Origin of the sequence: Enterobacter cloacae complex sp. OE43NF (assembly GCF_023544405.1) — a bacterium.
Classification (GTDB): domain Bacteria; phylum Pseudomonadota; class Gammaproteobacteria; order Enterobacterales; family Enterobacteriaceae; genus Enterobacter; species Enterobacter cloacae.
Genome location: NZ_JAMJFW010000015.1, coordinates 1 through 56,453, shown reverse-complemented (window position 1 = coordinate 56,453; position 56,453 = coordinate 1). Strand labels below are relative to the sequence as shown.

The window sequence follows — 56,453 nt, the reverse complement described above, 5'->3', positions numbered from 1 at the left end:
CCTTACCACCCTGTTAGTTAACGAAGCGCAAAACGAGCTGGAACTCTCCGCAGGCAGTGAAGATAACGAAGGTATTAAAGAACGTACCGGCTTCCGTCTGGAGCGTCGCGTCGCCGCCGTGGGCCGTCATATGGGCCGGGGCAATGGATATCTGGCGACCATCGGGGCCATCTCGCCGTTCGTGGGGCTGTTCGGTACGGTCTGGGGCATCATGAACAGCTTTATCGGGATTGCGCAAACCCAAACGACGAACCTGGCGGTAGTTGCACCGGGTATCGCCGAAGCGCTGCTGGCGACCGCTATCGGTCTGGTTGCGGCGATCCCTGCGGTGGTTATCTATAACGTCTTCGCACGCATGATTGGCAGCTATAAAGCCACTCTCGGTGACGTCGCCGCGCAGGTTCTGCTGCTGCAAAGCCGCGATCTTGATCTGAATGCCAGTGCCGCTAAACCGGTGCACGCGGCGTCCAAACTGCGCGTAGGTTAATGAATTATGGCAATGCGTCTTAATGAAAATCTGGACGATAACGGCGAAATGCATGAAATCAACGTGACGCCGTTTATCGACGTTATGCTGGTTCTGCTGATTATCTTCATGGTTGCTGCGCCGCTGGCGACGGTCGACGTGAAGGTAAACCTGCCGGCCTCGTCCAGCCAGCCGCAGCCGCGCCCGGAAAAGCCCATCTATCTGTCGGTGAAAGCAGATAAATCGATGTTCCTCGGCAACGACCCGGTGACGGCTGACTCTGTCATCCCGGCGCTGGATCAGCTCACTGGCGGTAAGAAAGACACGACGGTCTTCTTCCGTGCGGATAAAACCGTTGATTACGAGACCATGATGAAGGTCATGGATACGCTGCATCAGGCGGGTTATCTGAAGATTGGACTGGTCGGCGAAGAGAAAGCGGCCGCGAAATAACGAAGAAGCTGGCGAAAGCCGGCTTTTTTTATGCCTGTCGGGTTATTCGTGTTTGTTATCCGTCGACGCGGGAGAGAGGGCTGCCAGCACGTCCTCGTCAAGCGCGACGCTGGTGACGTTTGAGGTACGATACTCGCCGTCGGACAGTTTGCGCGTCAGGCGCAGGGTTGCGGTTTCTCTGGCCAGCAGATACTGATAATTGGCCTCCAGACGCCCCAGAAGCTTCTCTTTCAGCTCGGGCCGTTGTTCGATGATGGCATTCATCACGGCGCCGTAAATCTCTTCCTTGACCTGTAAGGGATAAATCTCGCGGCGGTTCTGCCATTTCAGGCGCACCAGCGTCGCCGGAATGGAAACCAGATCCTGGGTAATACGCGTCATCTCGGCGTTTTTGGTGTTACGCAAAGCCTCGAGATTTTGCTTTAAGATAAATTCGTCACTTTTTTTCTCATCTAAAGTCAAATAGACATCGTTATCTTTAACGTCTTTCACATTAATCTTCCCCCAGGTTATAAAAAATAGGGTTGTTTTTTTCTCGCGTAATTAGATTAAGCCAAATTTCATTGCCCGCTTCATTTATTTCTTTGGTCTTTTCGGCCATTATTTGACTTAGTTTCTGGGCATCTATTTCGCCTTCTGCCTGCAGGTCATTCAACAGGTGGACAAAGGCTTCAATTTTGATGGCGCGAAATAAGCGATCCTTTATATGACGATCGTGCTCTTCCAGCAACATATTACGGGATTTGCCGCTACGGGAGACACCAATTAATATGTCAGGCTCAAAATCAGCGAGCTTTCTTTTTCCCTGAGTGAAATTAGCCTCTTTTTCTGCTTCCGTCGGTTGCTGTTCCACAGGCGTGATGTGGTACTTAGCCGGGACGAGATAGTCGGGCAACATTTTTTAATTTCCTTTAATTTCAACAAGGTGGGGAAGATAAAGGCGTGAGATTCGTTGACAATATCATGAGGCAATTTTAAAATCAAAAAAAATGGAGCCAACCCATGAACAGCATCTTTTTTACGGTCATTACATTACTATTACTGACCGCTGGTGTTCTTTTATTGATGCAGGAGTTCAATAAAACGAAAGAGTCGAAAGACACCAGTGAAACCCCACAGCCTGAACTGATGACTAAAGAGGAAGGTGAAGACCATTTCTCTGTTTTGATGAACTCGGTGACGCCGGTTTGGTACTGGCGGGTGAACCATGAATATATCGACTTTTTGCACGCGACAATAAAGCGGATGAAAATGTCGGAAATTAATGACACGCCGGGCCTGTTTGAAGCGCAGCGTCGCTGCAGTGACCTGAATTCAGCGGTCTATAAATATTACGACAATATCAAAAAGCGCTGTCTGAATGGTGAGAAGGTCTCGTATTCCGATTTAGACGTATTAAACCTGCGTCAGTGCTTTCGCGAGTTCAGCCTGGAAGCCTATCCGGAGCTGGTGGTGCTGGTCTGGCCGGAGTATGCGCGCCCTGAGGTGGATCCTGACAACGTGTAATGGTTAGTTGTTGCAAACAGTCAGCGCCGTTGCGATATACTGAGTGCTGGTTTCGTTTGCAGACAGGACTTTATGGAACGCTTCTTTGAAAACGCTATGTACGCCTCGCGCTGGATACTGGCACCCGTCTATTTTGGCCTTTCGCTGGCGCTGATTGCGCTCACGATTAAGTTCTTCCAGGAAATCTTGCATGTTCTGCCGAACATCTTTTCCATTGCCGAAGCAGATTTGATTCTGGTTCTGCTGTCACTGGTGGATATGACGCTGGTGGGCGGCTTACTGGTGATGGTGATGTTCTCTGGCTATGAGAATTTTGTCTCCCAGCTTGATATCGACGCGCGTAAAGAAAAGCTGAGCTGGCTGGGCAAAATGGATGCCACGTCGCTGAAGAATAAAGTGGCCGCCTCGATTGTGGCGATCTCCTCCATTCACCTGTTACGCGTGTTCATGGACGCAAAGAATGTCCCGGACAACAAACTGATGTGGTATGTCATTATCCATCTCACGTTTGTGCTTTCGGCGTTTGTGATGGGGTATCTGGATAAGATCAGCAAGAAGTAATTTCCTTCTTAACCACCCTCTCCCTGTGGGAGAGGGCGGGGGTGAGGTGGAACATACGGCTGTGGAGGTCATTCCGTTCACTTTATGTTCCTTGCTACTCTGTAACAACATGACCCGTGAACGTGCCAGGGTGGCTCAATCGCCGCCGCCCTGGCGACCCGGGCTCCCGGCGGTAAATCGCCGCTTCGCGGTGCCTTCGGCTTATTCCTTCCGGCTTATCGGGGACGGGCGGATGTAACGTCCCTGTAAAGCCGCCCTCTCGGCGCATCCATGCGCCTCGCCCCGGCCTGCAGGAAACGCCTCAGCGATTTACAGCCGGACCAGGGCATCGCTGAATGCTCTCAGTCATTCTGAGAGCAGTGTTATCGCTTATGGTTAAAAATTACTGGGGAACCCTCCGCCCTGTGGGAGAGGGCAACAGGCCGCACTATTTATCCGACGACGCCTGCCACAGATTCAACTCTCCATCCGCAACATGCTTATCAATGCGTATCAGCTCCTCTTCGCTAAAGCGCAGGTTTTTCAGCGCCTGAACGTTCTCTTCCAGCTGTTCCGGGTGGCTCGCACCAATCAGCACGGACGTTACGCGCTCATCTTTCAGCAGCCAGCTTAGCGCCATCTGCGCCATTGTCTGACCACGTGCCTGTGCCATCTCATTGAGCAAGCGCAGACTGTTCAGATTGGCTTCGGTCAGCATCTTCTGCGTCAGCCCGCGCACTTTATTCCCCTCGCGCTGCATCCGCGAACCTTCAGGAATACCGTTGAGGTATTTTCCGGTCAGCAACCCCTGCGCCAGTGGGGTAAACGCAATACAGCCAGTACCGTTTTGCTTTAGCGTCTCCAGCAGGCCGGTTTTATCCACCCAGCGGTTAAGCAGGTTGTACGACGGCTGATGGATGAGCAGTGGGATTTTCCATTCGCGAAGCAGGTCAGCCATTTTCTGCGTGCGCGCCGTTGAATAGGACGAAATTCCGACATACAGCGCTTTACCGCTCTGCACCGCATGGGCCAGCGCGGCAGCGGTCTCTTCCATCGGCGTGTTCTCGTCCACGCGATGGGAATAGAAAATATCCACATATTCCAGACCCATACGCTTCAGGCTCTGGTCGAGGCTGGCGAGCAGATATTTGCGCGAGCCGCCCGAGCCATACGGTCCCGGCCACATGTCGTAACCCGCTTTGGTGGAGATAATCAGCTCGTCGCGACAGGCGGCAAAATCCTCCCGCAGCAGGCGACCAAAGTTCTCTTCCGCGCTCCCCGCAGGCGGGCCGTAGTTATTGGCAAGATCGAAATGGGTGATACCGAGGTCGAAGGCTTTACGCAGTAGCGCACGCTGGGTGTCGAGCGGCTGAACGTGGCCGAAGCTATGCCACAGGCCAAGCGACAGCGCAGGCAGGCGCAGCCCGCTTTTGCCACAGTAGCGGTACTGCATATTTTCATAACGGCCGGGGTTAGGGTGCCAGGACATGATGTCTCCTTTCTTATCGATGAATTTTCGAAACAGCGTTTTCATTCTTTGATTATCAAACCATAAATCTGCTCGTGAAGCGATGTCGCGGCGGGAAAGGCCTCTAAGCGTTAATCGGTGCTGTGGTACCTGTGAAGCCACGCTAACGAAAAATAGTTACAAAAGGTTATAATTTCCTCGTTTCCTGCCGATAACGAGAGTAGTACTCGCCTCTGGGCGAACTCACCCTCACGGCAAGGAATACTTATGAACATGCTCCGTAATTTCACGATCCGTTTCGTCATGCTGACGATCCTGGGGATCTTTTGTTTAATGTGGGCAGGCGTTGGACTCTACAGCACCTGGTCCCTCTCTCGCGTTTCGGATGGCAATGAAGTCGATCGCCAGCTGGTGAAACAGATGACCATACTCAGCGAGGGCAACGATCAGTATTTCCGCTTTGTCACCCGACTGAGCCGCGCGATGGAAGTCAAAGCCGCCGGCGGTACACCGGATCTGGCCTCCGCCCAGCAGGCGCTGGATAACATGGGCAAAAAACTGGCCGAGATGAAAGCGATCTCTCCGGGTCCGATGGATGAACAGGTCTCCTCCCGGGTGATCGGCACCTGGCAGGCGCTGCTCGAGCAGGGCGTTACGCCACAAATGCAGCAGGCGAAGCTGGGTGCGCTGGATGGTTATCGCCAGCAGGCTAATAACGTCACGCCACAGCTGAGCCGTGCGTTTGGTGCGGCCGCTGAGGAGTTCAATAACGCCGCTGCGAAGGCCCTCGACAGTACCCGCGTAGTGGTGGATGGCCTGACCAGCATGACCCGCACGGTGATTATTGCCGCCACCGTGATTGGTCTGCTGATCCTGCTCTTTAGCGACCGTTACCTGGTGGCGATGCTGGTGAAACCGCTGGACCGAATTCGTCAGCAGTTCCGCCAGATTGCGCAGGGCGATCTCAGCCAGCCCATTGAACCGTTTGGTCGTAACTGTGTGGGACAGCTGGTGCCGTTGCTGAGTGCCATGCAGGACAGCCTGCGCGAGGCGGTCAGCACGATCCGCGCGGGCAGTGAAAATATCTGGCGCGGGGCGACCGAGATCTCCAGCGGTAACAACGATCTCTCCTCCCGTACCGAAGAGCAGGCAGCCGCGCTGGAAGAGACAGCAGCCAGCATGGAGCAACTCACTGCCACCGTGAAGCTGAACGCCGAAAGCGCACGTCAGGCAAGCCAGCTGGCGGATGTGGCATCGACCACGGCCAGCCGCGGTGGCTCGCTGGTGGAGGAGGTGGTGACCACCATGAGCGGTATTTCCGACAGCTCGAAGAAAATTGCTGAAATCACCACCGTGATTAACAGTATCGCCTTCCAGACCAATATCCTGGCGCTCAACGCAGCAGTGGAAGCGGCGCGAGCGGGTGAGCAAGGCCGTGGCTTTGCCGTGGTGGCAGGTGAGGTGCGTAATCTGGCCAGCCGCAGCGCCAACGCGGCGAAAGAGATTGAAGGGCTGATTGCCGATTCCGTCGCTCGCGTCGAGCAGGGGGCTCAACTGGTGAACGACACGGGGACCACCATGGAAGCGATTCTGCGCGATGTAACGGAAGTGACCACCATCATGAAGCAGATTGCGTCAGCCTCTGAGGAGCAAAGCAAAGGCATTTCCCAGGTCGGGGTTGCCATTACGCAGATGGACGGTGTGACCCAGCAAAACGCCTCGCTGGTGGAGCAGGTCTCCGCCGCGGCAGCGGCACTTGAGCGGCAGACCGAAGAGCTTCAGCGTTCGGTGCAGAAGTTCCGCCTCACGGCATAACATGTAAAGGCCGCCTCGTGCGGCCTTTCACCGGATTGTTCTCAGGAATGTGGTGGCAAGTTTTCACTCAGTGGGCGACGGACAGGGGAATTTCAACGCTATTATTTGTTGTCAAAAATCGTTTCGGGAATATGCTTTCAAAAACCGATAAGCGAGGCAATAAATGGACACGTTGCTTTTACCCGGCCAGAACCCCCGTGCCTGGGCAGAAACTATGATCAACCTGGAGGCCAGGAAACTGGTTAATACGGCCAATACGGTAGCGGCTATGCATCTTCAGGATGGTTTTATCCGGATTCAGTTTGTAGATGAGATCAGGGCATTCATCATGGCTCAATTTGAGGCCGCACGCCGGGCAAAAACGGATGATGACTGTATGGCCTGTCTGCAGGCATTGCGTGCTGAGAATACCAGTCTGCTTGAACAGTCCCGTGCTCTTAAAACCGGCTATGCAAAACTCTATGCCGAGGTGAAGGTTGTCCGGGACGAGAACAAAATTGTGGGCTACATCATCTCGGCTGTTGACGTGGTGGTAGCAGGGGCGGCTATCTTTGGCGGGATCGTCATGATGTCCTCCATGACGCCGGTGGGCGTGGTGGCCGGTGCCGTGATTGTTGTTAACGGGCTTAACACTATTTCACGTGAGGCCGCACACAACCTCCTCGGTGATAAGCAAACGGAGGGAATTTTCGCTGACGGCTCGATGGAGGTCGCAGAATTCCTGGGCTTCAGCCGGCAGCAAGGGCTGGGGACCTATAAGGCTGTCACGCTCTTCAGTGAAGTCTACGGCGCGTATGGTCTGAGGCTGAAACCCGAAGCACAACGGCTGTGGTACTGGACCAGGCCCGATTTCTTCAGGAAAGTATCTGATACGCCACGTCCCGCGATGGCGCTTAAAATTGCGGGATGGGGTGTTAAAGCCAAAGTGGCGCTTGATTTACTGACTATCGAGCCTGCCGGGAAATAGTCTTTTGCAGGCGGAATGCTTTCCAGCCCAGAACTGGTGGAAAGGTCACCCAGGCGATGATCAGGACAACAAGGGAACTCATGCCCCCGGAAAGAATGTGTGTCCGGCTGCCGATGATAAGGGTGACCAGCATAACCAGAACCAGCGCGACCGTGACCCATACCGAAACCCGGAAGCGCCGTGAGAGCGCATCGATGAGATGCTGCATTGTGCCTCCGGCTGCTGTGAGTCGGCCCTGTAAATTGTCTACTTCGCTTTTGCTGAAACCCGCCTCAAGCAGGTCTTTCTCACTGATAGCCATCACGTCCTCCCTAATCAGGCGAAAGTATACTGTATCAGACCAATAATCCCCAGGTGACCAGCGTAAGCAAAATAAAAGAAATTACGGAGAATGGACGCTGAAAACTTACCGAAGAAAGTTCAGTACATAAGGAAACCGCAAGCAGGGGGCTACCCGTAACGATTGCGGCAATACTTCCTGTTTCTCAATCGGAACCGAGAGAATATAAAAACCCAGCGTAATAGCTGGGTTTCTTTATCATATCGGTTTGAAATGCAGACCTACGGCGTTTATCAGTGCGTCGCTTCACCAATCAGCGCGCCTGAACCCGCACCCACAGCGGCACCTTTCAGTACGCTGTTGCCCGTTACGGCAGCGGCACCTGCACCAACAACAGCGCCTACGGCACCGCCTTTACGCGCGGCTTTACCTTTGTCACCGTTTTTGAACATCGCACCCGTGCCTGCACCTACGACCGCGCCGCCTACGGTGGATTTCAGATCTTTACCTGTGGCCGCCCCAATCGCCGCGCCTGCTACCGCACCGGCGGCGGTTTTATCCATCGCCATACCTGAGGTAGAAAAAAGAAGGATGCTGATCACCAGCGCTGTATTGATTGATTTCATAACAAATCCTTTGTGACTGCTGTCGGTTGAAACGTCGCTTCTCGCCGTCTGGCTGGAGAAAAACGTCCGCATAGTGCCAGTAATACCGGCCCAACCCTTAAGCTAATCATGCCCTGGGCAAGGATTTGCCTGGCCGGGCGGTTACCCGCCCGGCAGTGCATCACGCCTGACGCTTATCTTCGGTTTTGGTCTCGAAGTCGCTCGCCGCGTGGCGTTCGTGGAGTTGCTCGTTAAGCTCACCGTTGGTGCGGTTCACAATCCGTCCGCGCTTCACGGCAGGGCGGTTCGCTACGTCTTTCGCCCAGCGCTGGACGTTGGTGTACTTCTCTGCGTCCAGGAACTCGGCGGCGTTGTAGACGCTGCCCAGCGCCACGCAGCCAAACCACGGCCAGACCGCCATATCGGCGATGGTGTATTCTTCACCCGCCACGTAACGGCCGCGGGCGAGCTGTTTATCCAGCACGTCGAACAGGCGCTTGGCTTCCATCGTGAAGCGGTCAATCGCGTACTCGATCTTCACCGGCGCATAGTTGTAGAAATGGCCGAAACCGCCACCGAGGAACGGGGCCGCGCCCTGCAGCCAGAACAGCCAGTTCAGGGTTTCCGTGCGGCCAGCCGGATCTTTTGGCAGGAAATGCCCGAACTTCTCTGCCAGATAGAGCAGGATGTTTCCGGATTCAAATACGCGCGTTGGCGGGGTGGTGGAGTGGTCACGAAGCGCCGGTATTTTCGAGTTCGGGTTCACCTCAACAAAGCCACTGGAGAACTGATCGCCTTCACCGATGCGGATCAGCCACGCGTCGTACTCCGCGCCCGTTACGCCCAGCGCCAGCAGCTCTTCGAGCATGATCGTCACTTTCTGGCCGTTCGGCGTGCCCAGGGAGTAAAGCTGCAGCGGGTGCGAACCGACGGGCAGATCTTTCTCATGCGTGGCACCAGAAACAGGACGGTTGATGTTGGCGAACGCCCCGCCGCCGTTCTTTTTCCATTCCCACACTTTGGGTGGCTGATAGGTATTTTCGTCTGACATGTTGGCCTGCCTTTTTTGTGATGTGTTGAGGCAGTGTAGCAGGAGATGAATAGACCGTTTAACGAACTGAGCGCAAAGGTCAGGGGAGGTGTATGATAACCCTACCTCTGTCAGGTTAATTACAACGTGCAGACGACGACAACCCTTCCAAAAATTGCCGCCTGCCTGTTTTAGGTTGGATACATGCGTAAAGGAAAGTTAAGCAGTGATGCGCCATTCGGGACGTTGTTAGGCTATGCGCCCGGTGGCGTGGCGATTTACTCTTCAAATTACGGCAGTCTGGACCCGCGTAAGTACCCGCAAGACGCGGATTTCCGCAGCTATATTGGCAACGAATACATGGGCCACAAGTGGCAGTGTGTGGAGTTCGCCCGCCGTTTTCTGTTCCTCAACTATGGCTTTGTGTTTACCGATGTCGGGATGGCGTGGGAGATCTTCTCCCTGCGTTTTTTGCGCCAGGTGGTGAACGATAATATTCTGCCGTTACAGGCTTTTGCCAACGGCTCGAAACGCGCGCCGCAGGCCGGGGCGCTGCTCATCTGGCAAAAGGGCGGCGAGTTCCATGAAACCGGCCATGTCGCGGTAATCACACAGCTTTTGGATGGTAAGGTCCGTATTGCCGAGCAGAATGTTATTCACTCCCCGCTTCCGCTCGGACAGCAGTGGACCCGCGAACTGCGCATGACCGTTGAGAACGGCTGTTACACGCTTCATGACACCTTCAGCGATACTGAAATCCTTGGCTGGATGATCCAGACGAACGACACGGAGCACAGCATTCCCCAGCCCGAACCTGACGGCGAACTGCTGAAAATCAGCGGTGCGCGGTTGAAGAATAAACGTCAATACGACGGAAAATGGCTCAACGAAAATGACGCCCTGCAGCAGGCCTACATCCGCGCCAACGGCCACGTTATTAATAACGATCCCTGCCACTATTTCACGATTACCGAAAGCGCCGAACAGGAGCTGATTAAAGCGACCAATGAACTGCATCTGATGTACCTGCATGCCACCGACAAAGTGCTGAAAGATGACAATTTACTGGCGCTTTTCGACATCCCCAAAATCCTCTGGCCGCGCCTGCGTCTCTCCTGGCAGTGGCGTCGCCACCATATGATCACCGGTCGTATGGATTTCTGTATGGATGAGCGCGGCATTAAGGTTTACGAGTACAACGCTGATTCCGCCTCCTGCCACACCGAGGGCGGGTTAATTCTGGAAGAGTGGGTCAAAAACGGCTATCGCGGCAATGGGCACAACCCGGCAGAAGGTTTGCTGGAGGAGTTGACCGGGGCGTGGAAACACAGCCATGCGCGTCCGTTCGTGCACATCATGCAGGACAACGATGTCGAAGAGGATTATCACGCGCTCTTCATTCAGCGCTCGCTGCTGCAGGCCGGGTTTGACACCAAAATTCTGCACGGTCTGGGCGCGCTGAGCTGGGATGCTGCCGGGCAGTTAATCGACGACGAAGGTCGCCACGTCAACTGCGTGTGGAAAACCTGGGCGTGGGAGACGGCAATCGAGCAGATTCGGGAGGTCAGCGAAACCGAATACGCTGCCGTGCCAATCCGTACCGGTCACCCGGCAGGCGAAGTACGGCTGATTGACGTCCTGCTGCGCCCGGAAGTGCTGGTGTTTGAACCGCTGTGGACGGTGATCCCTGGCAATAAGGCGATCCTGCCGGTGCTGTGGCAGCTGTTCCCTAACCACCGCTACCTGCTCGATACCGATTTTGAGGTTAACGCGCTGCTGAAACAGACCGGTTATGCCGTCAAACCCATTGCCGGCCGTTGCGGCAGTAATATCGATCTGATCAGCGCCCAGGATGAACTGCTGGATAAATCCAGCGGCAAGTTTGTCGATCGCAAGAATATCTACCAGCAGCTGTGGTGTTTGCCGAAGGTGGACGGCAAATATATTCAGGTCTGTACCTTTACCGTGGGCGGGAATTACGGCGGAACCTGCCTGCGTGGGGATGAAACGCTGGTGGTGAAAAAAGAGAGCGATATTGAACCGCTGATTGTGGTGAAGGATAAGTAACCGGGCAGAATCAGCATCCGCAGGGATAACCTGCGGATGCCTGAGGTTTATTCCTCGTCCTGCTGACTGATTTTCAAATCAATAATGCGACCGATCTGGTCATGATAGACCGTCAGCAAATTGTACTGGCTCATCTCTGAGATGATTTGCGGCGTCACGTTAAAGCTGCGGGCCAGCTCGTCGTGCTTAAGCGTTGCAGGGCGGTGATGTCGTCTTGCATGCGCGCGGCGGCGATTATATTGATACCACAGGATCAGCAGCCAGCCGTTTAGCGCGGCGATCAGTAAATAGATCAGCACCGTCTTAAAGGAGGCAATAATCACGCCCCAGCGGTAGTCGCTCTCGTTGGTTATCTGCATCCACAGGTTGGCATAGAGGAAAAAGAGAAATCCTCCCCAGGCCAGCAGGGTTAACGCTGCATCAAACAGCCGGGGCACCAGCCGATGTTCAGTCAGGATTAACGTGTTTTCGTTCATTGAATGCTCCCTTTACCTCTGTCCGGACTGATCCAGCGCGCGCGTGAGCGCTGGCGTTTAAGCATGACCTTTGGGAAGGCGACGAGGGTAGTGAACAGGCCGATCATCCAGTACACCATCGGAAACCAGATGATCCAGAAAAGCGAACTCGCCACGTTACGTTCATAGCGTCGCTCGATATACAAACTGACGAGGAACTGCAGCAGGCACATCACCCCCAGCAGGAGCCCGGTGAATTCCGGCGGGAACAGGCTCGTGACGGTCAGGTTTGCCGGGAGCGGCGTGAGGGAGCTGATAATAAATAACAGCACCGTCACCGCATACGCGAACGCCCACAGCGTTGACAGGGCGTACTCTAAAAACAGCGGCCACATGCGATGATGCTCCCAGCGCAGGATCTTGCGTAGATTGACCAGAAACACCTCCGCGCCGCCCTGAGCCCAGCGCAGGCGCTGTTTCCACAGCCCTTTTAGCGTCTCCGGCATCAGGATCCAGCACAGCGCGCGCGGCTCGAAAAAAATATCCCAGTGGCGAAGCTGAAGCTTCCAGCTGATGTCGATATCTTCGGTGATCATATCCGGGCTCCAGTATCCCACGTCCGCCAGCGCCTGACGGCGAAAGGCCGCGATGACGCCAGAGACGGTAAAGACCCGGCCATAGATCCGCTGCGTGCGTTTGATGAGTCCTATGATGGAGGAGAATTCGCCCACCTGAATGCGGCCAATCAACGTGGAGCGCGTGCGAATACGCGGGTTCCCGGTCACGGCGCCCACGTGGGGGTAGTGGATCAGCGGGGCAACCAGATAAGCGGCGGTATCGCGATCGAGCAGGGCATCGCCATCAATACAGACCAGAAGGTCTCCCCGGGCCGCCGCTGCGCCCGCTTTCAGCGCCACGGCTTTCCCCTGATTTTCCGCCAGATGAATGACGCGCAGACGCGGCTGCTCCTGCGCCAGCTGTTGCAGCACCTGCGCGGTGTTATCGGAAGAGCCATCGTTGATGGCGATGACCTCGATATTCGGGTAACGCTGGGCCAGCGCGGCACCGATCGTCTCCCGGGCGTTGCGTTCCTCATTGAAACAGGGAATGAGGATCGAAATTAACGGATCGCCCTCTAACGTCGGGGCGGGCGTTTTTCTGTTCCATGACCAGTGTCGTTCAAGCTGAAACCAGAAATAGAGCCCCCCGGTGATCCAGAATACGGACATGAACAGGGGCCAGAAGAAGACAAAATCCAGAATCAGTTCGCCGGTAAAGAGGGCGGCCACGCCTAATGGCAACCCAAATACCAGGCATAAAATTGAGAAGGCGATAAGGCGATCAGTCATTGTCAGGATACCAGTACGAAGAGAATTCAGGCCTGATACGGGAAAGATCAGGTTGGTTATGGATGAAATCGTCGGGGTAGTAACCGTAATGTTTGCTGCCGTTAAGCTGGAGCACGCGCATCCACTCCGCCAGGCGACTATCGGGTACGGCGCGTTGCGGTGTCTGCGCCCAGTCACGGGCCTGCAGCTCAAAAATGGTTTTATTCAGCGCGCCGGGGCGAGTGGCAACGGTGTTAACCAGGCGCGTTAGCCAGGCGTTGCTCTCGTCTGCCGGGACGGACTCCATCAGCGGCATGGCCATCGGCACCGTCCAGTCATACTCCGCCAGGAAGTCATCAAGATTCTGCGCAAACCACGCCTCGCTCGCTGGGTCGAGGATCGGCAGGGCGAACATATTGCGCGCGGTTTTTATCTGCGGACCGCGGATATGCTTCACCGCCAGGCTCAGGGCGTGGGTAAACCCGATTAGCGTCTGGCTTTTCTGGCGCGTTGTCTGCTGCCCGGCATCATCCTGATCCGTCAGCACCGCATCGTCATGGAACAAGATCCCATTGAAGCTGGCATAGCGGGCCAGATCTTCATAGATTTCGGTCACCTGCTGTCGAACCTGCGGATCCCACGGCGAAAGCCGGGTATAGGGCTCGGTGGCGACGCGTACCTGGCCCGTTTGCCGATCCCGACGCTGCACGCGCGGCAGTGCAGGGGAGAGATCGAACGAGAGAACCGGCATCCACGCGTAGACTTTTACACCCGCGCGGGTTTGCAGTTGCCAGGCGACAAAGTTAAAGAGATCGGCACGTACGGGCAGCCGACGGTTGGGGAAGTAGAGCGCGTTAATCGTACCGTTGCCGAGGGGATCGGAAAATGCCTGCAGGAAAACATGGCTGATTTTCATGTCGTAGACCCGCTGGATCAGCGTATTGATGTTTTTGGTCTGCTGAGCCGGGTCGGGGTCATAAACGTAGTCCAGATCGACATGCATCACGCGCACAGGGTCGGTCTCCTGAATCTGTGCGATGCTGCTGGCAAAGGCTTTAAGCGAGGGATTCCCGGAGATTAACAGGCGCGGGATGTTGTCCAGGTGACGCACATCTGCCAGCCCGTCCTCAAGGGTAAAGGCCAGCTGATAACCCTGCTGTCTGGCAATGGCGAGCGACGTGCCGTTGGCAGCACCGTAGGGCCACACCCAGGCACGCGGCGCTTTGCCCGTCACCTGCGCGATTTTTTCGGTGACTTTCCGCACGTCATCGCCGATGCGCTGGCTGAACTGCTGGTCAGTTTCGTAACGCCCTGTCGCGTTATCGTAAAAGCGGCTGGCAATAGCCGGTTCGCGGCTTCCCTGTGGATTGGCCGGTATACCGTAATGCGAAGCCCAGGTATGCGAGCCGATCTCAATCAGCGGGGACTGGCTTAACTCGCGCACCATGTCCCACGTCGCGAAACGGTCCCGGGGTGTCATCAAACCGCCAAAATTCACGTTTTGATGTGCTGGCGTATCCACCCAACTGCCTACCGGTGCCCACAGCGCCGGCACATTCCAGGCCTGGAGCAACGGCCAGACGCGGGTATAAAAACTGCTGTAGCCGTCATCAAAACTGAGCAGAAAGGCCTTTGGCGGCAGCGTTTTTTTACCGTCGTGGGCATCCAGAATATCCTGCACGCTGATGGCGTTATACCCGTTATGCACAAGCCAGCTTATCTGCTCGTTTAAGGCGCTGGTCCGCACGGAGAGATAGCGCTGATCGGCGGCGTCATCTTCCACATCGTGATAGGCCAGCACGAGAAAGTGATTCTTCGGCCAGGGTTTACTGGCTTCCGGCTGAGGTCTCTCGTTGGGCGAAATAAACGAAATGGCCTGGGCGCAGACGCTCGCGCTGAGGCATAACCAGCCGATGATGAGCAGGCCCACAGGAAAACGAATGGTCAACATATTCATCCTTAAAACCGTAAAGTCGCATCGAAAGTGACGGCGAGATTGCTTTCTCGTTTGCCGTCGTAAGGGCGCTTATCCCAGTTCAACATCACGCCGGTATCCACGACGTTGTTCCATTGAACGCGTTGCCCGTAGCCGAGCAGGGTGATGGCGCCAGCAGACTGATTTTTCTGCCAGTATCCTCCGGCTCCGGCGACCAGTTGCTGGCTCCAGAGGGTGTCGTAATAGCGGTACAGCTGATGATCGACGGACAACGCAGCCGTCGCGGACAGATCACGCTCGGGGTTGTAATAGAGCGTATCCCGCAGGCTATTCGCGCTGGCGGAGATGCCTGGTTCAAGATCCAGCGTCAGGGTCGGCGTTTGCCAGAGCTGCTCCTTGCCGGTGAGGGTGTACTCCTGTCGGCGGTTATGGTCGGAAAAATGGCTGATGGCGGCGCTGAGCTGGTACTCACGACGCTCGTTCTGATACCAGCGCACCCAGCCTTCTGCGCGGTCTGCACGGATCCCATTGCGTAACGCCCGCAACGGCGTGGTGCGTGACAGCCGTTCAAGGCTGCCGCCAGATTGCCAGCGATCGTTCAGGCTGTACTGACCGGAGAGGCGAGCGCCAGGCGTGTGGGTGCCGTGATAACGGTTGCCGGAGAGCTCCGCTTCAAGCCAGATATCCCGTGATCGCCATTCGACGCCGCCGACCAGATGGCGGCTGGTGCCTTTGCCTTCGTCAAAATTGCCCTCGGCAAAGCGGGTGCCGCCAAACAGTCGCCAGTTATCAGCGACTGGTGGGCCATAGAGCGTGGCGTCCCAGTTCAGATCGTGTGTCCCGCTGACCGGGTTGTCGGAGTGCAATCCCTTGCCTGCGTTCAGACGCAGTTCAGACATATGATGCACATTTCTGAGCCTGTCCAGGCGCTGGACGCTGCGGTCACGTGGCGCACGGGCGAGCACGTCGTCGGTCAGAAGTTCCATTTGTCGCCACTCCTGCAGATCCATCGCGACGTAAGCCTGCTGCTGCTCCAGCTCTGTATTTGACGGCTCCAGTACCTCCGCCATTTTGAGCTTTTGCTCTGCCGCCCGTGGCAGGCCACGAGCCTGAAGCAGGGCGGCATAATCAATCTGTAGCCCCTGGTTGCCGGGTGCCGTGGCAGCCAGACGGTGCGCCACGGCTTCTGCTTGCGGCAGGGCATGGGTTGCCAGCAAATACTGAAACGTGAGCGACTGGCCGATAAGCCATTGATCGTTGGGCTGGGCGGTTGGCGAGCCGTAATCGTAGCGAGCCCAGGGAACGTTGCGGGTTATCTGCGCAAGATAGTGACGGGCGGCCTGATACTGACCGGTGTCCAGATATGCATAGAAAAGCTGATGTTCTTCATCCTGCGGGTTACGCGCATAGTCAGGATACTTTTGCAGGAGTGCCAGGGCTGCATCGGCGTTTTGCTCCTGCAGATACGCAGAGATCACCCAGCCGATTGCCCAGCCCGGCACCGGATGGTGAGCTGACGTCAGCGCGCGATATTCAGCGATCGCCTGCGGGTAATCACCATGCGCATACAGCGCGCCAAGGCGGTCGACGCGGGCGCGAATGATATCTTCTGCCGCCTGCGGTTCGTGTTGCCAGCGGGCAAGCAGGGCGTCATAGCGATTCAGTGCGGCTTGCGCGAGACGCAGGCGCTCTTTTTCCGTCCGCCCAGGCGCATCGGCAAGGCGTACCTGTTCGGCGGCGGCGTTAAGTTCAAGCTGGCGCCGTTGTGCGGGCGGCAGAGAAATCCCCTGTGACAGCCGCAGGGCAGGCGTACTTACCCGGTTATCGTTCAGGGCGTCGACGAGCGCCCTGAGCAGTACGTGATTCTCGGGGGCGCTCTTCAGGGCGCGGGTGTCCGCTAATAGACGATCCCAGCTTTTCCCCTGGCGTAAGTACACATAGGCGAGCGTCTCAAGGTTTATCTGGCTGGGGTGGGCTGTTACCCGTTTTTGCGCTTCCTGCAGGGCCAGCCGATCCATGCGGGCATCGGCCAGGGTTTTGATATACCCGATACGGTAGTCGTCGTTCTCCGGTGCAAGGCTACAGGCCTGCTTCCAGAGCGCGAGCGCAGGTTGCCACTGCTTTTGATTTCTCCTGGATTGCGCGGCTGCGGCCACTCCCCGGGCGGGCAGGGGCATATAAACGTGATAACGCAACCACACCTCAATAACCTCATCATCGCGTCCCGCCCAGGAGGCAACCTGCAGCCAGTCTGCCACTTGTTCTGGCGTCAGAGCATGCTGTTGTTGATAACGCTGCAGGTAATGGAGAAACGAAGTGTAATTACCATTACGCGCCTGCTGAATCTGTTGTTCATATACGGATTCGGCAGCCTGAACCAGAATGGGAAACAGTAATAGCAGACACAATAATTTTGGAACGCGGTAAAAGAATAAAGTATTGAAGCGAAGTGATCTTTCCATATCTATTTGCCATTTGTTTATCATAAATCCATTGCGCAACACGGCCGCCTTTATACGTAGCGTTAAAGGCCATAAATGAGAGCGTAAAATGTGAATGCAGTTACGTTATGAGGTACTTACTTAAAGGTAATTATGGATCCTTATCGTTATGGACCGGTGAAAGGTAATGTACACCTGATATGTTGACGGATAAATATGTTGAAAAGCCGGGTTGTTGTTTTGAGATAATTCTGTATCCGGGTGATTTTTATGATTATTTTTAACGGAGTCTATATTTGTAATGCGTTGATATATAATGTATTTATTTTTATTGTGACGTTTTTGTTTATATTTTTAATGCGGCTTTGGTGCATAAATTAAAGTACTTTCTGGTGCATGTTTGGGAAGTTTCGTGACAAAAATTCTTAATATCTTGAGAGGTGACTTTTCTGCGATAGTTTTTTACTTATAATTAATAGCAGACATTGAGTGATAGTCTATGGGAAGTCTTACAAATCAATGTGCGTGTCGAGGGATGATCAAAGCCAGAATACATTTATCGTTCATGTAAAAGCGCTATAAAACGAAGGCGTCTTCTTTCTGAAGGGTCGTTCTTGCTTTAATCTAAAAGGGATGGTTAGTGGCAACTTCAATAGTGTTAGTGACACAGGATCGCTACCTCGTCAGAGGAATGAGGATATTTTTTCCGGATATTATCCTGCTGGACTCGATTGACAGAAAGATATTTGATAACAGTGCAGATGAATATTCTGTGCTGATTGACAGCCGTTCACCGCTCCGTCTGTATGATTATCTGATACGCCATCCGGCCAGAACGAGAAAAACAATCGGCTGCGTCATGCTCGATATGCGGCACCGGGAGGAGAATCAGCTCAGCATGAGGATGTTTATGAATACTGCGATTCCGGTGGCTGACATGGCGTCGTTGTTTAATCTGGTGCTGAATATGAAAGGCAGGCGCCTGACGACCAAATGGCTGCTTAACTTACGGTTGAGTACCCATGAAGCGATTATGCTGCGGTTGCTTAGGGCGGGCATGTCGATGGAAGAGGTGGCGGAGGAACTGAACACCTCGATTAAAAGCCTCTACCGGACGCGAACGGCGCTCTCTGAACGACTGGGGGCGGAGAATTTTAACGAGGCGTGTTTGTTTATCTTTAAAAACAAACTGCTGGATGGAGATGGGAACGATCCCTGATTGGGTCATAGGCCAAAAAAAACCGCCACGAAGGCCGGGTCGACGTAGCGCAACCCGGCACTTCAGCGTTGATATCAATCAGAACGACCAGCGCAGATTAGCGTTAACCGAGTTGACGCGGGTATCGGCACCATATTGCCCCTGATAGCCCACATCCAGCGTCGCAGCACGCGACAGTTGTACGCTCACGCCGATATCACCCACCATCACGTCCTCATCCACGGCCTGACCCTGGGTAATGAACGCGTCGCTGCCCGCAAATGCCATACGCGAAGAGGTATTCTTATCGCCATAGGCGTGCTGCCAGCCCAACGAACCGTAGAGGTTAACGTTCTTCGGCAACCCGGTCACACCGCGCACCCCGAGGGTGGAATAGAAGGTGTTCATCGTTTCGTTACGTACGCTCAGCGCGGCGGCACCGCCGTCCTCCCTGAAACTGTCGGTATGCAGTCGAATCCAGGAGAGGTTAACAAAGGGCTCGACATTCATCTCTGGCTGGCCGAAGCGGTAGCCCGCTTCGGTGAACGCCAGCAGCGAGTTGGCGTCGTAATCAGACTTCAGCCGATCCGAGAAGCCGCTGAAATCAACATTGCGCTCGCCTTCGATCTTGTGCCAGGTGTAACCCAGTGCGCCGCGAAGGGAGAACGCATCCTGTTGACCCGCTGCATACAGGCCGAGGTGATAGTTGTCGGTATCTGTTGAGGAACGACGGCTGTCGACGTCGTAATCACCGCGGCTGTAGCCGAAGTAACCACCGACACGTACGTTATGATCCGCCAGCTTACGATCTGCCCCCAGCAGGAAACCGGTGGTGTTGCCGTCCAGCTTGCCCACGTTACCGTCGCCGCTGTTTCGGCTCCAGGAGCTGAAGGTCTGGCCCCAGACGCCATTGTTTTGCGGCTCCGGCTGCTGCACCAGCGACATCGCTAACGGTGGTATCGGCAGGCTGTCGTTATCAAACGCGCGCTGCATACGCTGGTTTAACACGTTAAACACCTGCGTGCTGCCGGCTATCAGGTTGGATTGCATTGACGGATAAACTTCTCCGGACAGCTGGTTAAACGCCTCGCGCGCTTCCGGTGCGCTCAGCACCAGTAGCGAGTTATACAGCGCCAGCGACGGGCCGCTTTGCGTGAGCGTGGAGAGCGCGCCGGCGGTATTCCACTGGTTGCTGCTCTTTGCCACGGTCTGGAAAATCCCTGGCTTGCCGCTGCCGGGGTTTTCTCCTCCCGGGTTCTCACCACCCGGGTTTTCACCGCCGGGGTTTTCTCCTCCTGGATTCTCACCCCCCGGGTTTTCACCTCCAGGATTCTCGCCGCCGGTCTCTTTCTGCGCGATGGTCAGATCGACGGCGTCGGTGCTCTGCTTAAGCGCCACGTCCAGGAAGGCGGATTTGGAAATCGCTCCGGCGAACTGGCCGTCAATACCCCCGTTCGAGGTTAAAATGCGATAGCTTTGGCCCGTTTTGTAGCTGGTTTGCGGATCCAGCGCGGTGACCTGTACCTTAGCCTGATTGCTGATGGTGGTTTTGCCCGATACCAGCAGTTGGTCACTGCGGCCATCTCCCGCGATATCAACGTCATAGAAGGATTCGCCGATAAAATTCAGATAACGTTTCAGCGTCAGCGTGCCGATATCGCCATCCCCTGGTGAGATATGCCCGCCGGACAGGATCTCAGTCTGGCCCAACGTGCCGTTCCCCCCCAGCGTGCCACCGGCCTTGATTGACGCGGCGCTACTGTAACCTTGTCCGTTGTTAACGTCGGATCCCGCCGTTGCGTTGAGGATCAGCGTACCGCCGTTCTCGGCGCTAAGGGTCTGAATCTCAAAAATATCGTCTTCTGGCTGGGTGTTGATGTTGCTGGCAATAATGACTTTGCCACCGCGCGCGGTCACGTTCGCCTGAAGCGCTGAAAGATCGCCGTTCAGCGTTGTCTGCCCGGAGGTATTTATCACCTCACCTTCGCCGCTCATCTTGTTGCTGAAGATGTAATTTTCGTCGGTATGGTTGAAATAGACATAACTGCCGAATAGCCCGCCACGCAGGCTGATTGCCGTCTTCGCATCGAGGGTACCCGCGCCGCCTGCCGTACCAAGCGTTGGCTCAGTTATACCCGTGCCGGTGTCCATGTTGCCGCGGCTGCCGATGATGAGCGCCCCCCGGTTCGAACCGGAGCCCGATGTCCCTACAATCAGCGCATTGCTGCCTGCGGAAAATGAACCACCGTCAATAACCGACAGCACGCCATTGCCATAATCGCCCACGCTAACGCTGCTGTCGCTGGTAAAGCGCGAGTCTTTGCCCGCAATAACCAGCTCGGCGGTTTTTCCGGCCCCGGAGACGCCCGCCACCTGCACGCCGCCAACGTTAACCGCTCCGCCGTTCAGCACGTCCAGGTCGCCATTAAGCGTCAGCGTACGGCCAACATTCCACTGTGAGCCGCTCCCCGTGACGGTGGCTTTCGGGCTCAGTGTGTCGGTTTCATCTGGCCCGGTACCATTGCCGATGCGCGCATCGTAGGTGGTATTGAGCGCGGCGCCGTCCTCAATCGCCAGCGTGGAGCGTGCGCCCAGATCGGTACCTACGCTAAGGAAATTACTGGTTACGCGAGATCCGGCGCCCGTGGCGATAAGTTGGCTGTCGTAGCCGCGGGTGGTGCCGACAACGATCTCTTTCGCGCTCGCCAGCGCGCCCTCTTCGACTCGCAGGGTGCCGAGGCCAAGATTCAGGTCGCCGCGCAGGACGTACTGATCGTTCACCGCGTTAAGCTCAGCGTTTGGCCCACGGACTGTGACCACGCTTTCATAAATCTGGCCGTCGAACAGCCGACCGATATTGATGTTATAGGCGGTGATTTTGCCATTATCGATCAGCAGGTTTCCGCGTTGATTGCGTCCAACGTAAACGTCTCCGGTGTAACCCAGCGTTTCGGTAATACGTGAGTCGCCATCAAAAATGGCATCGGCTGCACGCGCGAAATCGGCAGGTGAAAGCAGTAACAGCGGCGCGGAAAATAGAGCGAGGTAAAGCCTGGAAAGCGGCGTCTTTACCGCTAAAGAATGCGATGTAGAGTTATTCACAGGGTATCTCCGTACTCATTAGCGTGATGTCTGGAAAATCGGTTTTATATGAAAAATGCGATACGACAGAAAAAGTAAAAGGCGTAATATGTGTACGCCTTTTGATGTGAAGTTAATTATTTATGGGTGACCACAGGTGTACAGGTTGGCGCGCTCAGCGTCGGGGCGGATCCTAAAATCCCTGGCATCATCATCGATGAGCAATCGAAAATACGCCCTTTTTCCGTCGTAGCGCGATAAGACAGCTTTTGCCCTCCCAGTGCATCCGGTTGGGCGCCATTAACATTGGTTACGGTTATTTCATCCGATGAGCCCAGCCCCAGCATTTTAGCGGTTTCCGCCTGCAGAAGTGGAATGGCCTGATCGGTTTTTAGCGTGGAACAACCGGCTAGCATCAACGTAACGGTTAAAAAGAGTAGTGGTTTTTTCATAAATTATCCTTTATATCCAATCAGTTAATTTCGCTGATTGTATTTATGTTTTCTATTACTCAAATCTGCGAATAATATATTTCTCTTTCCTAATCGAAAAAACCCTCCTAAAGTAGGGTGGGTAGATAATAATTCATCCGTACTCTCTAATATGCGAAGGTAAAAGGAGGATCCTTTGGGGCAGAATTATGCGTTGGTCGTTGATGACCATCCATTGGTAGCAAGCGGTATCGCCAATTTTCTGATTACACATTGCCGATTTAAGCAGGCGAGTGTGGTGACGAATGAGGATGATTGCTACCGTCAAATTAGGGATAATGGCCCGCCACGTTTGCTGGTAATCGATTTTTGGCTCTCGTCCGGTACCGCGTTGAAATTACTCAAAGAAGTAAAACAACTTTACCCACAGGTAAGGCTCCTGGTGGTTAGTGGGGATGACAATAACGATATCTGGCAGAAAGTTCACGCCGCCGGGGGGCACGGTTTCGTATTGAAAAGCGAGCCACCTGAAATGTTTTCACGGGCCGTTTTTGCCCTCACTGATAATCTCACCTGGTTTCCTGAGGGAAACGAATTTTCCGTTGAGTCGAATAATGAGAAGTTAAGTAAATTTAACTTAACGCCGCGACAAATAGACGTGTTAAATATGATTATGCGTGGCCTGCCAAATAAAAGAATTGCCGCGCAACTTTCTATTTCTGAGCCTACAGTCAAAGAGCACATCAGCAATATATTGAAAAAGATAGGCGTTAACAGTCGGGTCGAAGCCATCACGCTTCTGCATGGCAAACGGGAACCGTCGGAATGAGATTTTTACAGAGCTTACAGAACGCTGGCATCTCTCCTCCCGCGCAGATCCGTTTGCTAAATAATACCTTTTTGCGGCTGGTGTTCAGTTTCAGCGCTGTCCCTTTCGTCGGTATTCCTTTCGCCATCTGGATTAATTTGCTGGGCGATGAACTCGGCCCAACCATTACCTGGATAATTATTTACCTGCTATGTGCCGTGGCGATCCGAATATTGCACCGACGCTACCAGCGCGAAGCGAAAGAGCATGATGAAGCGGACGTCCTGCGCCGCTGGCTGCCGCGTATAAATAAGATCGCTTTTATTCACGGGCTGGGGATTTCATCTCTCTATTTAATTACGCCGCAGACGCAGAACTTTGACTTTTTCCTGCTCCTCAATATCAGTATTGCCGCCATCGTTGCCGCCAATGCGACGCATCTGACGCCGGTCATCAGCACCTTTACATGCTTTTTCTTCGCCTCCTGGGGGGTACTGAATCTTGGCATTATCTGGCGGCTGGACGATCTGATGTTCATTGTGCTGATGTTGAACCTGCTGTACGGCTTCGCCATTTACCGCCATGCATTAACATCGCACGCGTTCTTTATTCAGCAGGCGCTGCTTGAGGAAAAAAGCTCACGCCTGGCAGAACAGTTTCGCCAGGCCAAAGAGGAAGCTGAGCAGGCGCTGCTGGATAAAAATCAGTTCCTGACGACCGCCAGCCACGACCTGCGCCAACCGGTACACGCCATGGGGTTTCTGATCGAAGCGATTATCCACCGAAACCGGGACGACAGCCTCACGCCCCAGCTGCTTGATCTGCAGCAGAGCGTCCGCTCGGTGCATTTGATGTTCAATTCCCTCCTTGACCTCAGCAAGATTGAATCCGGGAATGTGCTTACAGCCCCTGCCAGAGTGGACATCGGCGCGCTGCTCGACTCGGTGATCACGCTGTTTCGCGAAGAGGCCAACAGCCGTGCACTCAGGCTGCGCACCTGGCGGCCTAAACGCCGCATCTACGTGATGGGCGATCCGCTGCTGGTGCGACAATCGCTCATTAACCTTATTCAAAATGCCCTCCGCTACACGCTACAGGGCGGCGTGCTGGTCGCCATCCGACCACGTGGTGACAGGTGTATGGTGGAGGTGTGGGACACAGGTGTCGGTATTGCCGATGACGAGAAAGGTAAAATCTTCTCACCTTACTATCGCCCCGAACTGGCCTGGAAGATCGACAGTGCAGGACACGGGCTGGGTCTGGCCGTCGTTGCCCGCTGTGCCAAGCTGATGAAGGTGAAGTACGGGATGCAATCCATTGAAGGTAAAGGTTCACGCTTCTGGATGTGCTTTACCCAATATGCTGGCGAAGAGATCGCGCCGGAGATGCCACCCGCCTATGACAACATCGCCACGCCGGTACGCTATGCGCCGCTGCACGGTTCCTGTCTGGTGGTTGATGACGACCCGCTGGTGACGTCTGCCTGGGAGAGCCTGATGAGCATCTGGGGAATCAACGTGCGCTGTGCGGCCTCCGCTGAAGAAGCGTTCGCTATCATCGACGATGGCTTCACGCCGTTCGCCGTGCTGTGCGACCAGCGTCTGCGATCCGGCGAAAGCGGCTTCGACATCCTGAAAGCGCTATTTGAACGTCTGCCGGACATGAGTGGCGCGATGGTCAGCGGCGAATTTAATTCGCCGGTTCTGCTGGAGGCGGAGCAGGAAGGGTACATGGTGCTACGTAAGCCTCTGGAGCCGGCTAAACTGCATGCGTTGCTGACACAGTGGTCGGGGAGTCGTGGATAGAAGGGAGTGTAGTAGTATTGATTTTTTTGCGGGTTCCAAATTACTTACCGATTTGATTTCTTTCGAAAATTCTTTTGTTATTTATTGTGAAGTCCCAGAGAGTGAGTCTTATTTCATTTTATAAAACATAAAGGTGAATATTAATAAGTAGAAATCCTTTCGGTTCGATTCCTTTAGAATCGTTGTAATGACATCTGCGTTACGCGTGTTGTATACTTAATACCCAATGAAACACAGGAGGACAACACCATGCCAGCTGCAAACACTATGGCGATGAAACGCGAAACCCTGAACCTGCGTATCAGGCCTGCCGAGCGAGATCTTATCGATCGGGCGGCGAAAGCGAGAGGGAAAAACCGCACTGACTTTGTGCTGGAAGCAGCCCGCGCTGCTGCGGAAGAGGCACTGATCGAACAACGCATCATAATGGCCGATCCAGAGGCTTATCAGGAATTTCTGGCTCGTCTGGATCAGGCTCCAGCACCTAATGCCACACTGCGTAAAACTATGCAGACCCCTGCGCCGTGGGAGCGGGAAAAATGATCTCTGCCCCAGAGCCCCTTCACGCCGGTCATATTCTTACTCCATTTTGCTGTGGTGTGGATTCGATGGATAACTGGCTGAAGCAGCGGGCGATGAAAAATCAGGTCAGTGGTGCATCCCGTACCTTTGTCTGTTGTGGCAACGATTCTAACGTTCTGGCTTATTACTCGCTGGCATCCAGCGCGGTCATGACGAATACCGCACCCGGTCGCTTTCGTCGCAATATGCCCGATCCCATCCCGGTTGTTGTGCTGGGACGCCTGGCGGTAGATCAGTCTCTGCATGGGCAGGGCATTGGTCGGGCAATGGTACGCGACGCTGGGCTGCGGGTGATCCAGGTGGCGGAGACCATCGGCATTCGCGGAATGCTGGTTCATGCGCTGTCGGATGAAGCGCGGGAATTTTATCTGCGGGTGGGGTTTGAGCCATCGCCAATGGATCCGATGATATTGATGGTGACGTTGGGGGATTTGATGGCGAGTATTTAGCAGATATACAGAACTCTTTAGTACTGAATAAAGAGCTCTATGGCTACTATCCCAACCTCATTTCGCCCTTTATTTACCGTTCCCTTCAATCACAAAACCGACTTCACGGAACTCGCGGATAACTGCGAGCGTTTTAGGGAAGCGCCATGATCCTGTGCCGAAACGTTAAAAGCACCGCGTTGGCTAAGAACATAAAGTAGGAAGCATTGAGCTGTTAGACTGGCTCAAAAGCAAAAACCCGCCTTTTGGGCGGGTTCTTTAAATAGTGGTGCCCGGACTCGGAATCGAACCAAGGACACGGGGATTTTCAATCCCCTGCTCTACCGACTGAGCTATCCGGGCAACGGGGCGCATTAAACCCGATTCACTCTCCGCCGTCAACGAAAAATGTTGTTTTCGTTACAGGATGCACAATCTCTCACCAGTTCGTCGCAATCTTAAGCGAAAAAGTGGGTCCACAGCGCGGAAAGCGGCATGGCGAGCAGCAGGGCGGGCAGCATATTCACCACCGCGAACATCTTGATCCCGCAGATGCGCAGCCCTGTTGCCAGCAGAAGCAGACCGCCAACGGCGGTAAAATCTGCCATCATCGCGGGCGTGGTCAGCGGAAGGATCAGGGTGGCGCAGGTGGCGAGCGCCAGCTGAATCAGCAGCATTGGCACACAAATCGCGGCCACCGCGATACCGAGCGTGGTGGCAAAAATCGTAGCGGTGAAGAAATCGAGAAACGCCTTCGCGATTAAAATGCTGGGGTCACCGGTCATCCCTTCCTGCATCGAACCGAAAATCCCGGTGCCGCTGGCGCAAAAGAGAATAATGATGGCAACGTAGTTTTGAATAAACGTCTCATGGGTGCCGTGTTTGGCTTTGCCCGGACGGGCTATCAGGTTTTTCGCTTTGCTGACCGCGTTGTTAATCCCCTTTTCCAGATAACAAAACTCGCCAATCAGCGCCCCGAGCAGGGTGGCCAGCACCATCACCGGCAGGTTGGCGCATTTTATCACCAGCAGAATGCCAATCCCGAGGGAGGCCAGGCCAAAAATGGAGGGCATAGAGACGCGAATACGCTCCGGTAATCGCTGACTTAACACTGCACCGAGTACGCCGCCCAGCAATACGGCACTCGCGTTGATAAATGGCCCGATAACCACGGAAAACTCCTGTTACTTAATCATAGGTATTGCATGATTATGACATGCCAGCGCTTTTTTACGCTTAGCTTTGGGTGGTGAAGTGCATACTGATTCCTTCTTGCACCTCAAAATAAAAGGTGACATTATTGCGCGAATTTTCTCCTCCCTGTCTCACCGTTCGGTGAGGGTATATAGCGCCTATGAAAACCATGAAAATCGCCGTCAGCCGTGAGCTGGTTTCCACTGTGTCCACGCATCGCGAAAAGGTGACGCTGGATAACACTGATTTTACCGATGTGGCGGCAGTCGTCATTACGCTCGCGGAGAGTCGCAGTGGCATTCTTGCGTTGCTGAAACGCACGGGCTTTCATTTACCGGTCTATTTATTCTCGCAAGAGCCGACGGACGTGCCCGATGGCGCCACGGCTGTCATCTCGGGTAAAGCGCAGGAGTTCCTGGAACTGGAGTCTGCCGCCAGCCGTTACGAAGAGAACCTGTTACCGCCGTTTTTCGACACCCTGAGCCAGTATGTTGCAATGGGCAACAGCACTTTAGCCTGTCCGGGCCACCAGCACGGGGCGTTTTTCAAAAAACACCCGGCGGGACGACAGTTCTATGACTTCTTTGGTGAGAACGTTTTTCGCGCCGATATGTGCAATGCCGACGTGAAGCTCGGCGATCTGCTGATCCACGAAGGTTCCGCCAAGCATGCGCAAAAGTTCGCCGCGAAAGTGTTCAACGCGGATAAAACCTACTTCGTGCTGAACGGTACGTCGGCGGCCAACAAGGTGGTGACCAACGCGCTGCTGACCCGTGGCGATCTGGTGCTGTTTGATCGCAATAACCACAAATCTAACCATCACGGGGCCCTGATTCAGGCGGGCGCGACGCCGGTGTATCTGGAAGCGGCGCGTAACCCGTTTGGCTTTATCGGTGGGATTGACGAACACTGCTTTGACGACGCGTACCTGCGCAATCTGATCCGCGACGTTGCGCCGGAGAAGGCAGACGAGACCCGCCCGTTCCGCCTGGCAGTGATCCAGCTTGGCACTTACGATGGCACGATCTACAACGCCCGTCAGGTGATCGACAAGATCGGCCATCTGTGCGATTACATCCTCTTTGACTCTGCGTGGGTGGGCTACGAGCAATTTATTCCGATGATGGCGGAAACCTCCCCGCTGTTGCTGGAGCTGAACGAGAACGATCCGGGCATTTTCGTGACCCAGTCGGTGCATAAACAGCAGGCCGGGTTCTCGCAAACCTCGCAGATCCATAAAAAGGATAACCACATCCGGGGTCAGGCGCGTTTCTGTCCGCATAAACGCCTGAACAACGCATTTATGCTGCACGCCTCCACCAGCCCGTTTTATCCCCTGTTTGCGGCGCTGGATGTGAACGCAAAAATTCACGAAGGGGAGAGCGGACGCAGGCTGTGGGCGGAGTGCGTCGAGCTGGGGATTGAAGCGCGTAAGGCGATCATTGCAAATTGCCATATGATCAAACCGTTTATTCCGCCAGTGGTGGCAGGCCGTCCGTGGCAGGATCATCCAACTCAGGCCATCGCCAGCGAACGTCGCTTCTTCAGCTTTGAGCCGGGGGCCAAATGGCACGGATTTGAGGGCTATGCCCGCGATCAGTACTTTGTCGATCCGTGCAAGCTACTGCTGACCACGCCGGGCATCGATGCTGAAACCGGGGAATATACTGATTTTGGTATTCCGGCGACCATCCTTGCGCACTATCTGCGGGAAAATGGCATCGTGCCGGAGAAGTGCGATCTGAACTCGATCCTCTTCCTGCTGACGCCTGCCGAAAGCAGCGAGAAGCTGGCGCAGCTGGTGGCGATGCTTGGCCAGTTTGAACAGCATATTGAAGACGATACGCCGCTGGCGGACGTGTTGCCGACCATCTATCAGAAATACCCGGTACGCTACCGGGATTACACACTCCGCCAGCTGTGTCAGGAGATGCACGATCTCTACGTCAGTTTTGATGTGAAAGATCTGCAGAAGGCGATGTTCCGCAAGGAGAGCCTGCCCGCGGTGGTGATGAATCCGCAGGATGCCAATCAGGCGTACATTCGCGGGAACGTAGAGCTGGTGCGCATCCGTGATGCGCAAGGGCGCATTGCTGCTGAAGGCGCGCTGCCGTATCCGCCTGGCGTTCTGTGCGTGGTGCCGGGAGAAGTCTGGGGCGGGGCGGTGCAGCGTTACTTCCTGGCGCTGGAAGAGGGGATTAACCTGCTGCCGGGCTTCTCGCCGGAGCTGCAGGGCGTTTACAGCGAAAAGGATGCCGACGGGATTAAGCGGCTTTATGGGTATGTATTAAAGTAGACCTTGTCTCTGACGCAGGCCGGGTAAGCGTTACCGCCACCCGGCGATTTGCCCGGTGGCGCAAGCTTACCGGGCCTACAATACTGCGTCAGGCTTCTGCGCGGCGGTACATCCTCCGCGGATGCCCAATCTTGCCGTACAGCATCTCCACCGTCAGAAAACCTGCCTCCACGCAGTGCTCCAGATAGCGCCGGGTGGTGGTTTTACTCAGCCCCGTTTCACTCACCACCTCATCCACCGTAAAACAGTGCGTCGCCTTGTCGTTAAACAGCGCCTGCACCCGCGCCAGCGTATTTTCCTCAATACCTTTGCTGCCGTTGTCCTGGCGGTAGTTTTTCGCCTGTAGCTGGTATAAAGAATCGACGTTCTGCTGGTCAACAATCTTCCAGACCCGCTGTTGCTCAGCAAACTGCACAAAACGCTCCAGCGACTGGCTGAGCCGCTTCCAGGAAACCGGCTTCAGGATGTAATCAAACGCCCCGTTACGAATGGCCTGGCTGCAGGTGTCCATATCGCTGGCGGCGGTGATGAAAATCACTGAACAGTTGGCGCGGGCGAGCATCGGGTTACTGATAAGGGTGATGCCTTTCCCGTCCGGCAGGTAGTTATCCAGCAGCATCAGCTGCGGCTGTTTACTTTCAAGCTCAACCTGCGCTTGCGCCAGCGACGAGGCAATCCCCACCAGTCTAAGACGCGGATGTTTGCCGATCAGCTCTGCGTGCAGTTGCGCCAGTTCGTTCTCGTCTTCAACTATCAGTACGTCGATAAGTTCATGTTGCATAATCGGTATCTTCCTGTTCCTGTGCGGGATGCCGGGCGGTTCCCGTGGCGGGGATAAACAGTGAGAAAATCGCCCCCCGCGGCGTATTATCGGCAACCTCAATTGCACCGCCAGCCTGTGTGACATAGCTTTCGATCAGATACAAACCAATGCCGTGATCGCCGCGCGTTTTGGTGGTGATGCCGCGCTCAAATATCCTGTCACGGATCTCCGGTTTAATGCCCACGCCCTGATCGGCCACTTCGATGATGAGTTCTTGATCGCTCAGTTTTATCAGCACTTCCACAGGTGCATGCGGAAGCGGCGAGCGCTGGGTCGCTTCAATGGCGTTATCCAGTAGGTTGCCAATGATAGAAATCAGCGCCTCTTCAGGCAGCGCGAGGAACGGTCTGTCCAGACGACAGATCGGGTCGAAGTTCAGCTCGACGCCTTTCTCCCGCGCCCGCGCGGCTTTCCCCAGCAGCAGGCCGCACAGTGTCGGGGAGCTGAAGCGCGAAGAGATAAAGTCCAGCAGCTCCTGAGCGTGTTCCGACTGCGCCTGAATGTAGCCAATCGCCTCCTCGTAGCGGCCCATATGCAGCAGGCCGGAGAGAGTGGTCATCCGGTTTAGCTGCTCGTGACGCATAATGCGCAGGTTATCGACATAGCGTTTGACCTGGCTGAGCTGGGCGCTGAGCGAGTCGATCTCGTTGCGATCGCGGAAGGTGATCACCCAGCCCTGCAGAGAGTTCTCAAGCATGATGCGCACCCGGCTGGCGATCACCGTGAGATCGTTAAAGCGGCAAATCTCGTCATGGGTATCTTTGGCGAGCATCGTTTGTGTTTCGAAGAACGGAACAGGAGCGATTACTTCGCTTATCAGCTGTCCGCGCAGTTCCCGGACCGGCTGGCTCAGGCCCAGCAGTTTGCGTGCCGCCTGGTTAATCACTTCTATTCGCCGTTCATCGTCAATGGCGATCACCCCTTCATAAATGGATTCCATCATCGCCTTCTGCTGGCGCACCAGCAGACCAATCTCTCGCGGCTCCAGGGAGAAAATCTGCTTCTTGATACTGCGGGTAAAGAACCAGGAGAAGATAAAGAGGGCAAGCAGTAACAGTACGGCGGCGATCAGGATGTTAACCACTTTACTGACGGTGATGGTTTCAAGATAGCTGGTGAGATAGCCTACCGAGACAATTCCCACCACCTGACCGGCATCGTTAAAAATGGGCGCTTTGCTGCGCAGCGAAATGCCTAATCCTCCCTTGCGGATGGTGGTGGTGCTTTTACCGCGCAGGACCTCTTCGTTGTCTCCGCCGACCAGCGTATGGCCCACTCTGTCCGCAAAAACGGAATGAAACAGATGCAGCCCTTTGTTATCGCCAATCACAATAAAACTGGCATCACTGTGGGTGGCTATTTTCTGCATAAAATCGTGAATGGCGTTGATATCTTTTTGTTCGACCTCTTTTCGTAATGACGGAATAAGTGCGATCTCTTCCGCTTGTATTTTTGCGCGTGCGCTCATTTCCTGATAAAGCTGTCGGCTAACGTCGACATAATAATATCCGCCCAGCAAAGCAAAAAGCACTGAGAAAAAGACAACCAGCGAAACAAACAGCTTAATCTGAAACGATACTTTCATAACAATCACGCGTGGTATCAACGAAGTCTGTCAATATATCATCTTTTTTCGCGTGGATACCCGCTTTGCCGAAAACTTGTGATCCCTTGCACAGCAAGGCCTGCAAAAGAATTATCTGAAAGGGTTTTCCCTTAAACACGACCGTGTAAATGTTATTTGTTTGTTCGGTTTAGAAAAGAAACCATAAAAACCACGGCAATAAATAAGGGGCAAATCACATTAAATAAAAGAAACCATTAAAACCATAGTCGCCATTAAAACTTCGCTTTTAATATGCCATTCCTCACATAAAGTAAGCCTTTGTGACTCTAAGCTGAACGCACAAAATAACTAAGGGGCTTATTATGAGCACAACTGACGATTCTTTCTCTGTTACCCACGACCCGATTGATATTCAGCGGCCATCGCTCAAAGAGCGCTGGTGGCATATTATGGATACCTGGAAAATCGGGATTATTCCTCTGCCGCTGTTTGTCCTGGCGGGCGCGCTGATTGCCATTGATTGTCTGGGCGGAAAACTGCCAAGCGATATCGTGGTGATGGTGGCGACGCTGGCGTTCTTCGGCTTTGCCTGCGGTGAGTTCGGCAAACGCCTGCCGATTGTCGGCAAGCTCGGCGCGGCGGCGATTTGCGCCACCTTCATCCCCTCCGCGCTGGTCTATTACGGCCTGTTGCCGGATGTGGTAGTGGAATCCACCACTAAGTTCTATAAATCCACCAACATTCTTTATCTCTACATCTGCTGCATTATTGTCGGCAGCATCATGAGCATGAACCGCACCGTGCTGATTCAGGGCTTCCTGCGCATCTTCTTCCCGATGCTGTGCGGCGAGATCGTCGGCATGCTGGTGGGGATGGGCGTGGGTCTGGCGCTGGGTCTTGAGCCGTTCCAGATCTTCTTCTTTATCATTCTGCCGATTATGGCAGGCGGCGTGGGCGAAGGGGCTATCCCGCTCTCCATCGGCTATGCCACCCTGCTGCACATGGATCAGGGCGTGGCGCTCGGTCGCGTGCTGCCGATGGTCATGCTCGGCGGGCTGACCGCTATCATCATCTCCGGCTGTCTGAACCAGCTGGGCAAGCGTTATCCACACCTGACCGGTGAAGGTCAGCTGATGCCGAACCGCGCGAATGCCGATGCCACCGTTTCTCAACCGGCGTTCTCTGGCAAAGCGGACGTCACCACCATCGCCTCCGGTGCGTTGCTGGCGGTGCTGCTCTACATGCTGGGCATGCTCGGCCACAAGCTGATTGGTCTGCCTGCGCCGGTTGGCATGCTGTTTATGGCGGTGCTGGTGAAGCTCTGCAACGGTGCCTCTCCGCGTCTGCTGGAAGGCTCTCAGGTGGTGTACAAATTCTTCCAGACCTCGGTGACCTATCCCATCCTCTTCGCGGTCGGTGTGGCGATCACCCCATGGCATGAACTGGTCGCGGCCTTCACGCTGACTAACCTGCTGGTGATTATCAGCACCGTCTCTTCGCTAGTGGCGACCGGCTTCTTCGTCGGCAAAAAGATTGGTATGCACCCGATTGATGTCGCCATCGTCTCCTGCTGCCAGAGTGGCCAGGGCGGTACCGGTGACGTGGCGATCCTGACCGCAGGCAACCGTATGAGCCTGATGCCCTTCGCCCAGATTGCTACCCGTATCGGCGGCGCGATTAACGTCTCTATCTCACTGCTGATTCTGGGCAACTTCCTCGTTTAAGTTTTCAGGAAAGAACAATGAAACTCGCAAGCTTTTTATACCAGGGAAAACGCAGCTACGGCATCGTCCAGGCCGAAGGTGTGATTGATTTAGGTCGCCGTCTCGGCGACCGCTACAGCGACCTCAAAGCGCTGCTGCAGGGCAACGGGCTGGCGCAGGCCACCCGTTACCTGAACGATGCCGTGGACGTGCCGATGAGCGCCATCACCTTCTTACCGGTGATTGAGCAGCCGGAAAAAATCCTCTGCGTGGGCATGAACTACGCCGACAAGCGCAAGGAGTTTGACCAGCACAACCCGGCACCGACGCTGTTCGTGCGCTTCCCGGATTCGCAGACCGGCCACAACGAGCCGGTGCTGAAGCCGCGTCACTCCAGCGAATTCGACTACGAAGGCGAGCTGGCGGTGATCATCGGCAAGGGCGGGGAAAACATCAGCCGTGACGAGGCGCTGCGCCACGTGGCGGGCTACAGCTGCTACATGGACGGCTCCGCCCGCGACTGGCAGCACACCTGGTTTACTGCCGGTAAGAACTGGCGTCAGACCGGCGCGTTTGGCCCGTGGATGGCAACGGCCGATGAGATCCCGGACCCGCACAGGCTGGCGATCCGCACCTGGCTGAATGGCCGCATGGTGCAGGAAGATAACACCAGCAGCATGATCCACAAGGTTGCGGAGCTGATCGAGTACATCAGCACCTTTACCCGCTTAAGTCCGGGCGATGTGATCATCACCGGCTCCCCGGGCGGGGTGGGTAAAAAGCGTAATCCGCCGCTGTTTATGAAAGAGGGGGATCGCATTGAAGTGGAGATCGAGCATATCGGTCATCTGAGCAACGTGATTGTGGAAGCGCCAGCCACCGGGCTTGCGGCGGCACACTGAGAAAGGCGGCATGAACAGTCAACCCATCGATTTTCGCCACACGCTGGTGGCGAAACACCCGGAACGCTTAAGCCAGATCCGTTATCTGCTGGCAGACAGCGGCCTTGGCCTGGACAACGACATCACGCTGTTTGTCGAAGCCTGGTCCGGCGCGCAACTGGTGGGTTGCGCCGGTCTTGCCGCCAACGTCATCAAGTGTGTGGCCGTGAACGAGCAGCTTCGCGGCGAGAACCTCAGCGCGCGCCTGCTGGCGGAGGTGCAGAATGCGGCGCTGGAGCGCGGTCATTTTCACCTCTTCCTCTGCACGCGACCGTGCAATAAGGAGCGCTTTGCGCGTAGCGGCTTCTGGCCGATTGCCCAGAGCGGCAACAACGCCGTGCTGATGGAGAACACTCCGCAGGGGATCGAGCGTTACTGCCGTTCCCTGGGCAGGATGCGCAAGGGCGGGGAGAAGACTGGCGCGATAGTGATGAACGCCAACCCGTTCACCCTCGGCCACCGTCATCTGGTGGAGCAGGCGGCGATGCAGTGTGATGCCCTGCACCTGTTTGTGGTGCGTGAAGATGCCTCGTTCTTTCCGTTCAGCGCGCGCCTCGGAATGGTGCGTGCGGGCGTCGCGCATCTGCCAAATGTGACTGTGCACGAAGGCTCGCAGTACATCATCTCCCGCGCCACCTTCCCGGCCTACTTTTTGAAAGAGACCGGCAAAGTGCAGCAGGCGTGGAGCGAAATCGACGTGCTGATCTTCCGCGACTTTATCGCACCGGCGCTGGGCATTACCCATCGTTTTATCGGCTCCGAGCCGTTTTGCGATATCACCCGTCAGTACAACCAGACGCTGCACGCCTTGCTGAGCCCGCAGATTGAGGTGGTGGAAATGCCGCGCATCAAGGCCACCGGCAATGCCATTTCAGCGTCCGAAGTGCGCCGCTTGCTCAAGACTCAGCAGTTTTCCCGGATCCGGGAGATTGTCCCGGACTCCACCTTCGCGCACCTCGAAACACACTACCGTGCGAGTGCCGAAGTCGCTTAACTACCAGGAATTTATCATGAAAATTGTAAGGGAGGCGCTGGCCGGAACGCAGGAGTCCAGCGACCTGATGGTGAAAATTGCTCCCGCTCACGGCGAGCTGGAGATAGTCATCCACAGTGAAGTGATTAAGCAGTTTGGCGAGCAAATTCGCCAGGTGGTCAACGAGACATTGCGCGCCATGAACGTGCACCAGGGACTTATCATTATTGAAGACAAAGGGGCGCTGGACTGTGTGATCCGCGCCCGCCTGCAAAGTGCGCTTCTGCGTGCTGCCGATGAACAGGCCATTAACTGGGGGGCGCTGAAATGAGCAAACTCCGCCGCAGTATGTTGTTCCTGCCGGGCGCCAACGCCGCCATGCTTTCAACCGCGTTTATCTACCGTCCAGACTCCATCATGTTTGATCTTGAAGATGCCGTTGCTCTGCGCGAGAAAGACACCGCGCGAATGCTGGTGTTCCACGCCCTGCAGCACCCGATGTATCAGGACATCGAAACCGTGGTGCGCATTAACCCGCTGAGCACGCCGTTTGGCTTGCTGGATCTGGAAGCCGCCGTGCGTGCCGGCGTGGACGTGATCCGCCTGCCGAAAACCGACACCCCGGACGACATCTACGAGCTGGAAGGCCACCTTGAGCGTATCGAGCAGGAGTGCGGGCGCGAGGTTGGTTCTACCCGCGTGATGGCGGCGATTGAATCGGCCATTGGCGTCATCAACGCCGTGGCGATTGCCCGCAGCTCGCCGCGCTTGATTGGTATTGCACTGGCGGCTTTTGACTACGTGATGGACATGCAGACCGAGCGCGGCGACGGCACCGAGCTGTTCTACGCCCGCTGCGCCGTGCTGCACGCCGCCCGCGCGGCAGGCATCGACGCCTTCGACGTGGTGTGGTCAGACGTTAACGATGAGGCCGGATTCCTGCGCGAGGTCGATCTGATCCGCAAGATGGGCTTTAACGGCAAATCGCTGATCAACCCGCGCCAGATAGACCTGCTGCATAACGCCTACGCGCCGACCCAGGAAGAGGTGGATCACGCCCTGCGGGTGATTGAAGCGGCAGAAGAGGGCGAACGTAACGGCCTTGGCGTGGTGTCGCTCAACGGCAAGATGGTGGATGCACCGATTATTAACCACGCGCAGGTGGTGCTCGAACGCGCGGCGGCCTCCGGCGTGCGTCGGTAAGGATGACACAATGAACCAGACAGAACTTCTCCATGTGAATTTTCCCCATCTGCGGGAGTTAAAACCGTTTGATACCGCCCACAGCGCCACGCCGTGGCTGGCGGACAGCGACGCGAAACACAGCCGCAAACTCTGCGCCTCCATTGAAGAGGCGGTGAGGCGTAGCGGCCTGAAGGACGGAATGACCATCTCCTTCCACCACGCGTTTCGTGAAGGCGACCGGGTGATCAACACCGTCGTGGCGCTGCTGGCGCGGATGGGCTTCAAAAACCTGACCCTCGCCTCCAGCTCGCTGATGACCTGCAACGACGCGCTGATCGAGCATGTTGCAAGCGGGGTGATCGCCCGGATCTACACCTCCGGCATGCGTGGCAAGCTGGCGGATGCCATCTCCCACGGGCTGATGGACGAGCCGGTACAAATTCACTCTCACGGCGGGCGCGTAAAGCTGCTGCAGGACGGTGAGCTTAACATTGACGTGGCGTTTCTTGGCGTGCCGTGCAGCGATGAGTTTGGTAACGCCAACGGCACGCACGGGAAATCATGCTGCGGCTCGCTGGGCTACGCGATGGTGGACGCCCATTTTGCCCGCAAGGTGGTGCTGCTGACGGAAGCGCTGGTGCCGTTCCCCAATATGCCTGCCAGCCTGGTGCAGGATCAGGTGGACTACATCGTGCAGGTGGAGAGCGTGGGCGATCCGGCAAAAATCAGCGTCGGCGCGGCGCGCGTCACCAGTAACCCGCGCGAGCTGATGATTGCCCGATATGCGGCGGATGTGATTGAGCACTCCGGCTATTTTAAACCGGGCTTCTCGATGCAGACCGGCTCCGGCGCGGCGGCCACCGCCTGCACCCGCTTTATGGAAGAGAAGATGGAGCGCAGCGGCGTGAAGGCACGCTTTGCGCTGGGTGGCATCACCGGCAGCCTGGTGGATCTGCACGAGAAGGGGCTGATTGAAAAGCTGCTCGATACCCAATGCTTCGACGGCCAGGCGGCGGCCTCGCTGGCGCGCAACCCGAACCACGTGGAGATCTCCACTAACGTCTACGCCAACCCCGGCAGTAAGGCGGCAAGCTGCGACCAGCTGGACGTAGTGATCCTCAGCGCGCTGGAGATTGACGTCGATTTCAACGTTAACGTCATTACCGGCTCCGATGGCGTGATGCGCGGCGCGTCCGGCGGGCACTGCGACGTGGCCGCCGCGGCGAACCTGACCATCGTCGTTGCGCCGCTGCTGCGTAGCCGCATTCCGACGGTGGTGAAGCGCGTTACCACACGCCTCACGCCGGGCGAAAGCATCGACGTGCTGGTCACCGATCACGGCATTGCGGTCAACCCGGCGCGCCCGGAGATCCGCGAACGCCTCATGGAAGCAGGGCTGAAGGTTGTGGATATCAACGCCCTCTATGAGCGGGCGATTTCGCTGACAGGCCTACCGAAACCGATTGAGTTCACAGACAAAATTGTCGGGGTGATCCGCTACCGCGACGGCAGCGTGATCGACACCGTTCGACAGGTAAAGGAGTGAATATGACCATTGCGACACCCGTGCGGGCGGGTGTCAGCCTGGACGGGCTGCTGGCGGCGAAAGAGCGCCGCGCAGCCCGTCAGGCTGACTGGCTTACGCACTATCAACAACCGGTGATCTCCCTCACGCTGGTAACACCCGGGGAGATCAAAGACAGCCTGCGCTATCGCAACACCATGGGCGTGGCGTTACAAATGTGCGACCAGCTATTGTGGGAAAACCGCTGGCAGGTGCTGGACCGCCAGGTGCTGTGGCTCCCGACCGGGCCCGAAGCGCTGTGGTGTGTGGCCCATCCCGCGGCAGAAATCAAAGCCCACTGTGCGGAGCTGGAGCAGACGCACCCGCTTGGCAGGCTGTGGGATCTGGATGTGATTTGCCCTGAAAACGGCCACGTTGGACGTCAGTCGCTGGGCTCCCATCTCAGACGCTGCCTGATTTGTGATGAACCGGCCCACGCCTGTTCCCGTTCGCGCAAACATCCTGTGGAGCAGGTGGTGGCGCGCGTGGAGAAGATGATCGATGACTGGTTTGCTCGCGACTAAACCGCGCCCGCTTGACGTCCCCGCGCTTGCCGCAGAGGCGCTGTGGCAGGAGCTGGCGCTGACACCGAAACCGGGGCTGGTGGACAGGCTCAATAACGGCTCCCATCGCGATATGGATCACGCGCTGTTTGTCCGCAGCATTATGGCGATTACGCCGTGGTTTTCGCGCTTTGCTGAGTTGGGTAACACGCATGCCGATAAACCCGCAGGCGAACAGTTACGGCTCCTCCGCCCGATGGGGATGGCCTGTGAGCAGGCGATGTATGCCGCGACGAACGGGGTGAACACGCACAAAGGGGGCATTTTTGCCCTTGGTTTACTCTGCTTCGCCGCCGGGCGTGTGAAAAATATCTCCGCAGAAAGCCTCTGTTGTGAGGTGAGTAACATCTGCCACGGGCTGGTTTCGCGGGAGCTGGCCGAACGCAGCGGGCAGGCGACGGCGGGGGAGCGGCAGTTCCGGCAGTACGGCTTAACCGGCGCGCGCGGCGAGGCGGAGAGTGGTTTTGCGACGGTGCGTAAAGCGCTGGCGCAGTGGAACGGACATTCACTTCACGGCCTGCTGTTACGCCTGATGGCAATCAATCAGGACAGCAATCTGGTGTCGCGCGGCGGCATTGAGGGGCTGGGCTACGTTCAGGACTATGCGCGGGAACTGCTGGCTGACGGCTGGGATGGTGAAGCGTTGCGTAGAATGGATAACGCATTAATTGAACGCAACCTGAGCCCGGGCGGCAGCGCGGATTTGCTGTCGGTGGGGTGGGTGCTTGCTGCAATAAAATAGCCGGGTGGCGGCTTCGCCTACCCGGCACAATAATCAATGCGCGACTGGCTGTGCGCCGTGCGGTTCGCGTACATGCTTGTACTGGAACAGCACGATAAACGCGAAGAACAGCACCAGCGAGTATGCGGCGAAGATAAGCCACACTGGCTGCCAGTCGGTAATGCCGTTGGTGGTATACATCTCAACCACTTTACCGCTCACCACACCGCCCAGGATACAGCCGAAGCCGTTGGTCATCATCAGGAACATACCCTGTGCGCTGGCGCGGATTTCAGGTTTCACCTCTTTTTCCACAAACACCGAACCGGAGATGTTGAAGAAGTCGAAGGCGCAGCCGTAAACAATCATCGACAGAACCAGCAGCACGGTGCCGAACGGGCTTGGGTCGCCGTAGGCGAACAGACCGAAGCGCAGCATCCACGCGGCAATACTGATCAGCATGACGTTCTTGATGCCGTAGCGGCTCAGGAAGAACGGGATGGTCAGGATGAACAGCGTCTCAGAGATCTGCGAGATGGACATCATTACCGAGGCATGTTCAACGATAAAGCTGCCTGAGAACAGCGGGTTATTATCGAAGCTGTGCAGGAAGGTATTGCCGAACATGTTGGTGATTTGCAGTTCCGCGCCCAGCAGCATGGAGAAGATAAAGAAGATCGCCATGCGTTTGTTTTTAAACAGCGCGAAGGCGTCCAGGCCAAGCATGGTGCTCCAGCTCTGGTTTTTCTGCTGGTTAGATACCGGAATATGCGGCAGCGTCAGGGTAAACAGTGCCAGCACCACGGAGAGCGCCGCACCGATGTAGAGCTGCATATGGCTCAGTTCAAAGCCCGCGAAGCTCACGCCCCACATTGCCATAATAAAACCGATGGTGCCCCAGATACGGATAGGCGGGAAGTCGGTCACGATATCCATATCGGCGGATTTCAGGCGGTAGTAGGAGATGGTGTTGATCAGCCCAAGCGTTGGCATGTAGGCCAGCGAGTTAAGCAGGATCACCATAAACATCGCCCCCGGCGTGGTGACCTGGGCTGCCATAAACAGCGTGCCCGCGCCCACCAGGTGGCAAAGCATGTATAGCCATTTCGCACTCAACCATTTATCCGCCACGATCCCCAGCAGCGTTGGCATAAAGACCGCCGCGATACCCAGCGAGCTGTAGACGGCACCGATTGACGCACCATCGAACTTGAGCGTCACAAACATATAGGAGCCGAGTGTAGTCAGCCAGCTACCCCACAGGCAGAACTGCAGAAACGACAATATTTTAAGCTGCAGCTTAAGGTTCATGTTACTTTCCTCACAAGTGAGCGGGAGATATGTTGTTATAGGAACATTCAGGGTTGTTATTTGATGCAATTCTATCAGTTGGCAACGATATGTTTTGTTACCTCCCGCAAAAAAATGCAATCCACATTAATTTGCAGTTTGGATTGTGATGCAAATAACATTTTCGTATGGGTGGGGTGAGATGGGGTAGGTGCGGCCTGATGCCCCCTCACCCTAACCCTCTCCCGCCGGGAGAGGGAACTTGAATACCCTCTCCCTTTGGGAGAGGGCAGGGCGAGGGGTGTTATTTTCTAGCGGCGACGGTAGTTCTTCTGCGCCGTATTCACCTTATACAGATAACGACGGGATTCCGCAGACGGGTGGCGGGTGGTGAGGGTGGCGTACACATCCCCCGGCGCCATGCTGTTGATGATATTTGCGGCCTGCACTTTGTCATTCGAGAAGACGCGTAGCACGCTGCCTGCACCGCCGTTGTACGCGGTAATGACCGCATAGCGACGTGAGGTTGGGTTATCAATCCCGCCCAGATAGACATTATTCAGCATCGCCAGATAGGCCGTACCGGTATCAATGTTGCTTTGCGGGTCAAACAGATAGCTACGGCTCGGCGTGCCGGATTTCCCCTGTGCGCGGAACACGTCTTTACCGGCGCTGTGCTGGACAACCTGCATCAGCCCCAGCGCGTCGGAACGGCTCACGGCGTACGGGTTAAAGGACGATTCGGTCTGCATGATCGCCAGGATCAGCGACTCATCCACGCCATATTTACGTGACGCCTGACGCACCATGCCCAGATACTTATGCGCACGCTTGTCGAGGTGGTTCGGCACCAGGTTAATCGTGACGCTATAAATCACTTTCAGTCCGTTGGTGCGGCTTTTCAGACGCGTTTGCAGCAGATAGTCGGCGAATTTCGTGGCGCGGCCTTCCCAGCGGATAGGCTGACCGGTCTGGTCCACGACCTGACCGTACAGGAACGGCTCTTTAGAAATGGTAATGTCGTCGGCGTCGGAGTAGAGATCGATAGATCCCGGATCGTCGCCCATCAGCAGGGTTTTGATAATGGCCTGCCGTAAATGCGCCGCTGGGTCAGTCCCCGCGATGGTTTCAACCGTGATCGTACCGTCATCGAAGTTGATGTGGCTACGGGTCTGGTAGGCGTCGGTGTACTTAACGTAATCCTTAGGTCCGGCGATAAGAACTTCGTTAAATCCCCATATGTTCTCGATGTTGTGGGCAAACTGCCCCATCAAAATATCAAAACCGTTGGTGTCCTTAACCCAGGCTTCGTTGTATTCATCGCCTTTTTTGGATGAACACGAGACAAGCAACGGCGCAACAAGGGCTAGCGCTAAAATTTTTTTCATCATTCCGGGAGTGCGTGTTGTGTTTGCTTGAACGGCGGGGTTTCCCCCGCGCGCTGTTATTTTTCCGGCGGCGTATAGCCTTCGATGTGCACGTCTTTACCTTCGAACAGGAAGTTCACCATCTCCTGCTCCAGCAGCTTGCGGTGTTCCGGGTTCATCATGCTGAGTTTTTTCTCGTTAATCAGCATGGTCTGTTTTTTCTGCCACTGTCCCCAGGCTTCTTTGGAGATCTCGTTATAAATGCGCTTACCCAGTTCGCCCGGATAGAGCTGGAAGTCCTGGCCTTCAGCGTCGCGCTGCAGGAAAGTACAAAAAATGGTTCTGGCCATACTCATTCCTCTTTTTTAGCCGATGCTAAACCATTGCACCGGCACGTAATTGTTGTAACAGGCGCTCCACGGGAGCCGCCAGCCCGACTGATGGCGGTTGCGCTAAGTTATACCAGAGAGCGGTGCCTTCATCCATGCACGAGGCGAAGGAGGACACGGGAAGCCACATCGGCACAATATCCAGATGGAAATGGCTGAAAGTGTGGCGAAACGCGGTCTGCTGCGTCAGGTTATCGGCAGCAATGCCGCGCTGTTTAAGCCAGGCCCGGAGCGTGGCCTCATCTTCAAACTGTGGGAAGCAGTATAGACCACCCCAGAGGCCGCTCGGCGGGCGCTGCGCCAGAAAGACCTCGTCCCCGTGCTGCATCAACAGCATGTAACCGGTGCGCTCCGGCAGCCTCTGCTTCGGCTTTTTACCGGGATACTGCGCCCAGGAATGATTTGCGTACGCCACGCACAGGTTATTGAGCGGGCAGAGCTCGCATTTTGGTTTCGAGCGGGTGCAGACCATCGCACCGAGATCCATCATCGCCTGGTTAAACCGCTCCACGCCCTTTGCCGGGGTCACCGCTTCGCTGATCTCCCACAGCCGCTTTTCGACCTCTTTTTTCCCCGGCCAGCCGTCAACCGCATAGCAACGTGCCAGCACGCGCTTCACGTTACCGTCAAGGATCGGGAAATGTTTGCCGAGGGACAGTGAGAGGATGGCACCCGCGGTGGATCGCCCAACGCCGGGTAAATCCGCCACCTCGTCGAAGGTTTCCGGGAATTTACCGTTGTGGCGCGTCGCGACCTGCTGCGCGGCTTTGTGCAGATTGCGCGCGCGGGCGTAGTAGCCAAGCCCTGTCCACAGGTGCAGCACCTCGTCTAACGGCGCGTTGGCCAGATCGGTTACCGTGGGAAAGCGCGCCATAAAACGCTCAAAGTAAGGGATCACCGTGGCAACCTGCGTTTGTTGCAACATCACTTCGGAGAGCCATACTTTGTAAGGCGTTTTTTCAATTTGCCAGGGCAGGGTTTTACGCCCGTATTTGTCGTACCAGTCCAGCACCTGGGCTGAAAATTGAGAGGCTTGCATGGTCATCGATTCGTATAATCAGGGACGCCGATTGCAGCACAGCGTCAATCTGCTGTAAACCGGATCTTTCCCATGCTTGCATAGAAGCCTTAACTTTGGATAATGCCCGTTTCCCGAACATTCTCACAAGCAGACAACTCTTTTATGAAAAACGACGTCATTTCACCGGAATTTGATGAAAACGGTCGCCCGCTGCGCCGTATTCGCAGCTTTGTCCGCCGTCAGGGTCGCCTGACAAAAGGGCAGCAACACGCGCTGGACAACTACTGGCCGGTGATGGGCGTTGAGTTCAGCGAGCAGCCGCTCGACTTTGCCGACCTGTTCGGTCGCGATGCGCCAGTGACCCTGGAGATCGGCTTTGGTATGGGCACCTCGCTGGTGACCATGGCGAAAGCCCGCCCGGAGCAGAACTTCCTCGGCATAGAAGTGCATTCTCCAGGCGTTGGCGCGTGTCTGGCCACCGCCCACGAAGAGGGGGTCGAGAACCTGCGCGTGATGTGTCACGACGCGGTAGAAGTGCTGCACAAAATGATTCCTGACAATTCTTTGAACATGGTTCAGCTCTTTTTCCCTGACCCGTGGCACAAAGCACGTCATAATAAGCGCCGTATCGTTCAGGCGCCGTTTGCTGAGCTGGTAAAAAGTAAGCTGAAACTGGGCGGTGTCTTCCATATGGCGACCGACTGGGAACCGTATGCGGAACATATGCTGGAAGTGATGTCGTCTCTGGACGGGTATAAAAACCAGTCAGAGAGCAACGACTATGTACCGCGTCCGGAATCGCGTCCGGTAACGAAATTTGAACAGCGTGGCCATCGTCTTGGTCACGGCGTATGGGACTTAATGTTCGAGAGGGTGAAATAATGGCAAAGAATCGTAGCCGTCGTCTGCGTAAAAAGATGCACATCGAAGAATTCCAGGAAGTGGGCTTCTCCGTTGCCTGGCGTTTCCCGGAAGGCACCAGCGTTGAGCAGATCGATCAGGACGTTGATGCGTTCATCAACGAGGTGATCGAGCCAAACAAGCTGGCCTTCGACGGTAGCGGCTATCTGGCGTGGGAAGGTCTTATCTGCACCCAGGAAGTGGGTAAATGCACCGAAGAACATCAGGCGCTGGTACGTAAATGGCTTGAAGACCACAAACTGGAAGATGTTCGCGTCAGCGAACTTTTCGACGTTTGGTGGGACTAATAAAGAAGTCAGGGGCCAGCATTAGCTGGCCCATTTTGTCTGAGGGAGTGTTAAAGATGCGCAAAACGTTGCTGGCTGTTGTCTTAATGGCAACCGGATTCACCGCCCATGCGGAGTATAAATGTAGCGTCACCCCGCGTGATGACGTGGTGTTAAGTCCGCAAACCGTTCAGGTTAAAGGTGAGAACGGCAATCTGGTCATCACGCCGCAGGGTGATGTCACGTTCAATGGCAAACAGTACAACCTGACCGCCGCGCAGCGTGAGCAGGCCAGAGACTACCAGGCCGATTTGCGTACCGCGCTGCCGTGGATTGACGAAGGCGCGCTGACCCGCGTTGAGAAAGGCCGCGTTGCGCTGGATAAGATCATTACCAAAGAGGTGGGTGAGAGCAGCAACATGCGCACCCGCCTGACGAAGCTCGACAAACAGCTGAAAGAGCAGATGAACCGGATTATCGAGCATCGTACCGACGGCCTGACGTTCCACTACAAAGCGATTGATCAGGTGCGTGCTGACGGCCAGCAGCTGGTGAATCAGGCCATGGGCGGCATCCTGCAGGACAGCATTAACGAGATGGGCGCCAAAGCGGTACTGAAAGGCGGCGGTAACCCGCTGCAGGGCGTGCTGGGTAGCCTGGGCGGTCTGCAGACCTCGATTCAGAACGAGTGGAAGAATCAGGAAGCCGATTTCCAGCAGTTCGGTAAAGACGTGTGTAAACGCGTGGTGTCGCTGGAAGATAGCAGGAAGGCGCTGGTGGGTACGTTGAAGTAATTAACTTCACCCCTCACCCTAACCCTCTCCCCAAGGGGGCGAGGGAATGGTTTGCTCCCTCTCCCTTTCAGGGAGAGGGCCGGGGTGAGGGTAGTAGCATTTGCAGGGTTTCCCGTATTTGTTCTAATACCGCCTCTTCGTTGTCCCAGAGTTCGTTATTCCAGAATCGAATGACATGCCAGCCTTTCTCGTTAAGCCAACGTGTCCTTTGACGATCGTATTCTTGCTTTTCGTCATGCTGCCCGCCATCTAACTCAACTGCCAAACGTGCTTTGCAGCATGCGAAATCCAGAATGTAGTGACCTACCGGATGTTGTCGACGAAATTTATAATTTTCGAAACGGCGGCTGCGAAGTAAATACCACAGTCGTCTCTCTTCCTTCGTCAGTTCGCGTCTGAGCTGTTTTGCATAAGAATATATAATTTCCATCCCCACACTCTGCCAGCCTTTCCCTTAGCTGGCAGAACGGGATGCACAATCCTGAATCAGCCTTCAGATTCTTCGGCGAGGAACAGCTCAAGAAGGGAGTTTAAGAACAGTTTGCCGTGCTCGGTGATCTGCCAGTATTCCTCACATTCCGTGAGATACCCCTGTGCCAGCGCCTCGTCAATTTGTGGGCGAATCACGGTTTCCGGCAACCCGGTATAAAGGGCAAACTCTTTACGCGGCGCGGCTTCCAGCAGGCGGAAGCGGTTCATAAAGAACTCAAACGGCTTATCCACCGCCTCGACATCGTGCTGACGTTCGAGATAACGACCTTCCATATACCCGCGCGGATGGCGCGTTTTTGCGGTACGCAGGATACGCCCGTCAGGGAACGTCACTTTACCGTGAGCGCCGCAGCCAATGCCCAGATAGTCGCCAAAGCGCCAGTAGTTCAGGTTGTGCTGGCACTGGTAGCCCGGCTTCGCATAGGCCGACGTTTCGTACTGCTGATAGCCTGCGGCGGTCAACAGTTGATGGCCCTGCTCAAAGATATCCCACAGCGCATCGTCATCCGGCAGCACCGGCGGACGAGAGCCAAACAGCGTATTGGGCTCGATGGTCAGCTGATACCACGAAAGATGCGGCGGGTTTAGGGCAATCGCCTGACGCAAATCGTCCAGCGCCTCTTCCAGCGACTGATCCGGCAGGCCGTGCATCAGGTCGAGGTTAAAACTGCGCAGACCCAGCCCAGTAGCCAGCTTTGCCGCCCGCTTCGCCTCTTCCGGGCCGTGAATACGCCCCAGTCGTTTTAACTTCGGCTCGCTAAAGCTCTGCACGCCGATGGAAATCCGGTTCACGCCCGCCCGCTGATACTCGACAAAACGGTCGGCCTCAACGGTACCGGGGTTGGCTTCCATCGTAATTTCAGCATCCGCTGCCAGATTCAGGCGCGCACGCACGCCGTCCAGCAGCGTCTGCATCGCCGGGCCTGACAGCAGGCTCGGCGTACCGCCACCAATAAAAATGGTCTTCACTTCACGTCCCTGTGCGTAAGGTACATCGGCATCCAGGTCGGCCAGCAGATGCGCAACGTAATCATCGTGCGGCACTTCACCTTTCAGCGCATGCGAGTTGAAATCGCAGTACGGACATTTCTGCACGCACCAGGGGATATGAATATAAAGACTCAGAGGCGGCAAATTAGCCATTACGCAGGGCTTCCAGTAACAGTTTCAGGGCGCGTCCTCGGTGGGAAATCGCGCTTTTCTCTTCGCGGGTCAGTTCCGCAGCGGTTTTGCCCTCAGTCGGGACAAAGAAAATCGGATCGTAGCCAAAGCCGCCGTTACCGGCTGCTTCACGGGTAATCACCCCCGGCCAGCTGCCGTGGCAGACGACAGGCGTGGGGTCTTCAGCGTGACGCATATAAACCAGCACGCAGTGGAACTGCGCGGTACGCTGTTCGTCTGGCACATCCTTCAGGGCGACAAGCAGCTTTTCCAGATTCTGCTGGTCGGTGGCGTCCACGCCTGAATAGCGGGCAGAGTAAATGCCCGGAGCACCGCCCAGAAAATCAACCGCCAGACCGGAATCATCGGCAATCGCGGGCAGGCCGGTGACCTGTGCGGCATGGCGTGCTTTGAGGATCGCGTTTTCGATAAACGTCAGGCCGGTCTCTTCGGCGGACTCCACGCCCAGCTCGGTCTGCGCCACCACATCCAGCCCAAAATCATTTAATAGCGAGGCCAGCTCGCGCACTTTACCGGCGTTGCCGGTAGCGAGAACAACTTTCTGCATCGTTTTATCCTGTTAAATCAGAGCCGCGACTTCCGTCGGGATGGATTGCGGATTAAGGATTTTTACCTGTTTATGCCGCCCAAGTTCACCCTTTTCTATGATGACCTGGCTTTTAGCAACGCGAAACTGTTTTGCCAGATATTTGGTCAGATGCGCATTTGCCTGGCCATCTACCGGTGGGGCGGTGATGGCGACTTTTAACTCGTCGCCATGCAGTCCAACAATATTGTCACGGCTGGCTTTCGGCTGAATATACAGCCGTAAAACCAGCCCATCAGCGCAGGTGCTTACTGCACTCATAGCGCCATCCACAGCCCCGGCAGCAGCATATCGCCCGTGGACTGTAACAGCTCGGCAATGCCCATATTAACGACATACAGCAGCAGAACCAGGATCATCGGGGAAAAGTCGATGCCGCCCATTGACGGGAGCAGGTTGCGGATAGGGCGCAGCAGCGGTTCCGCCAGCTGAATCAGTGCATATTCCACCGGGCTGCGGCCCTGGCTGACCCAACTCATGATGGCCATGACCAGCAGCACCCAGAAGATCAGCAGACCGATGGTTTTAATCAGGATCAGGACGGCAGCAATCCAGATGATCGGCTGGAAGGTGATGACCATAAACAGCACAATCGCTTTGATAACGCTCAGAATAAACGCTACCAGCAGAGATGCGCTGTCAATGGGGCCCATCGCCGGAATAATACGGCGCAGCGGCCCCACAACAGGTTGGGTGATTTTCACGACAAACTGCGAGAACGGGTTATAAAAATCACAGCGGGCCCACTGCATCCAGACGCGCAGCAAAAGCGCCATCGTATACAGCTCAATGACCGTTGAGAGCAGGAAAGTCAACGTCTTCATGGCGTTCCTCAGGTTTCCTTATTATTGGGTGTAGTCGCGCGCACCGAAAATTGCCGTGCCGATGCGCACCATAGTGCTGCCTGCCGCGATGGCGGCTTCCATATCATCCGACATGCCCAGAGAAAGCGTGTCTACCGTTTCGTAGCGCGCTTTAAGCGCCCCAAATGCTACAGCCATTTGCTGTGCCACGGCAAACTGCCTTTCATAACTTGACTCAGGCGCCGGGATTGCCATCAAACCGCGCAGGGTTAAGCGCGGCAGTGCGGCCACTTCAGCCGCCAGCGCATCCAGCTCGCTCAGCGCAATGCCGGACTTGCTGTTTTCATCACTGATGTTGATTTGAATCAGCACGTTAAGCGCGGGCATCTCCGCCGGGCGCTGATCGTTCAGACGTGTGGCAATGCGCAGACGGTCGATGGTATGGCACCAGTCAAAGTGCTCTGCCACCAGACGGCTTTTATTCGACTGCAGTGGGCCAATAAAGTGCCATTGCAGGCCGGTATTCCCCTGCTCCTGGAAGTAGCGAATTTTATCCACGCCTTCCTGCACGTAGTTTTCACCAAATGCACGCTGGCCTGCATCAATCGCTTCTGCGATGGCGCTCGCAGGCTTGGTTTTGCTCACTGCAAGTAACGTAATTTCTTCTGAAGCACGGCCGCAACGTGTTGCTGCGGCTGAGATTTTGTCCCGGACCTGTGCCAGGTTATGCGCAATGTTGTTCATTTTCCGAGGAGTAATGTATGGATGTGGAAGAAATTGTGGCCCTTAGTGTAAAGCATAATGTCTCCGATCTACACCTGTGCAGTGATTCGCCACCGCGCTGGCGCAGAGTAGGCCGCCTTGAACCGGCTCCCTTTCCCTCTCCCGATGTGGATGCGTTACTGAAAACGTGGCTCAACGATGAGCAGCAGGGGGCATGGTGGGCAAGCGGGCAGGTGGATTTTGCCGTGACCCTTACGGGAAACCAGCGCCTGCGCGCAAGCGCCTTTAAACAGATGAAGGGCAACTCCATCACGCTACGCCTGTTGCCCCGGGCCTGTCCGCAGCTCTCCGCCCTGGGGGTTCCCCGGGCTATCCCGGAACTCTTATCCCACGACAGCGGGCTGATACTGGTGACGGGGGCAACCGGCAGCGGCAAATCTACCACCCTTGCGGCAATGGTGGATTTTCTTAATCACCAGACGGATGGGCATATTCTGACGCTGGAAGATCCGGTGGAGTTTGTCTATCAGAGCGAACGTTGCCTGATTCAGCAGCGGGAGATCGGCCTGCACAGTCCCTCATTTGCCGAGGCGCTGCGCGCTGCGTTGCGTGAAGATCCGGATGTCATCCTGCTGGGAGAACTGCGCGACAGCGAAACGATCCGCCTGGCGCTGACGGCCGCTGAAACCGGGCATCTGGTGCTGGCGACGCTGCATACGCGCGGTGCCTCTCAGGCGATTGAACGGCTGGTCGATACGTTCCCGGCGCAGGAGAAAGACCCGGTGCGTAATCAGCTGGCCGGCAGCCTGCGGGCGGTGCTGGCGCAAAGACTGCTTCCCGACCTGCAGGGTGGGCGCGTCGCGCTGTATGAACTGCTGGTGAATACGCCAGCGGCAGCGAACCTTATCCGCGAAGGTAAAACGTGGCAGTTGCCCGGGATTATTCAAACCGGTCAGCAGGCGGGGATGCAGAACTTTGACCAAAGCCTGGCAGAGCGACGGGCGCAGGGGCGGTTGTAAGCCCCGGCGCTCAGTAACCCTGTTCGAAATAGCTTTCGAGGATAATGACGGCAGAAGCCGAATCGACGCTGCCTTTGTTGAGTGCGCGGAAACCCCCGTGCTCAAACAGGCCGGCACGCGCTTCGACGGTACTCAATCGTTCGTCGTGGAGTTTCACGGAAACGCCAAAGCGACCGTGGATTTTATTGGCAAACTTACGCGCGCGGGCGGTAAGCGGCTGTTCAGTGCCATCCATGTTCAGCGGCAGACCGACAATCACATCGTCTGGCTGCCACTCTTTGAGCAGACGCTCAATGAGGTTCCAGTCTGGTGTGCCGTCGTTCGCCTTAAGGGCCGTGAGCGGGCGAGCGGTGCCGGTGATACGCTGGCCGACGGCGACGCCAATGCTTTTCGTGCCAAAGTCGAAGGCCAGAAGTGTGCCGCTCATTACGCGTGCCCCGCTACGCCTGGCATGGTCAGAATATCAATGCCAATCAGTTTCGCCGCATCACGCCAGCGATCGGCGATAGGGGTTTTAAACAGGATATTCATATCCGCAGGTGCGGTGAGCCAGGCGTTATCCAGGATCTCCTGTTCAAGCTGACCCTTCTCCCAGGAGGCGTAACCCAGTGCCACCAGCACTTCGGAAGGCTGCTCTGCGGTGCCCAGCGTTTCCAGCACATCGCGGGAGGTGGTGATTACCGTGTTGTCAGAGATACGAATACTGGAAGAGAAAATGGGCGGCGTATGCAGGATAAACCCGCGATCCTCTGCAAGGGGGCCACCCAGCATTACCGGTTTATCAAGACGGATTTCCGGCAGGCGCGCTTCAGCTGTAATTTTCAGCTTTTCCAGAATCCCTTCAACCTGCAGGTTTTCCAGCGGTTTGTTGATGATAATGCCCATCGCGCCGTCTTCATTGTATTCACAAATATAAACCACGGAGCGGCGGAAAATCGGGTCCTGGAGAGCAGGCATGGCAATAAGAAAGTGATGCTGTAAATTCATTGTCAGAGGTACTGTTTCCTGGTTTAAAAAGCGACAGCCCCAGTATGCGGACAAACCGGGGTGCTGTCACTAATAGTATTGGTAAGTTATTTCTGGAGACGTTTTTCGATGGCGTCCATCAGCATTCCGGTGATCGAGACCGGGAATTCCGCTTCAATTTCACGAATGCAGGTCGGGCTGGTAACGTTCACTTCGGTCAGACGATCGCCAATGATATCCAGGCCAACAAAGATCAGGCCTTTGGCTTTCAGCGTTGGGCCGACGCGGCGGGCAATTTCCCAGTCGCTTTCGGTTAACGGACGCGGTTCGCCACGGCCACCGGCCGCCAGATTGCCACGGGTTTCGCCCCCCTGCGGGATACGTGCCAGGCAGTAAGGCACGGGTTCGCCATCCACGATCAGGACGCGTTTATCGCCGTCTTTAATCGCGGGCAGATAGTTCTGTGCCATGCAGTAACGCGTACCCAGTTCGGTCAGCGTTTCGGCAATCACGCCGATATTCGGGTCGCCTTCTTTTACGCGGAAAATAGACGCACCGCCCATACCGTCCAACGGCTTCATGATGATATCACCGTGCTTCTGCCAGAATGCCTTAAGCTGTGTTTTGCTGCGGGTCACCAGCGTTTCCGGCGTCAGATCGGAGAACCAGGCGGTGTAGAGCTTCTCGTTGCAGTCGCGCAGGCTCTGCGGTTTATTAACGATAAGCGTCCCTTTTTCTTCTGCGCGCTCAAGGATATAGGTGCAGTAGATATATTCGGTGTCGAACGGAGGATCTTTACGCATCAGGATGACGTTGAGATCGGCGAGCGCAATATCCTGCTCGCTGCCGAATTCGTACCATTTGTCGTAATTCTGCTCGACGTTAACGATGCGGGTGCGTGCGCGGGCTTCACCGTTGATCAGATAAAGATCGTTCATCTCCATATAGTGGAGCTCATAGCCGCGTCGCTGCGCTTCCAGCAGCATGGCGAAGCTGGAATCTTTCTTGATGTTAATGTTTGCGATGGGGTCCATCACGATGCCGAGCTTGATCATGTTCTTCTCCGTTAATGGGTCAACCCAGATCGCCAAACCGCACCTGTAGCGCGGTGATGGCTGTGAGTGCCGTTGTCTCAGTGCGCAGAACGCGAGGTCCCAACAGAATATCAGTAAACTGGTAACGCGCCGTCATGGCAATTTCATCTGCCGACAGGCCGCCTTCCGGGCCAATCAGCAGGCGTACACGCTCAACGGGCAGCGGCAACGTATTGATGCTGGCGCTGGCGCGCGGATGGAGATTGAGCTTGAGCCCGCTCTCCTCTTCTGCACACCAGTCTTCCAGGTCCATCGCCGGGCGGATCTCCGGAATACGGTTGCGGCCACTCTGTTCGCAGGCAGCAATGGCAATTTTCTGCCACTGCTGGATCTTCTTGTTCAGACGTTCCGCGTCCAGTTTAACGCCGCAGCGCTCAGAAAAAAGTGGCGTAATGAGGCTTACACCCAGTTCAATGGATTTCTGAATGGTGAACTCCATCTTTTCCCCGCGCGACATCACCTGGCCCAGATGAATGTGCAGCGGCGATTCACGGTCATTGATTTCGCCGCGCAGCACATTGACGTGCACGCTTTTTTTATCCGCCCGCGTAATTTCCGCGTCGAAAACCTGGTTGGAGCCGTCAAACAGCTGAATCGCCTGGCCTGGCCCCATGCGCAGCACGCGGCCAACGTGGTTGGCGGCATCGTCAGACAGGGCGATTTCGCGGCCAGCGGTAATCAGTTCAGGGTGATAGATGCGAGGAATACGCATAGTCAAAAATTCCATGTGTCATGCTGTGTAAGCGAATTGCCGCTAGTGTAGGTTAGCTCTTTTGCGCCTGGCAAGCCCGCTGGACGTAAGGGTTATGATTCCCCTGGACCCTGGCGATGCGTTCGTCGCGCTGACATTCCCACTCGGTGACCGGGTATTGTTTATTCCAGGCGTTAAACAGTTGGGTTTGCTGGCGGGAAAGGTTGAGGTTGTAACGATCGCGCATATAGAAGTACGTGCGGGCAATGCTGCCGCGTGCCCGGGCGGGTGGCTCAGCGACTTTCTCTTTAAAATCAACCTTCATACCGCACTGGCCGTACTGACCTTCGCCACCGTTCCACTGGCTGTACATAAAGTTGCCGCGATCGCCATTGACTTCGCCAACCGCCGGCTGCAGGTTGTGCATATCGCTTTCCATCTGACGATAGACCGGATCTTTGGCGCAGTTTTTACGTCCGCCATCCTGCCAGCACTGGCGCTGATGGCCAAACTGCCATGCCGGAACCACATGCTCCCACTCGATGCGGCTGGCGCGGTTTTCGTTTTTACGCACCTTATAGCCGCAGGATCCAAGGTCAACGATCCCTTTTTTACCCTGCCAGTTAATTTTGCAACCACAGTAGAAATCGCCCGGCACGTCAGCGTTGACCTTCACGCCTGCCGCTTTGGCCTGGGAAAAACTGTTGATACCGTCGGCCAGAGCCTGGCCGGAGAGGGCCGTTGTCAAAAAGGCAACCGCGAGAGAGAAATTACGGGACATCTTACACTCCGTGTCAAAACGAGCCCGCAACGTAGCGAAAGTTGTTCCGGTATGCAATCAGCCAGATCAGGAAAGTTCCTGAAAGTTCAGTTGGTTATTCTGCGACCAGTGGCTCGCCGCACTTCACGCAGCGGTAGGTTGCCTCGCCGCGTACCACACGATTATGGCGACGAACGGTGAGCTGATGCTGCTGGCACTGGCAGCGGTAGGGGAAGGTATTACGGCGTACCGATTCCAGTTCAAACTGATGAGTACGGCGTGCCGGAACGCCGAGTACCGCCTCCATCATCCATTTCCACTCTTTGCCGTGCGGAGCCACGCGGCCGAAGTGTTTCCATACCAGAAGGTGTGCCAGTTCGTGCGGTACCACCTCCTCGATAAACGCCTGCTGGTTTTCCATCATCAGAACCGGGTTCAGGCGGATCTCATAGGATTCCAGCCAGGCGGTACCCGCCGCGGTTCCTCGCTGCTGGTAGACGAGTTTCGGCTCCGGATAATTACGGCCGAGCTTCAGGTTGGCCTGGGCGAGTTTTTCCCGCAGGCTGCGCATAACGGCTTGCTGAATGGCGATGGGGAGACGGGGTGCTTTCATAGGGGCAGAGCATAAAGCGCGAAGCGGGGAGGCGCAAGAGGCGCCTCCCGCAAGAGGATTAGTCGTGTGCGCCAATTTCGCGCAGCGGACGACCTTTCATCAGATTACGTTCAATGTGTTCCAGTGAAACGTGTTTGGTTTCAGGAACCAGCCAGACGGTGAGAACAATAAAGAACAGGTTCAGACCGGCGTAGACCCAGAAGGTGTTCGCATTGCCCAGCGTGTTGAGCATGGTGAGGAACGTGGCACCGACGATCATGTTGGCAATCCAGTTGGTCGCGGTAGAGCAGGTGATACCGAAATCACGCCCTTTCAACGGCTGGATTTCAGAGCACAGCACCCAAATCAGCGGACCGGCACTCATTGCAAACCCGACAATAAACATCAGCAGCATACCTACCGCCAGGTACTGCGCGGTTGGAGAGTGAATGCCCATATGCATCATGGTACCGAGAATCCCCATACCGGCGGCCATCACCAGGAAGCCCAGGGTCAGCGTTGGCTTACGTCCCCAGCGGTCGACCAGACCGATGGCGATGAAAGTCGCCAGCACGTTGGTTAGCCCCACGATCACGGTGCCCCACATCTGCTCGGTGGTATTGGTATAACCCGCCAGTTCAAAGATTTTTGGCGCGTAATACATGATGACGTTCATCCCGGTGAACTGCTGCATTACCTGTAACAGCACGCCAAGGAACACCGCGCGGCGGAAGTTGCTGTTCTCTTTGAACAGCGCCCAGCCAGACTGTTTCACCTTCAGGCTTTCGCGGATCTCTTCCAGCTCGTTCTTCGCCTCTGCGCTGGTATCTCGCAGGCGTAAGAGTACCCGTTCAGCATCGTGGAAGCGGCGTTTGGCGGCAAACCAGCGCGGGCTGTCCGGCAGGAAGAAGACGCCAATCAGCAGCAGAACGGCTGGAATGATGATCACGCCCAGCATCCAGCGCCATGCGCCGCTGTAGCTGAACGCGGTATCGGACAGGTAAGCGCCCAGAATACCGATGGTGATCATCAGCTGGTACATCGAAATCATACTGCCGCGAATTTTCTCCGGCGCGATTTCTGACAGGTAAAGCGGCGCGGTATAAGACGCGACGCCCACGGCCAGCCCCAACAGCACGCGGGAAAGAATAAGCACTTCAACATTAGGGGCGGCGGCAGAGAAGAGGGAACCGGCAACGAAGAGGATCGCGCCAATCATCAGGCTCTTTTTACGTCCCAGCTTGAAAGAGAGCCAGCCGCTGCCGACGGCACCAACGGCAGCGCCAAACATCATGGAACTGACCACCCATTCCTGGGTGTGTGCGTTAATCTGGAATTCGTCTGCGATGAAGGGAAGAGCGCCGGCAATCACGCCGATATCCAGGCCAAAGAGTAATCCTGCCAGGGCGGCAAGGAAGCAGACGAAGAAAGTCATCGCCTTGTTGGACGTACGCCCCTGTTTATTATTGTCAGGCATTATGCCCTCCAGTTGGGTTATCAGTTTTATCGATGTTAAGGGTAGGTGAGCGCCCCGTAAAAATATGTGAGACAAATCACAATGGTGTAATCGGTTACACTAAGCTGCAACCGTAAAAATAATTAAAGCTTTGAAAATATAGAGGTAAATTAATTGATGTGCATCGCGTTTGTTTGAATTTCAGACTTAACTGAAAGGAAATGTAACAGCAGAAGAAAGGCGATCATGCAAAGAGAATATTCTGAAAGTGGGGTATAGAAAGTGAGGTGTAAGCGGTTCCAAACATTGCCGCCACCCGACATAAAAAAGGCCAGCATACTTGAGTATACAGTTAATAGGGTGTTTATTGATTGTAACTTGAAAATAATTATTACATATCAATGTGTTGGCCTGCATCTTAAGAGTACACACTGTGTATATCGGTGTGTACGATTTTCTTCCTAAAGATTTCAAAGGTGGCGGCCATGCTGCCTCATACACCTTACTATTGTGTCTTAATAATGTAACTATTCACATTTAAACTAAATGAATATCATTAGTATTAGGCGACAATAACTCAGTCCGGAGTGTTGTCTAATAATGATTTTTTATATGCATACTACCTTCATATTTTCTGTTCTATTGCTCGCAGTTATTCATCACATTTATTCAGCTCCCATGCGTAAAATGCACTCAGGTCCTTAAACAGGCATCCCTCGTCTGCTAATCAGTTGATATTGATATGAAGTGTTTCTACAGATACTCCAGGCGCTGAGATGTAAAGGACTCGCAGGATCTGCATTTTTATCTTGTCGGCTGTT

General features: G+C 55.5%; 57 protein-coding genes and 1 tRNA gene (1 of these 58 running past the window's edge). 25 read left to right on the top strand and 33 right to left on the bottom strand.

From position 1 onward, the window contains the following. Positions 1-487, top strand: the 3' portion of a protein-coding gene (exbB, locus tag M8370_RS09445; RefSeq protein ID WP_013098712.1) for a tol-pal system-associated acyl-CoA thioesterase. 245 nt of this gene lie to the left of the window's left edge; only the last 487 of its 732 coding nucleotides appear in the window; the start codon falls outside the window, past its left edge; the stop codon is at positions 485-487. A gap of 6 nt (positions 488-493) precedes the next feature. After that, positions 494-919, top strand: a complete 426-nt coding sequence (gene exbD / locus M8370_RS09440) for a TonB system transport protein ExbD (RefSeq protein WP_014833267.1) — start codon at positions 494-496, stop codon at positions 917-919. A 42-nt stretch (positions 920-961) separates the two neighbouring features. On the opposite strand, the gene M8370_RS09435 is transcribed toward exbD, so the two are convergent. Both M8370_RS09435 and M8370_RS09430 read right to left on the bottom strand, forming a co-directional pair. Next, on the bottom strand, positions 962-1,411 hold the full coding sequence (locus M8370_RS09435; protein ID WP_062856312.1) for a hypothetical protein: 450 nt from the start codon (positions 1,409-1,411) through the stop codon (positions 962-964). A gap of 1 nt (position 1,412) precedes the next feature. Continuing rightward, the gene (locus M8370_RS09430; RefSeq protein ID WP_013098709.1) at positions 1,413-1,817 is read right to left on the bottom strand and encodes a hypothetical protein; all 405 of its coding nucleotides are present in this window, start codon (positions 1,815-1,817) and stop codon (positions 1,413-1,415) included. A gap of 104 nt (positions 1,818-1,921) precedes the next feature. Between M8370_RS09430 and M8370_RS09425 the strand changes: the two genes are divergently transcribed. After that, complete coding sequence (locus M8370_RS09425) at positions 1,922-2,425, top strand: ESA_00282 family adhesion-associated protein (RefSeq protein WP_013098708.1); 504 nt, start codon at positions 1,922-1,924, stop codon at positions 2,423-2,425. Positions 2,426-2,497: 72 nt separating this feature from the next. Next, positions 2,498-2,986 (top strand): TIGR00645 family protein, encoded by a 489-nt coding sequence (locus M8370_RS09420; protein WP_013098707.1) that lies wholly within the window; start codon positions 2,498-2,500, stop codon positions 2,984-2,986. A 427-nt stretch (positions 2,987-3,413) separates the two neighbouring features. Here the strand turns inward: M8370_RS09420 and M8370_RS09415 are convergent, their stop codons facing one another. Then, entirely contained in the window at positions 3,414-4,454 is a 1,041-nt protein-coding gene (locus M8370_RS09415) for an aldo/keto reductase (RefSeq protein ID WP_102751591.1), read from the bottom strand. 246 nt (positions 4,455-4,700) lie between these two features. On the opposite strand from M8370_RS09415, the gene M8370_RS09410 reads away from it, so the two are divergent. Continuing rightward, positions 4,701-6,248 carry a methyl-accepting chemotaxis protein gene (locus M8370_RS09410; protein WP_250020810.1) on the top strand — a complete coding sequence of 516 codons (1,548 nt, stop codon included), beginning with the start codon at positions 4,701-4,703 and terminating at the stop codon, positions 6,246-6,248. Between the two features lie 328 nt (positions 6,249-6,576). After that, positions 6,577-7,215 (top strand): DUF4225 domain-containing protein, encoded by a 639-nt coding sequence (locus tag M8370_RS09405; RefSeq protein WP_224787910.1) that lies wholly within the window; start codon positions 6,577-6,579, stop codon positions 7,213-7,215. Here M8370_RS09405 and M8370_RS09400 read toward each other — a convergent pair. The 3 genes from M8370_RS09400 to yghU form a co-directional block, all read right to left on the bottom strand. After that, positions 7,193-7,516, bottom strand: coding sequence for a hypothetical protein (locus M8370_RS09400; RefSeq protein ID WP_038420575.1), 324 nt, complete (start codon positions 7,514-7,516; stop codon positions 7,193-7,195). The genes M8370_RS09405 and M8370_RS09400 overlap by 23 nt on opposite strands. Positions 7,517-7,788: 272 nt before the next feature. Next, positions 7,789-8,121 (bottom strand): glycine zipper domain-containing protein, encoded by a 333-nt coding sequence (locus M8370_RS09395; RefSeq protein WP_013098702.1) that lies wholly within the window; start codon positions 8,119-8,121, stop codon positions 7,789-7,791. A 160-nt stretch (positions 8,122-8,281) separates the two neighbouring features. Next, complete coding sequence (yghU, locus tag M8370_RS09390) at positions 8,282-9,151, bottom strand: glutathione-dependent disulfide-bond oxidoreductase (RefSeq protein WP_013098701.1); 870 nt, start codon at positions 9,149-9,151, stop codon at positions 8,282-8,284. Positions 9,152-9,334: 183 nt separating this feature from the next. Here yghU and gss point away from each other — a divergent pair, with 183 nt between their 5' ends. Then, the gene (gene gss, locus M8370_RS09385; RefSeq protein ID WP_062856382.1) at positions 9,335-11,197 is read left to right on the top strand and encodes a bifunctional glutathionylspermidine amidase/synthase; all 1,863 of its coding nucleotides are present in this window, start codon (positions 9,335-9,337) and stop codon (positions 11,195-11,197) included. Between the two features lie 47 nt (positions 11,198-11,244). Here gss and pgaD read toward each other — a convergent pair whose 3' ends face one another. The 4 genes from pgaD to pgaA are packed head-to-tail and all read right to left on the bottom strand — an operon-like array spanning position 11,245 to position 17,378. After that, on the bottom strand, positions 11,245-11,673 hold the full coding sequence (gene pgaD, locus M8370_RS09380; protein ID WP_038420574.1) for a poly-beta-1,6-N-acetyl-D-glucosamine biosynthesis protein PgaD: 429 nt from the start codon (positions 11,671-11,673) through the stop codon (positions 11,245-11,247). Next, positions 11,670-13,001 (bottom strand): poly-beta-1,6-N-acetyl-D-glucosamine synthase, encoded by a 1,332-nt coding sequence (gene pgaC, locus M8370_RS09375; protein WP_045293736.1) that lies wholly within the window; start codon positions 12,999-13,001, stop codon positions 11,670-11,672. The genes pgaD and pgaC overlap by 4 nt, the downstream gene beginning before the upstream one ends. Beyond that, positions 12,994-14,931, bottom strand: a complete 1,938-nt coding sequence (pgaB, locus tag M8370_RS09370) for a poly-beta-1,6-N-acetyl-D-glucosamine N-deacetylase PgaB (RefSeq protein WP_214453432.1) — start codon at positions 14,929-14,931, stop codon at positions 12,994-12,996. The genes pgaC and pgaB overlap by 8 nt, the downstream gene beginning before the upstream one ends. An 8-nt stretch (positions 14,932-14,939) precedes the next feature. Next, entirely contained in the window at positions 14,940-17,378 is a 2,439-nt protein-coding gene (gene pgaA, locus M8370_RS09365) for a poly-beta-1,6 N-acetyl-D-glucosamine export porin PgaA (protein WP_250020809.1), read from the bottom strand. Positions 17,379-18,048: 670 nt separating this feature from the next. Between pgaA and M8370_RS09360 the strand changes: the two genes are divergently transcribed. Further along, positions 18,049-18,576: a helix-turn-helix domain-containing protein gene (locus M8370_RS09360; protein WP_095427924.1), complete on the top strand. Its 528-nt coding sequence runs from the start codon at positions 18,049-18,051 to the stop codon at positions 18,574-18,576. A 78-nt stretch (positions 18,577-18,654) separates the two neighbouring features. Here the strand turns inward: M8370_RS09360 and M8370_RS09355 are convergent, their stop codons facing one another. Continuing rightward, positions 18,655-21,657 (bottom strand): autotransporter outer membrane beta-barrel domain-containing protein, encoded by a 3,003-nt coding sequence (locus M8370_RS09355; protein WP_250020808.1) that lies wholly within the window; start codon positions 21,655-21,657, stop codon positions 18,655-18,657. 116 nt (positions 21,658-21,773) lie between these two features. Continuing rightward, positions 21,774-22,088 (bottom strand): lipoprotein, encoded by a 315-nt coding sequence (locus M8370_RS09350; RefSeq protein ID WP_013098694.1) that lies wholly within the window; start codon positions 22,086-22,088, stop codon positions 21,774-21,776. A gap of 175 nt (positions 22,089-22,263) precedes the next feature. Between M8370_RS09350 and M8370_RS09345 the strand changes: the two genes are divergently transcribed. The 4 genes from M8370_RS09345 (at position 22,264) to M8370_RS09330 (ending at position 25,711) form a co-directional block, all read left to right on the top strand. Then, on the top strand, positions 22,264-22,896 hold the full coding sequence (locus tag M8370_RS09345; protein WP_013098693.1) for a response regulator transcription factor: 633 nt from the start codon (positions 22,264-22,266) through the stop codon (positions 22,894-22,896). Next, a complete protein-coding gene (locus M8370_RS09340) occupies positions 22,893-24,680 on the top strand; it encodes a hybrid sensor histidine kinase/response regulator (RefSeq protein ID WP_062729673.1) in 1,788 nt (595 codons plus the stop codon). The genes M8370_RS09345 and M8370_RS09340 overlap by 4 nt, the downstream gene beginning before the upstream one ends. Before the next feature lie 249 nt (positions 24,681-24,929). After that, positions 24,930-25,223: a type II toxin-antitoxin system TacA family antitoxin gene (locus tag M8370_RS09335; protein WP_029882966.1), complete on the top strand. Its 294-nt coding sequence runs from the start codon at positions 24,930-24,932 to the stop codon at positions 25,221-25,223. Continuing rightward, positions 25,220-25,711, top strand: coding sequence for a GNAT family N-acetyltransferase (locus M8370_RS09330; protein WP_250020806.1), 492 nt, complete (start codon positions 25,220-25,222; stop codon positions 25,709-25,711). Before M8370_RS09335 ends, M8370_RS09330 begins: the two co-directional genes overlap by 4 nt. Before the next feature lie 266 nt (positions 25,712-25,977). Here the strand turns inward: M8370_RS09330 and M8370_RS09325 are convergent. Both M8370_RS09325 and M8370_RS09320 read right to left on the bottom strand, forming a co-directional pair. Next, positions 25,978-26,053, bottom strand: a tRNA-Phe gene (locus tag M8370_RS09325). A 95-nt stretch (positions 26,054-26,148) separates the two neighbouring features. Beyond that, on the bottom strand, positions 26,149-26,862 hold the full coding sequence (locus M8370_RS09320; protein WP_013098689.1) for a DUF554 domain-containing protein: 714 nt from the start codon (positions 26,860-26,862) through the stop codon (positions 26,149-26,151). A 182-nt stretch (positions 26,863-27,044) separates the two neighbouring features. On the opposite strand from M8370_RS09320, the gene M8370_RS09315 reads away from it, so the two are divergent. Further along, positions 27,045-29,180 (top strand): ornithine decarboxylase, encoded by a 2,136-nt coding sequence (locus M8370_RS09315; protein WP_250020804.1) that lies wholly within the window; start codon positions 27,045-27,047, stop codon positions 29,178-29,180. An 88-nt stretch (positions 29,181-29,268) separates the two neighbouring features. On the opposite strand, the gene M8370_RS09310 is transcribed toward M8370_RS09315, so the two are convergent. Both M8370_RS09310 and M8370_RS09305 read right to left on the bottom strand, forming a co-directional pair. Continuing rightward, positions 29,269-29,961, bottom strand: a complete 693-nt coding sequence (locus tag M8370_RS09310) for a response regulator (RefSeq protein ID WP_038983516.1) — start codon at positions 29,959-29,961, stop codon at positions 29,269-29,271. Beyond that, entirely contained in the window at positions 29,951-31,588 is a 1,638-nt protein-coding gene (locus M8370_RS09305; protein WP_250020802.1) for an ATP-binding protein, read from the bottom strand. Before M8370_RS09305 ends, M8370_RS09310 begins: the two co-directional genes overlap by 11 nt. 344 nt (positions 31,589-31,932) lie before the next feature. Here M8370_RS09305 and M8370_RS09300 point away from each other — a divergent pair, with 344 nt between their 5' ends. The 8 genes from M8370_RS09300 to citG are packed head-to-tail and all read left to right on the top strand — an operon-like array spanning position 31,933 to position 39,241. Continuing rightward, positions 31,933-33,294 carry a 2-hydroxycarboxylate transporter family protein gene (locus tag M8370_RS09300; RefSeq protein WP_013098685.1) on the top strand — a complete coding sequence of 454 codons (1,362 nt, stop codon included), beginning with the start codon at positions 31,933-31,935 and terminating at the stop codon, positions 33,292-33,294. A 17-nt stretch (positions 33,295-33,311) separates the two neighbouring features. Continuing rightward, the gene (locus M8370_RS09295; RefSeq protein WP_023621451.1) at positions 33,312-34,175 is read left to right on the top strand and encodes a fumarylacetoacetate hydrolase family protein; all 864 of its coding nucleotides are present in this window, start codon (positions 33,312-33,314) and stop codon (positions 34,173-34,175) included. 10 nt (positions 34,176-34,185) lie between these two features. Continuing rightward, complete coding sequence (gene citC, locus M8370_RS09290) at positions 34,186-35,208, top strand: [citrate (pro-3S)-lyase] ligase (protein WP_013098683.1); 1,023 nt, start codon at positions 34,186-34,188, stop codon at positions 35,206-35,208. Positions 35,209-35,224: 16 nt separating this feature from the next. Continuing rightward, positions 35,225-35,518, top strand: a complete 294-nt coding sequence (gene citD, locus M8370_RS09285; RefSeq protein WP_013098682.1) for a citrate lyase acyl carrier protein — start codon at positions 35,225-35,227, stop codon at positions 35,516-35,518. Beyond that, positions 35,515-36,390, top strand: coding sequence for a citrate (pro-3S)-lyase subunit beta (gene citE, locus M8370_RS09280; RefSeq protein ID WP_013098681.1), 876 nt, complete (start codon positions 35,515-35,517; stop codon positions 36,388-36,390). The genes citD and citE overlap by 4 nt, the downstream gene beginning before the upstream one ends. A gap of 10 nt (positions 36,391-36,400) precedes the next feature. Continuing rightward, positions 36,401-37,918: a citrate lyase subunit alpha gene (citF, locus tag M8370_RS09275; protein ID WP_250020800.1), complete on the top strand. Its 1,518-nt coding sequence runs from the start codon at positions 36,401-36,403 to the stop codon at positions 37,916-37,918. 2 nt (positions 37,919-37,920) lie between these two features. Then, positions 37,921-38,460: a citrate lyase holo-[acyl-carrier protein] synthase gene (gene citX / locus M8370_RS09270; RefSeq protein ID WP_095908229.1), complete on the top strand. Its 540-nt coding sequence runs from the start codon at positions 37,921-37,923 to the stop codon at positions 38,458-38,460. Beyond that, positions 38,438-39,241, top strand: coding sequence for a triphosphoribosyl-dephospho-CoA synthase CitG (gene citG / locus M8370_RS09265; protein WP_023621453.1), 804 nt, complete (start codon positions 38,438-38,440; stop codon positions 39,239-39,241). The genes citX and citG overlap by 23 nt, the downstream gene beginning before the upstream one ends. 33 nt (positions 39,242-39,274) lie before the next feature. Here the strand turns inward: citG and M8370_RS09260 are convergent, their stop codons facing one another. The 4 genes from M8370_RS09260 to mutY all read right to left on the bottom strand — a co-directional run bounded on the left by M8370_RS09260 (position 39,275) and on the right by mutY (position 43,305). Then, positions 39,275-40,531: a nucleoside permease gene (locus M8370_RS09260; RefSeq protein WP_013098677.1), complete on the bottom strand. Its 1,257-nt coding sequence runs from the start codon at positions 40,529-40,531 to the stop codon at positions 39,275-39,277. Positions 40,532-40,821: 290 nt separating this feature from the next. Then, complete coding sequence (gene mltC, locus M8370_RS09255; RefSeq protein ID WP_013098675.1) at positions 40,822-41,898, bottom strand: membrane-bound lytic murein transglycosylase MltC; 1,077 nt, start codon at positions 41,896-41,898, stop codon at positions 40,822-40,824. Positions 41,899-41,954: 56 nt separating this feature from the next. Next, complete coding sequence (locus M8370_RS09250; protein WP_013098674.1) at positions 41,955-42,227, bottom strand: oxidative damage protection protein; 273 nt, start codon at positions 42,225-42,227, stop codon at positions 41,955-41,957. Positions 42,228-42,252: 25 nt separating this feature from the next. Next, a complete protein-coding gene (mutY, locus tag M8370_RS09245) occupies positions 42,253-43,305 on the bottom strand; it encodes an A/G-specific adenine glycosylase (RefSeq protein WP_250020798.1) in 1,053 nt (350 codons plus the stop codon). Between the two features lie 144 nt (positions 43,306-43,449). On the opposite strand from mutY, the gene trmB reads away from it, so the two are divergent. From trmB to M8370_RS09230, 3 genes are read left to right on the top strand one after another with little or no spacing between them, the layout of a single operon-like run. Further along, positions 43,450-44,169 carry a tRNA (guanosine(46)-N7)-methyltransferase TrmB gene (gene trmB, locus M8370_RS09240; RefSeq protein WP_020689542.1) on the top strand — a complete coding sequence of 240 codons (720 nt, stop codon included), beginning with the start codon at positions 43,450-43,452 and terminating at the stop codon, positions 44,167-44,169. Further along, entirely contained in the window at positions 44,169-44,495 is a 327-nt protein-coding gene (locus M8370_RS09235) for a YggL family protein (protein WP_003862421.1), read from the top strand. Before trmB ends, M8370_RS09235 begins: the two co-directional genes overlap by 1 nt. A gap of 56 nt (positions 44,496-44,551) precedes the next feature. Further along, a complete protein-coding gene (locus M8370_RS09230) occupies positions 44,552-45,268 on the top strand; it encodes a YggN family protein (protein ID WP_023621456.1) in 717 nt (238 codons plus the stop codon). Between the two features lie 67 nt (positions 45,269-45,335). Here M8370_RS09230 and M8370_RS09225 read toward each other — a convergent pair whose 3' ends face one another. The 6 genes from M8370_RS09225 to M8370_RS09200 are packed head-to-tail and all read right to left on the bottom strand — an operon-like array spanning position 45,336 to position 49,075. Beyond that, entirely contained in the window at positions 45,336-45,698 is a 363-nt protein-coding gene (locus tag M8370_RS09225) for an endonuclease domain-containing protein (protein WP_062729661.1), read from the bottom strand. Positions 45,699-45,754: 56 nt separating this feature from the next. After that, a complete protein-coding gene (gene hemW / locus M8370_RS09220) occupies positions 45,755-46,903 on the bottom strand; it encodes a radical SAM family heme chaperone HemW (protein WP_020687055.1) in 1,149 nt (382 codons plus the stop codon). Then, positions 46,896-47,489: an XTP/dITP diphosphatase gene (locus M8370_RS09215; RefSeq protein WP_013098669.1), complete on the bottom strand. Its 594-nt coding sequence runs from the start codon at positions 47,487-47,489 to the stop codon at positions 46,896-46,898. The genes hemW and M8370_RS09215 overlap by 8 nt, the downstream gene beginning before the upstream one ends. 12 nt (positions 47,490-47,501) lie before the next feature. Beyond that, positions 47,502-47,789 (bottom strand): DUF167 family protein YggU, encoded by a 288-nt coding sequence (yggU, locus tag M8370_RS09210; RefSeq protein WP_013098668.1) that lies wholly within the window; start codon positions 47,787-47,789, stop codon positions 47,502-47,504. Next, entirely contained in the window at positions 47,786-48,352 is a 567-nt protein-coding gene (locus M8370_RS09205) for a YggT family protein (protein ID WP_013098667.1), read from the bottom strand. Before M8370_RS09205 ends, yggU begins: the two co-directional genes overlap by 4 nt. Positions 48,353-48,373: 21 nt before the next feature. Continuing rightward, entirely contained in the window at positions 48,374-49,075 is a 702-nt protein-coding gene (locus tag M8370_RS09200; protein WP_023620785.1) for a YggS family pyridoxal phosphate-dependent enzyme, read from the bottom strand. A gap of 17 nt (positions 49,076-49,092) precedes the next feature. On the opposite strand from M8370_RS09200, the gene M8370_RS09195 reads away from it, so the two are divergent. Further along, complete coding sequence (locus M8370_RS09195) at positions 49,093-50,073, top strand: type IV pilus twitching motility protein PilT (RefSeq protein ID WP_029883139.1); 981 nt, start codon at positions 49,093-49,095, stop codon at positions 50,071-50,073. A 10-nt stretch (positions 50,074-50,083) separates the two neighbouring features. Here the strand turns inward: M8370_RS09195 and ruvX are convergent, their stop codons facing one another. The 7 genes from ruvX to galP all read right to left on the bottom strand — a co-directional run bounded on the left by ruvX (position 50,084) and on the right by galP (position 55,653). Next, complete coding sequence (gene ruvX, locus M8370_RS09190; protein ID WP_006811925.1) at positions 50,084-50,500, bottom strand: Holliday junction resolvase RuvX; 417 nt, start codon at positions 50,498-50,500, stop codon at positions 50,084-50,086. Next, positions 50,500-51,060, bottom strand: a complete 561-nt coding sequence (locus tag M8370_RS09185) for a YqgE/AlgH family protein (RefSeq protein ID WP_013098664.1) — start codon at positions 51,058-51,060, stop codon at positions 50,500-50,502. The genes ruvX and M8370_RS09185 overlap by 1 nt, the downstream gene beginning before the upstream one ends. An 86-nt stretch (positions 51,061-51,146) precedes the next feature. Continuing rightward, positions 51,147-52,094 (bottom strand): glutathione synthase, encoded by a 948-nt coding sequence (gene gshB, locus M8370_RS09180; protein ID WP_023620782.1) that lies wholly within the window; start codon positions 52,092-52,094, stop codon positions 51,147-51,149. Between the two features lie 19 nt (positions 52,095-52,113). After that, positions 52,114-52,845, bottom strand: coding sequence for a 16S rRNA (uracil(1498)-N(3))-methyltransferase (gene rsmE / locus M8370_RS09175; protein WP_155022599.1), 732 nt, complete (start codon positions 52,843-52,845; stop codon positions 52,114-52,116). Positions 52,846-52,897: 52 nt separating this feature from the next. Continuing rightward, the gene (gene endA / locus M8370_RS09170) at positions 52,898-53,605 is read right to left on the bottom strand and encodes a deoxyribonuclease I (RefSeq protein WP_246932805.1); all 708 of its coding nucleotides are present in this window, start codon (positions 53,603-53,605) and stop codon (positions 52,898-52,900) included. Positions 53,606-53,699: 94 nt separating this feature from the next. Continuing rightward, complete coding sequence (locus tag M8370_RS09165; RefSeq protein WP_003860035.1) at positions 53,700-54,197, bottom strand: SprT family zinc-dependent metalloprotease; 498 nt, start codon at positions 54,195-54,197, stop codon at positions 53,700-53,702. Positions 54,198-54,255: 58 nt separating this feature from the next. Beyond that, a complete protein-coding gene (gene galP / locus M8370_RS09160; protein ID WP_020687062.1) occupies positions 54,256-55,653 on the bottom strand; it encodes a galactose/proton symporter in 1,398 nt (465 codons plus the stop codon). Positions 55,654-56,453: the final 800 nt, after the last annotated feature.

Coding starts and splice junctions, on each gene's coding strand:
- pgaA (WP_250020809.1), bottom strand. CDS start 17,378: ATGGAAAGATCACTTCGCTTCAATACTTTATTCTTTTACCGCGTTCCA.
- citE (WP_013098681.1), top strand. CDS start 35,515: ATGAGCAAACTCCGCCGCAGTATGTTGTTCCTGCCGGGCGCCAACGCC.
- M8370_RS09425 (WP_013098708.1), top strand. CDS start 1,922: ATGAACAGCATCTTTTTTACGGTCATTACATTACTATTACTGACCGCT.
- M8370_RS09340 (WP_062729673.1), top strand. CDS start 22,893: ATGAGATTTTTACAGAGCTTACAGAACGCTGGCATCTCTCCTCCCGCG.
- M8370_RS09395 (WP_013098702.1), bottom strand. CDS start 8,121: ATGAAATCAATCAATACAGCGCTGGTGATCAGCATCCTTCTTTTTTCT.
- M8370_RS09185 (WP_013098664.1), bottom strand. CDS start 51,060: ATGAATTTACAGCATCACTTTCTTATTGCCATGCCTGCTCTCCAGGAC.
- citX (WP_095908229.1), top strand. CDS start 37,921: ATGACCATTGCGACACCCGTGCGGGCGGGTGTCAGCCTGGACGGGCTG.
- citC (WP_013098683.1), top strand. CDS start 34,186: ATGAACAGTCAACCCATCGATTTTCGCCACACGCTGGTGGCGAAACAC.
- M8370_RS09200 (WP_023620785.1), bottom strand. CDS start 49,075: ATGAACAACATTGCGCATAACCTGGCACAGGTCCGGGACAAAATCTCA.
- M8370_RS09305 (WP_250020802.1), bottom strand. CDS start 31,588: ATGAAAGTATCGTTTCAGATTAAGCTGTTTGTTTCGCTGGTTGTCTTT.
- M8370_RS09310 (WP_038983516.1), bottom strand. CDS start 29,961: ATGCAACATGAACTTATCGACGTACTGATAGTTGAAGACGAGAACGAA.
- M8370_RS09410 (WP_250020810.1), top strand. CDS start 4,701: ATGAACATGCTCCGTAATTTCACGATCCGTTTCGTCATGCTGACGATC.
- pgaD (WP_038420574.1), bottom strand. CDS start 11,673: ATGAACGAAAACACGTTAATCCTGACTGAACATCGGCTGGTGCCCCGG.
- M8370_RS09250 (WP_013098674.1), bottom strand. CDS start 42,227: ATGGCCAGAACCATTTTTTGTACTTTCCTGCAGCGCGACGCTGAAGGC.
- trmB (WP_020689542.1), top strand. CDS start 43,450: ATGAAAAACGACGTCATTTCACCGGAATTTGATGAAAACGGTCGCCCG.
- M8370_RS09335 (WP_029882966.1), top strand. CDS start 24,930: ATGCCAGCTGCAAACACTATGGCGATGAAACGCGAAACCCTGAACCTG.
- M8370_RS09195 (WP_029883139.1), top strand. CDS start 49,093: ATGGATGTGGAAGAAATTGTGGCCCTTAGTGTAAAGCATAATGTCTCC.
- M8370_RS09230 (WP_023621456.1), top strand. CDS start 44,552: ATGCGCAAAACGTTGCTGGCTGTTGTCTTAATGGCAACCGGATTCACC.
- endA (WP_246932805.1), bottom strand. CDS start 53,605: ATGTCCCGTAATTTCTCTCTCGCGGTTGCCTTTTTGACAACGGCCCTC.
- M8370_RS09225 (WP_062729661.1), bottom strand. CDS start 45,698: ATGGAAATTATATATTCTTATGCAAAACAGCTCAGACGCGAACTGACG.
- M8370_RS09360 (WP_095427924.1), top strand. CDS start 18,049: ATGAGGATATTTTTTCCGGATATTATCCTGCTGGACTCGATTGACAGA.
- M8370_RS09420 (WP_013098707.1), top strand. CDS start 2,498: ATGGAACGCTTCTTTGAAAACGCTATGTACGCCTCGCGCTGGATACTG.
- M8370_RS09415 (WP_102751591.1), bottom strand. CDS start 4,454: ATGTCCTGGCACCCTAACCCCGGCCGTTATGAAAATATGCAGTACCGC.
- M8370_RS09430 (WP_013098709.1), bottom strand. CDS start 1,817: ATGTTGCCCGACTATCTCGTCCCGGCTAAGTACCACATCACGCCTGTG.
- gss (WP_062856382.1), top strand. CDS start 9,335: ATGCGTAAAGGAAAGTTAAGCAGTGATGCGCCATTCGGGACGTTGTTA.
- mltC (WP_013098675.1), bottom strand. CDS start 41,898: ATGAAAAAAATTTTAGCGCTAGCCCTTGTTGCGCCGTTGCTTGTCTCG.
- pgaC (WP_045293736.1), bottom strand. CDS start 13,001: ATGACTGATCGCCTTATCGCCTTCTCAATTTTATGCCTGGTATTTGGG.
- mutY (WP_250020798.1), bottom strand. CDS start 43,305: ATGCAAGCCTCTCAATTTTCAGCCCAGGTGCTGGACTGGTACGACAAA.
- M8370_RS09400 (WP_038420575.1), bottom strand. CDS start 7,516: ATGGCTATCAGTGAGAAAGACCTGCTTGAGGCGGGTTTCAGCAAAAGC.
- citD (WP_013098682.1), top strand. CDS start 35,225: ATGAAAATTGTAAGGGAGGCGCTGGCCGGAACGCAGGAGTCCAGCGAC.
- hemW (WP_020687055.1), bottom strand. CDS start 46,903: ATGGCTAATTTGCCGCCTCTGAGTCTTTATATTCATATCCCCTGGTGC.
- citG (WP_023621453.1), top strand. CDS start 38,438: ATGACTGGTTTGCTCGCGACTAAACCGCGCCCGCTTGACGTCCCCGCG.
- M8370_RS09330 (WP_250020806.1), top strand. CDS start 25,220: ATGATCTCTGCCCCAGAGCCCCTTCACGCCGGTCATATTCTTACTCCA.
- M8370_RS09235 (WP_003862421.1), top strand. CDS start 44,169: ATGGCAAAGAATCGTAGCCGTCGTCTGCGTAAAAAGATGCACATCGAA.
- M8370_RS09260 (WP_013098677.1), bottom strand. CDS start 40,531: ATGAACCTTAAGCTGCAGCTTAAAATATTGTCGTTTCTGCAGTTCTGC.
- M8370_RS09215 (WP_013098669.1), bottom strand. CDS start 47,489: ATGCAGAAAGTTGTTCTCGCTACCGGCAACGCCGGTAAAGTGCGCGAG.
- M8370_RS09300 (WP_013098685.1), top strand. CDS start 31,933: ATGAGCACAACTGACGATTCTTTCTCTGTTACCCACGACCCGATTGAT.
- citF (WP_250020800.1), top strand. CDS start 36,401: ATGAACCAGACAGAACTTCTCCATGTGAATTTTCCCCATCTGCGGGAG.
- M8370_RS09165 (WP_003860035.1), bottom strand. CDS start 54,197: ATGAAAGCACCCCGTCTCCCCATCGCCATTCAGCAAGCCGTTATGCGC.
- gshB (WP_023620782.1), bottom strand. CDS start 52,094: ATGATCAAGCTCGGCATCGTGATGGACCCCATCGCAAACATTAACATC.
- M8370_RS09295 (WP_023621451.1), top strand. CDS start 33,312: ATGAAACTCGCAAGCTTTTTATACCAGGGAAAACGCAGCTACGGCATC.
- rsmE (WP_155022599.1), bottom strand. CDS start 52,845: ATGCGTATTCCTCGCATCTATCACCCTGAACTGATTACCGCTGGCCGC.
- pgaB (WP_214453432.1), bottom strand. CDS start 14,931: ATGTTGACCATTCGTTTTCCTGTGGGCCTGCTCATCATCGGCTGGTTA.
- yggU (WP_013098668.1), bottom strand. CDS start 47,789: ATGAGTGCAGTAAGCACCTGCGCTGATGGGCTGGTTTTACGGCTGTAT.
- M8370_RS09405 (WP_224787910.1), top strand. CDS start 6,577: ATGGCTCAATTTGAGGCCGCACGCCGGGCAAAAACGGATGATGACTGT.
- galP (WP_020687062.1), bottom strand. CDS start 55,653: ATGCCTGACAATAATAAACAGGGGCGTACGTCCAACAAGGCGATGACT.
- ruvX (WP_006811925.1), bottom strand. CDS start 50,500: ATGAGCGGCACACTTCTGGCCTTCGACTTTGGCACGAAAAGCATTGGC.
- M8370_RS09350 (WP_013098694.1), bottom strand. CDS start 22,088: ATGAAAAAACCACTACTCTTTTTAACCGTTACGTTGATGCTAGCCGGT.
- M8370_RS09315 (WP_250020804.1), top strand. CDS start 27,045: ATGAAAACCATGAAAATCGCCGTCAGCCGTGAGCTGGTTTCCACTGTG.
- M8370_RS09205 (WP_013098667.1), bottom strand. CDS start 48,352: ATGAAGACGTTGACTTTCCTGCTCTCAACGGTCATTGAGCTGTATACG.
- exbD (WP_014833267.1), top strand. CDS start 494: ATGGCAATGCGTCTTAATGAAAATCTGGACGATAACGGCGAAATGCAT.
- yghU (WP_013098701.1), bottom strand. CDS start 9,151: ATGTCAGACGAAAATACCTATCAGCCACCCAAAGTGTGGGAATGGAAA.